The organism is Sphingobium sp. FW306-1B-F04DB (assembly GCF_058781925.1).
Genome location: NZ_JBYSXE010000020.1, coordinates 1 through 56,761 on the forward strand (window position 1 = coordinate 1; position 56,761 = coordinate 56,761).

Annotated in this window: 51 protein-coding genes and 1 tRNA gene (1 of these 52 cut by a window edge); 26 read left to right on the forward strand and 26 right to left on the reverse strand. The window is 65.0% G+C overall.

What is annotated here, in order from left to right; all coding sequences use genetic code 11:
- Positions 1-37 precede the first annotated feature (37 nt).
- Together rsmD and AC3WJD_RS10890 are read left to right on the forward strand one after the other, a co-directional pair.
- Positions 38-574 carry a 16S rRNA (guanine(966)-N(2))-methyltransferase RsmD gene (rsmD, locus tag AC3WJD_RS10885; RefSeq protein ID WP_492746648.1) on the forward strand — a complete coding sequence of 179 codons (537 nt, stop codon included), beginning with the start codon at positions 38-40 and terminating at the stop codon, positions 572-574.
- 96 nt (positions 575-670) lie between these two features.
- Complete coding sequence (locus tag AC3WJD_RS10890; protein ID WP_492746649.1) at positions 671-1,618, forward strand: DMT family transporter; 948 nt, start codon at positions 671-673, stop codon at positions 1,616-1,618.
- Here the strand turns inward: AC3WJD_RS10890 and AC3WJD_RS10895 are convergent.
- The 3 genes from AC3WJD_RS10895 to rhtA all read right to left on the reverse strand — a co-directional run bounded on the left by AC3WJD_RS10895 (position 1,578) and on the right by rhtA (position 4,203).
- Positions 1,578-2,855 carry an MFS transporter gene (locus tag AC3WJD_RS10895; protein ID WP_492746651.1) on the reverse strand — a complete coding sequence of 426 codons (1,278 nt, stop codon included), beginning with the start codon at positions 2,853-2,855 and terminating at the stop codon, positions 1,578-1,580. The genes AC3WJD_RS10890 and AC3WJD_RS10895 overlap by 41 nt on opposite strands.
- 33 nt (positions 2,856-2,888) lie before the next feature.
- On the reverse strand, positions 2,889-3,209 hold the full coding sequence (locus AC3WJD_RS10900; protein WP_492746652.1) for a DMT family transporter: 321 nt from the start codon (positions 3,207-3,209) through the stop codon (positions 2,889-2,891).
- A 109-nt stretch (positions 3,210-3,318) separates the two neighbouring features.
- Positions 3,319-4,203 (reverse strand): threonine/homoserine exporter RhtA, encoded by an 885-nt coding sequence (gene rhtA / locus AC3WJD_RS10905; RefSeq protein ID WP_492746653.1) that lies wholly within the window; start codon positions 4,201-4,203, stop codon positions 3,319-3,321.
- Between the two features lie 56 nt (positions 4,204-4,259).
- Between rhtA and AC3WJD_RS10910 the strand changes: the two genes are divergently transcribed.
- Positions 4,260-4,817, forward strand: coding sequence for a helix-turn-helix domain-containing protein (locus tag AC3WJD_RS10910; protein ID WP_492746654.1), 558 nt, complete (start codon positions 4,260-4,262; stop codon positions 4,815-4,817).
- 43 nt (positions 4,818-4,860) lie between these two features.
- Positions 4,861-7,134, forward strand: coding sequence for an ATP-dependent helicase (locus tag AC3WJD_RS10915; RefSeq protein ID WP_492746656.1), 2,274 nt, complete (start codon positions 4,861-4,863; stop codon positions 7,132-7,134).
- Positions 7,135-7,189: 55 nt separating this feature from the next.
- On the opposite strand, the gene AC3WJD_RS10920 is transcribed toward AC3WJD_RS10915, so the two are convergent.
- A complete protein-coding gene (locus AC3WJD_RS10920; RefSeq protein WP_492746709.1) occupies positions 7,190-8,905 on the reverse strand; it encodes an FkbM family methyltransferase in 1,716 nt (571 codons plus the stop codon).
- Between AC3WJD_RS10920 and AC3WJD_RS10925 the strand changes: the two genes are divergently transcribed.
- The 3 genes from AC3WJD_RS10925 to AC3WJD_RS10935 all read left to right on the forward strand — a co-directional run bounded on the left by AC3WJD_RS10925 (position 8,894) and on the right by AC3WJD_RS10935 (position 10,462).
- Complete coding sequence (locus AC3WJD_RS10925; RefSeq protein ID WP_492746711.1) at positions 8,894-9,283, forward strand: hypothetical protein; 390 nt, start codon at positions 8,894-8,896, stop codon at positions 9,281-9,283. The two genes, AC3WJD_RS10920 and AC3WJD_RS10925, sit on opposite strands and share 12 nt — an antisense overlap.
- Positions 9,284-9,442: 159 nt before the next feature.
- Positions 9,443-10,081 carry a L,D-transpeptidase family protein gene (locus AC3WJD_RS10930; protein WP_492746657.1) on the forward strand — a complete coding sequence of 213 codons (639 nt, stop codon included), beginning with the start codon at positions 9,443-9,445 and terminating at the stop codon, positions 10,079-10,081.
- A gap of 42 nt (positions 10,082-10,123) precedes the next feature.
- Positions 10,124-10,462 carry a hypothetical protein gene (locus AC3WJD_RS10935; protein ID WP_492746658.1) on the forward strand — a complete coding sequence of 113 codons (339 nt, stop codon included), beginning with the start codon at positions 10,124-10,126 and terminating at the stop codon, positions 10,460-10,462.
- A gap of 117 nt (positions 10,463-10,579) precedes the next feature.
- On the opposite strand, the gene AC3WJD_RS10940 is transcribed toward AC3WJD_RS10935, so the two are convergent.
- Entirely contained in the window at positions 10,580-12,253 is a 1,674-nt protein-coding gene (locus AC3WJD_RS10940; RefSeq protein WP_492746710.1) for a DUF885 domain-containing protein, read from the reverse strand.
- 225 nt (positions 12,254-12,478) lie between these two features.
- Between AC3WJD_RS10940 and AC3WJD_RS10945 the strand changes: the two genes are divergently transcribed.
- The 3 genes from AC3WJD_RS10945 to AC3WJD_RS10955 are packed head-to-tail and all read left to right on the forward strand — an operon-like array spanning position 12,479 to position 16,051.
- Entirely contained in the window at positions 12,479-13,762 is a 1,284-nt protein-coding gene (locus AC3WJD_RS10945; RefSeq protein WP_492746659.1) for an MFS transporter, read from the forward strand.
- Positions 13,759-14,679: a cysteine synthase A gene (cysK, locus tag AC3WJD_RS10950; protein ID WP_492746660.1), complete on the forward strand. Its 921-nt coding sequence runs from the start codon at positions 13,759-13,761 to the stop codon at positions 14,677-14,679. Before AC3WJD_RS10945 ends, cysK begins: the two co-directional genes overlap by 4 nt.
- 22 nt (positions 14,680-14,701) lie before the next feature.
- Positions 14,702-16,051: a cell wall hydrolase gene (locus AC3WJD_RS10955; RefSeq protein ID WP_492746661.1), complete on the forward strand. Its 1,350-nt coding sequence runs from the start codon at positions 14,702-14,704 to the stop codon at positions 16,049-16,051.
- Here AC3WJD_RS10955 and AC3WJD_RS10960 read toward each other — a convergent pair.
- The 8 genes from AC3WJD_RS10960 to AC3WJD_RS10995 all read right to left on the reverse strand — a co-directional run bounded on the left by AC3WJD_RS10960 (position 16,026) and on the right by AC3WJD_RS10995 (position 23,351).
- Positions 16,026-17,510 carry a phospholipase D-like domain-containing protein gene (locus AC3WJD_RS10960; protein WP_492746662.1) on the reverse strand — a complete coding sequence of 495 codons (1,485 nt, stop codon included), beginning with the start codon at positions 17,508-17,510 and terminating at the stop codon, positions 16,026-16,028. The two genes, AC3WJD_RS10955 and AC3WJD_RS10960, sit on opposite strands and share 26 nt — an antisense overlap.
- Before the next feature lie 65 nt (positions 17,511-17,575).
- Entirely contained in the window at positions 17,576-19,024 is a 1,449-nt protein-coding gene (locus AC3WJD_RS10965) for a PH domain-containing protein (RefSeq protein WP_492746663.1), read from the reverse strand.
- Entirely contained in the window at positions 19,021-19,482 is a 462-nt protein-coding gene (locus tag AC3WJD_RS10970; protein ID WP_492746664.1) for a PH domain-containing protein, read from the reverse strand. The genes AC3WJD_RS10965 and AC3WJD_RS10970 overlap by 4 nt, the downstream gene beginning before the upstream one ends.
- 30 nt (positions 19,483-19,512) lie before the next feature.
- Positions 19,513-21,312 carry an acyl-CoA dehydrogenase C-terminal domain-containing protein gene (locus tag AC3WJD_RS10975; protein WP_492746665.1) on the reverse strand — a complete coding sequence of 600 codons (1,800 nt, stop codon included), beginning with the start codon at positions 21,310-21,312 and terminating at the stop codon, positions 19,513-19,515.
- A 31-nt stretch (positions 21,313-21,343) separates the two neighbouring features.
- On the reverse strand, positions 21,344-21,802 hold the full coding sequence (locus AC3WJD_RS10980) for a MerR family transcriptional regulator (protein WP_492746667.1): 459 nt from the start codon (positions 21,800-21,802) through the stop codon (positions 21,344-21,346).
- Between the two features lie 181 nt (positions 21,803-21,983).
- The gene (locus AC3WJD_RS10985; RefSeq protein WP_492746668.1) at positions 21,984-22,682 is read right to left on the reverse strand and encodes a TIGR02117 family protein; all 699 of its coding nucleotides are present in this window, start codon (positions 22,680-22,682) and stop codon (positions 21,984-21,986) included.
- Between the two features lie 70 nt (positions 22,683-22,752).
- A complete protein-coding gene (hisI, locus tag AC3WJD_RS10990) occupies positions 22,753-23,115 on the reverse strand; it encodes a phosphoribosyl-AMP cyclohydrolase (RefSeq protein ID WP_492746669.1) in 363 nt (120 codons plus the stop codon).
- A 32-nt stretch (positions 23,116-23,147) separates the two neighbouring features.
- Positions 23,148-23,351, reverse strand: a complete 204-nt coding sequence (locus AC3WJD_RS10995; protein WP_492746670.1) for a hypothetical protein — start codon at positions 23,349-23,351, stop codon at positions 23,148-23,150.
- Positions 23,352-23,482: 131 nt separating this feature from the next.
- On the opposite strand from AC3WJD_RS10995, the gene purF reads away from it, so the two are divergent.
- From purF to AC3WJD_RS11010, 3 genes are all read left to right on the forward strand, one after another.
- A complete protein-coding gene (gene purF / locus AC3WJD_RS11000) occupies positions 23,483-24,940 on the forward strand; it encodes an amidophosphoribosyltransferase (protein WP_492746671.1) in 1,458 nt (485 codons plus the stop codon).
- Between the two features lie 5 nt (positions 24,941-24,945).
- Positions 24,946-25,653, forward strand: a complete 708-nt coding sequence (locus AC3WJD_RS11005; protein ID WP_492746672.1) for an SDR family NAD(P)-dependent oxidoreductase — start codon at positions 24,946-24,948, stop codon at positions 25,651-25,653.
- A 68-nt stretch (positions 25,654-25,721) separates the two neighbouring features.
- Positions 25,722-26,069, forward strand: coding sequence for a PilZ domain-containing protein (locus AC3WJD_RS11010; RefSeq protein WP_492746673.1), 348 nt, complete (start codon positions 25,722-25,724; stop codon positions 26,067-26,069).
- Between the two features lie 138 nt (positions 26,070-26,207).
- Here the strand turns inward: AC3WJD_RS11010 and AC3WJD_RS11015 are convergent, their stop codons facing one another.
- From AC3WJD_RS11015 to AC3WJD_RS11035, 5 genes are all read right to left on the reverse strand, one after another.
- Positions 26,208-27,395 carry a serine hydrolase domain-containing protein gene (locus tag AC3WJD_RS11015; RefSeq protein WP_492746675.1) on the reverse strand — a complete coding sequence of 396 codons (1,188 nt, stop codon included), beginning with the start codon at positions 27,393-27,395 and terminating at the stop codon, positions 26,208-26,210.
- Between the two features lie 15 nt (positions 27,396-27,410).
- Positions 27,411-28,688 (reverse strand): class I SAM-dependent methyltransferase, encoded by a 1,278-nt coding sequence (locus tag AC3WJD_RS11020; RefSeq protein ID WP_492746676.1) that lies wholly within the window; start codon positions 28,686-28,688, stop codon positions 27,411-27,413.
- Positions 28,689-28,737: 49 nt separating this feature from the next.
- On the reverse strand, positions 28,738-29,766 hold the full coding sequence (locus AC3WJD_RS11025; RefSeq protein ID WP_492746678.1) for a 2-oxoacid:ferredoxin oxidoreductase subunit beta: 1,029 nt from the start codon (positions 29,764-29,766) through the stop codon (positions 28,738-28,740).
- Positions 29,767-29,875: 109 nt separating this feature from the next.
- On the reverse strand, positions 29,876-31,750 hold the full coding sequence (locus AC3WJD_RS11030; RefSeq protein ID WP_492746679.1) for a 2-oxoacid:acceptor oxidoreductase subunit alpha: 1,875 nt from the start codon (positions 31,748-31,750) through the stop codon (positions 29,876-29,878).
- Between the two features lie 75 nt (positions 31,751-31,825).
- Entirely contained in the window at positions 31,826-32,728 is a 903-nt protein-coding gene (locus AC3WJD_RS11035) for a histone deacetylase family protein (RefSeq protein WP_492746680.1), read from the reverse strand.
- A 53-nt stretch (positions 32,729-32,781) separates the two neighbouring features.
- Here AC3WJD_RS11035 and AC3WJD_RS11040 point away from each other — a divergent pair, with 53 nt between their 5' ends.
- Genes AC3WJD_RS11040 through AC3WJD_RS11050 form a run of 3 tightly spaced genes read left to right on the forward strand, consistent with a single transcriptional unit; the run spans position 32,782 to position 35,776 of the window.
- Positions 32,782-33,759 (forward strand): alpha/beta hydrolase, encoded by a 978-nt coding sequence (locus tag AC3WJD_RS11040; protein WP_492746681.1) that lies wholly within the window; start codon positions 32,782-32,784, stop codon positions 33,757-33,759.
- On the forward strand, positions 33,756-34,244 hold the full coding sequence (locus AC3WJD_RS11045) for an RNA pyrophosphohydrolase (RefSeq protein WP_492746682.1): 489 nt from the start codon (positions 33,756-33,758) through the stop codon (positions 34,242-34,244). Before AC3WJD_RS11040 ends, AC3WJD_RS11045 begins: the two co-directional genes overlap by 4 nt.
- 32 nt (positions 34,245-34,276) lie before the next feature.
- Positions 34,277-35,776 (forward strand): sensor histidine kinase, encoded by a 1,500-nt coding sequence (locus tag AC3WJD_RS11050; protein WP_492746683.1) that lies wholly within the window; start codon positions 34,277-34,279, stop codon positions 35,774-35,776.
- 9 nt (positions 35,777-35,785) lie between these two features.
- Here the strand turns inward: AC3WJD_RS11050 and AC3WJD_RS11055 are convergent, their stop codons facing one another.
- A complete protein-coding gene (locus AC3WJD_RS11055; protein ID WP_492746684.1) occupies positions 35,786-36,172 on the reverse strand; it encodes a response regulator in 387 nt (128 codons plus the stop codon).
- 203 nt (positions 36,173-36,375) lie between these two features.
- Here AC3WJD_RS11055 and AC3WJD_RS11060 point away from each other — a divergent pair, with 203 nt between their 5' ends.
- The 5 genes from AC3WJD_RS11060 (at position 36,376) to AC3WJD_RS11080 (ending at position 41,173) form a co-directional block, all read left to right on the forward strand.
- Positions 36,376-37,278 (forward strand): DUF481 domain-containing protein, encoded by a 903-nt coding sequence (locus tag AC3WJD_RS11060; protein ID WP_492746685.1) that lies wholly within the window; start codon positions 36,376-36,378, stop codon positions 37,276-37,278.
- A 43-nt stretch (positions 37,279-37,321) separates the two neighbouring features.
- A complete protein-coding gene (locus AC3WJD_RS11065; protein ID WP_492746686.1) occupies positions 37,322-38,533 on the forward strand; it encodes a hydrolase in 1,212 nt (403 codons plus the stop codon).
- The gene (locus tag AC3WJD_RS11070; protein ID WP_492746687.1) at positions 38,530-39,549 is read left to right on the forward strand and encodes an arginine N-succinyltransferase; all 1,020 of its coding nucleotides are present in this window, start codon (positions 38,530-38,532) and stop codon (positions 39,547-39,549) included. The genes AC3WJD_RS11065 and AC3WJD_RS11070 overlap by 4 nt, the downstream gene beginning before the upstream one ends.
- Positions 39,550-39,573: 24 nt before the next feature.
- Positions 39,574-40,827 carry an N-succinylarginine dihydrolase gene (locus AC3WJD_RS11075; protein WP_492746688.1) on the forward strand — a complete coding sequence of 418 codons (1,254 nt, stop codon included), beginning with the start codon at positions 39,574-39,576 and terminating at the stop codon, positions 40,825-40,827.
- Between the two features lie 91 nt (positions 40,828-40,918).
- Positions 40,919-41,173 carry a hypothetical protein gene (locus AC3WJD_RS11080; RefSeq protein WP_492746689.1) on the forward strand — a complete coding sequence of 85 codons (255 nt, stop codon included), beginning with the start codon at positions 40,919-40,921 and terminating at the stop codon, positions 41,171-41,173.
- A gap of 147 nt (positions 41,174-41,320) precedes the next feature.
- Here the strand turns inward: AC3WJD_RS11080 and AC3WJD_RS11085 are convergent, their stop codons facing one another.
- Complete coding sequence (locus AC3WJD_RS11085) at positions 41,321-42,565, reverse strand: hypothetical protein (RefSeq protein WP_492746690.1); 1,245 nt, start codon at positions 42,563-42,565, stop codon at positions 41,321-41,323.
- A 236-nt stretch (positions 42,566-42,801) separates the two neighbouring features.
- Here AC3WJD_RS11085 and AC3WJD_RS11090 point away from each other — a divergent pair, with 236 nt between their 5' ends.
- From AC3WJD_RS11090 to AC3WJD_RS11100, 3 genes are read left to right on the forward strand one after another with little or no spacing between them, the layout of a single operon-like run.
- The gene (locus AC3WJD_RS11090; protein ID WP_492746691.1) at positions 42,802-43,599 is read left to right on the forward strand and encodes an ImuA family protein; all 798 of its coding nucleotides are present in this window, start codon (positions 42,802-42,804) and stop codon (positions 43,597-43,599) included.
- The gene (locus AC3WJD_RS11095; protein WP_492746692.1) at positions 43,490-45,067 is read left to right on the forward strand and encodes a Y-family DNA polymerase; all 1,578 of its coding nucleotides are present in this window, start codon (positions 43,490-43,492) and stop codon (positions 45,065-45,067) included. Before AC3WJD_RS11090 ends, AC3WJD_RS11095 begins: the two co-directional genes overlap by 110 nt.
- Positions 45,064-48,315: an error-prone DNA polymerase gene (locus AC3WJD_RS11100; protein ID WP_492746693.1), complete on the forward strand. Its 3,252-nt coding sequence runs from the start codon at positions 45,064-45,066 to the stop codon at positions 48,313-48,315. The genes AC3WJD_RS11095 and AC3WJD_RS11100 overlap by 4 nt, the downstream gene beginning before the upstream one ends.
- A gap of 165 nt (positions 48,316-48,480) precedes the next feature.
- On the opposite strand, the gene AC3WJD_RS11105 is transcribed toward AC3WJD_RS11100, so the two are convergent.
- Positions 48,481-48,557: transfer RNA gene (locus tag AC3WJD_RS11105), tRNA-Arg, on the reverse strand.
- 83 nt (positions 48,558-48,640) lie between these two features.
- Here AC3WJD_RS11105 and AC3WJD_RS11110 point away from each other — a divergent pair.
- Positions 48,641-49,159, forward strand: coding sequence for a hypothetical protein (locus tag AC3WJD_RS11110; RefSeq protein ID WP_492746694.1), 519 nt, complete (start codon positions 48,641-48,643; stop codon positions 49,157-49,159).
- On the opposite strand, the gene AC3WJD_RS11115 is transcribed toward AC3WJD_RS11110, so the two are convergent.
- Genes AC3WJD_RS11115 through hemB form a run of 3 tightly spaced genes read right to left on the reverse strand, consistent with a single transcriptional unit; the run spans position 49,146 to position 51,218 of the window.
- Positions 49,146-49,694: a gamma carbonic anhydrase family protein gene (locus tag AC3WJD_RS11115; protein ID WP_492746695.1), complete on the reverse strand. Its 549-nt coding sequence runs from the start codon at positions 49,692-49,694 to the stop codon at positions 49,146-49,148. The two genes, AC3WJD_RS11110 and AC3WJD_RS11115, sit on opposite strands and share 14 nt — an antisense overlap.
- Positions 49,682-50,233, reverse strand: coding sequence for a GNAT family N-acetyltransferase (locus AC3WJD_RS11120; RefSeq protein ID WP_492746697.1), 552 nt, complete (start codon positions 50,231-50,233; stop codon positions 49,682-49,684). Before AC3WJD_RS11120 ends, AC3WJD_RS11115 begins: the two co-directional genes overlap by 13 nt.
- Entirely contained in the window at positions 50,226-51,218 is a 993-nt protein-coding gene (gene hemB / locus AC3WJD_RS11125; protein ID WP_492746698.1) for a porphobilinogen synthase, read from the reverse strand. The genes AC3WJD_RS11120 and hemB overlap by 8 nt, the downstream gene beginning before the upstream one ends.
- A gap of 78 nt (positions 51,219-51,296) precedes the next feature.
- Between hemB and AC3WJD_RS11130 the strand changes: the two genes are divergently transcribed.
- Complete coding sequence (locus AC3WJD_RS11130; protein WP_492746699.1) at positions 51,297-52,184, forward strand: diacylglycerol/lipid kinase family protein; 888 nt, start codon at positions 51,297-51,299, stop codon at positions 52,182-52,184.
- A 467-nt stretch (positions 52,185-52,651) separates the two neighbouring features.
- Here AC3WJD_RS11130 and AC3WJD_RS11135 read toward each other — a convergent pair whose 3' ends face one another.
- Together AC3WJD_RS11135 and AC3WJD_RS11140 are read right to left on the reverse strand one after the other, a co-directional pair.
- A complete protein-coding gene (locus AC3WJD_RS11135) occupies positions 52,652-55,432 on the reverse strand; it encodes a valine--tRNA ligase (protein ID WP_492746700.1) in 2,781 nt (926 codons plus the stop codon).
- 276 nt (positions 55,433-55,708) lie between these two features.
- Positions 55,709-56,761, reverse strand: the 3' portion of a protein-coding gene (locus AC3WJD_RS11140) for a S9 family peptidase (RefSeq protein ID WP_492746701.1). 1,008 nt of this gene lie beyond the right edge of the window; only the last 1,053 of its 2,061 coding nucleotides appear in the window; its start codon lies beyond the right edge, outside the window — the gene reads right to left on this strand; its stop codon occupies positions 55,709-55,711.

Sequence of the window (56,761 nt, forward strand, 5' to 3'; positions counted from 1 at the left end):
CACCCCAACCCCTCCCCTGAAGGGGAAGGGCTAACCAGTGCGCATAATCGCGGGCGAATGGCGCGGCCGCGCGCTGCGCGCGCCCGACGGAAAGGGCACGCGCCCTACCAGCGACCGTGCGCGCGAAGCGCTGTTCTCGATGCTGGCAAGTCGCCTCGGCAGCTTCGAGGGATTGCGCGTCGCGGATCTCTTCGCGGGCACGGGCGCGCTCGGACTGGAGGCGCTGTCGCGCGGTGCGGCGCACTGCACCTTTGTCGAGAATGACCGCGGCGCGCTCGCTGCGCTCAAGGCCAATGTCGAGGCGCTCGGCGCTGCGCCCCGCACCGACATCCGCGCCCAGTCCGCGCTCGCCACGCCAGGCGGCCCGTTCGACCTCGTGATGCTCGACCCGCCTTATGGCATGGGGCTCGGCCAGCAGGCACTCGCCGCGCTCGCCCAGCGCAAGGGCTTCAACACGGGCTGTCTTGTCAGCATCGAGACCGCCCGCGACGAGTCGATCGATGTGCCGGGCCTCGCGGCCGAGACCGAACGCACCTACGGCAAGGCCAAGCTTGTCCTGCTCCGCGCGCTTTGAGCGCAAGCGCCGGGACGCGCATCCATAGGGTGCGCTTATGATCGACGCACTACAATTAGTGGGCGTCAGCCACCGATCAATTCTATTGAGGACGGCATGAGCACGATGATCCAGCAGCGCATGGGGCCCCGCGAATGGCTCGTCTTCGGCGTGCTCTCGATCGTCTGGGGCTGCTCCTTCTTCTTCATCGAGATTTCGCTGCGCAGCTTCCCGCCCTTCACGCTCGTGCTGCTGCGCGCGAGCATCTCGGCGGCCGCGCTGCTCGTGATCCTCGGCCTCACCGGGCGCAACCTGCCCGCATCGCCGCGTATCTGGCTGGCGTTCCTGCTGCTCGGTGCGCTCAACATTGCGACGCCGTTCGTGCTTGTCGCCTGGGGGCAAACGCATATCCCGATCGGGCTTGCCTCGATCCTCAACGCCACCACCCCGCTTTGGGGTGTCGTCGTCGCGCACGCGTTTACCGCCGACGAAAGGGCGACGCCGGGCAAGATCACGGGCGTGCTCGCGGGCATCGCGGGTGTTGCGGTGATGATGGGCAGCGATGCGCTCGCCGGGTTGGGCGACAATCTGCTCGCCCAACTGGCCTGCGTGGCGGCAGCGCTCTCCTACGCGCTCGCAGGCGTCTATGGCCGTCGCTTCAAGGCGATGGGCGTTGCGCCGATCGAGGTCGCCGCGGGCCAGCTTGTCGCCGCCGCCGCGATCATGTTCCCGATCGCGATGATCTTCGATGCGCCCTGGCGGCTGCCCATGCCGCTGTTCGAGTCGATCGCGGCCATGACGGGGCTGACGCTGATCTCGACCGCCTTCGCCTATATCCTTTATTTCCGGCTGATCGAGAAGGCGGGCGCGACCAACGCGCTGCTCGTCACCTTCGTCATCCCCATCCCCGCGATCCTGCTCGGCACCTTCCTGCTCGGCGAAACGCTCGAGCCGAAGCATTATGCGGGTATGGCGCTGATCGGGGTCGGGCTTGCCGCGATCGACGGCCGCCCGCTCTCCTGGCTCATGCGCGGTCGCGCATCGAGAGCAGCGCCACAAGGCTGACGCTCGACCCCGCGGCCAGATAGACGCCGACCCAGACTAGACCATGATCCTGGGCGAGCCACTGCGCCGCCACCGGGGTCAGCGCGCCGCCCAATATACCCGCGACGTTGAACGCCATCGACACGCCCGTATAACGCACACGCGCCGGGAACAGGCTCGGCAGCCACGCGCCGAGCGGGCCATAGACCAGCCCCATCACGACAAGCGCGAAGCTCATGCCCGCAAAGATCATCGTCAGCGACCCGGACTGGAGCGCCACCGGCAGCACCAGCCCCGCGATAACCGCCGCGACACTGCCCCAGAGCAGCGTATCGCGCGCGCTGAACCGATCCGAAAGCCAGCCCGAGGCCGCGATGCTGAAACCCATGAAGAAGATCGCGAGGATCTGGAGGCCCAGGAACACCTGACGGTCTATCCCAAGCGTCGTCGTCGCATAGCCGAGCGCAAAGGCGGTCGCGAGATAATAGACCGCAAAGCAGACGATCGCACCGCAGGTGCCACCCAGCGTCGCGCGCCAGTGATCGCGCAGCATCTCGGCAAAGGGCACCGCGGGCGGCGGTGCTTCTTCCATCGCCGCGGCGAAGGCGGGGGTTTCGGTGAGCTTCAAGCGCACCCACAGCCCGACGCCGACCAGCAGGATGCTGCCGAGAAAGGGAATGCGCCAACCCCAGGCCATGAACTCGTCCTGGCTCAGCGTCATCCCAAGGATCAGGAACAGCCCGTTCGCGGCAATGAAGCCGACAGGTGCGCCCAATTGCGGCACCATGCCGTATCGTCCGCGCCAGCCCGCAGGCGCGTTCTCGACCGCGAGCAGCGCGGCGCCGCCCCATTCGCCGCCCAGCCCGAAACCCTGCCCGAAGCGCAGGATGCAGAGCAGCAGTGGCGCGACCCAGCCGATCTGGGCATAGGTCGGCAGGAACGCGATCAACAGGGTCGATCCGCCCATCAGCAGCAGCGAAGCGACCAGCGTCGACTTGCGCCCGATCCGGTCGCCGAAATGCCCGAAGACGCTGGCGCCCAAAGGCCGCGCGACAAAGGCGACGCCAAGGCTGGCATAGGCCGCAAGCAGCTGCGCCGAGGCTGATTCCGAAGGGAAGAACAGCGGCCCGAATACCAGCGCCGCCGCGGTCGCGTAGATGTAGAAATCGTAGAATTCGACCGAGGTGCCGACGAGGCTGGCGATCAATATGCGGCGATTGGACAGCGGGCCCGCCACCGCGTTCATCGTCGTCGCCATCGTGCCGAATCCCCCGCTATCTCCGTTTGCGCATCATCCCTGCGCGAAAACCTTGGTGCCGACAACGCCCAGCACGATCATCGCCATGAATCCGATCTGCACCGCAGAGACGCGCTCGCCGAACAGGATGATGCCGCCGATGATGACGCCCACCGCGCCCAGCCCGGTCCACACCGCATAGGCGGTACCCGCCGAGATACCCTTCATCGCGAGCGAGAGCAGCCACATGTTGAGGAAGGACAGCGCGATCGGCACCGCCGCGGCAGCGAATGTCTGCTGCACCTGCGCCCATTTGAGGCTCAACGCCCAGATGATTTCGGTGACGACGGCAAATGCAAGGATGACCCATGCCATGGAACGAGCCTTAAATTTGCGGGCTCGTTCAATGCGACGCAGCCGGAAACCCGAAAGAGGCGGCGTCACGCGTCGATCTATGGGCGCCTGGGTGTCGAGTCAATGTGGCTCAATCGACCGCAGGTGCGGGCTCCTCCTGCTCGATCGTGAGCGCGGCGCCGAGCGAGGCGACGATCACTGCGCTGATCGCGGCCCATTGCAGCACGGTAAGCTGTTCGCCCAGCAGCACCAGTCCGGAAAGCGCGCCGATCGCGGGCTCGACGCTCATCAGCGTGCCGAACACGCGCGCAGGCAGCCGGGTCAGCGCGGTCATCTCGAGCGTGTAGGGCAGCGCGGTCGACAGCACCGCCACGCCGATCGCCATCGGGATCACCGCCGGATTCAGCAGCGCCTCCCCTGCATCCGCCACGCCGATCGGCACGATCAGCGCCGCCGCCACCAGCGATCCCCAGGCAACCGAGCTTGTCCCGTGATAGCCGCCGGCTTTCTGCCCGAAGATGATGTAGAGCGCCCAGCACGCACCGGCACCAAGTGCATAGCCCGCGCCCACCGGATCGATGCCGCTCACGCTCTGCCCGAGCGGCAGCAGGAGCAACAGTCCCGCGATGGCCAGCGCGACCCAGAGGAAATCGATCGGCCGGCGCGATCCCAGTACGGCGACCGCAAGCGGTCCGGTGAACTCCAGCGCCACCGCGATCCCGAGCGGCACGGTTCGCAGCGCGAGGTAGAACAGGAAATTCATGCACCCCAACGCCGCGCCGTAGAGCAGGATCGGCCGCCATCCGTCCCGCCCTGGCGGCGTCCGCCACGGCCGCAGCGCGACCATCAGGATCACCGCGCCGAAGAACAATCGAAGCGCAGTCGTCCCCGGTGCGCCGACGATGGGGAACAGCCCTTTGGCGATCGATGCGCCTATCTGGATCGAGATCATCGCAACGATCACGAGCAGAATCGGCCAGATCACGCCTTGTTTGAGCGTGGCAGCGCGGCTCACATCTTGTCTCCGTCCCGAATGTGCAGCATAGTGCACTGATCCATATGAGCACTATATTGCACAGTCAAGACCGTCCCAAGGTTCTCGAGCATGTCGCGGGTAATGTCCGCGCGCTCCGCCAGCAGCGCGGGATGAGCCAGGAAGCGCTCGCCGTGGCATCGGGGGTCAGCCGGCGCATGATCATCAATATCGAGACGGGCGACGCCAATGTCAGCCTCGCGACGCTCGACCGGCTCGCCGAGGCCATGGGGCTGCGCTTCTCCGATCTCGTCCAGGCGCCCGCCCTGCCCGACCCCGCGCGGATCGAGGCCGTCGCCTGGGCGGGCGAGGATCCGCGCAGTCAGGGCATATTATTGTCCAGCTTCGCGGCGGCCGCCGAGGTTGAGGTCTGGCGCTGGTCGCTCGCTCCGGGAGAAACCTACCATCCTGTCGTCCATGACGCGGCATGGACCGAAACCGTCTATGTCCTTGACGGCACGCTGACGATCCTGTGGGACGATGCAGAGCGCACCATCACCGCGGGGGATTTCCACGCCTATAACTGCGAACGCACGCGGCGCTATCGCAACGATGGCGAAGGCGTTCTGCGCCTGATCCGCACCATAGCGCACTAAACCGGCATTGCCCTCGGGCGCCTTGTTCCCTAACTGTTCGCAGATGAGTCTCCCCGCGTCGCCCGTTCCCGAACCGCCCTATCTTCAGGGGCTCAACGCGCCTCAGCGCGAGGCGGTGCTGACCACCGAGGGCCCCGTTCTGGTTCTTGCGGGCGCCGGAACGGGCAAGACCGCGGCGCTCACCGCACGGCTGGCGCACCTGATCTATACGCGCAAGGCCTGGCCATCGGAGATCCTTGCGGTCACCTTCACCAACAAGGCCGCGCGCGAGATGAAGGAGCGCGTCGGCCGCATCGTCGGCGAAGCGGTGGAAGGCATGCCATGGCTCGGCACCTTCCATGCGATCGGCGCGAAGATGTTGCGCCGCCATGCCGAGCTGGTCGGGCTGCACAGCAATTTCACCATCCTCGACACCGACGATCAGTTGCGGCTGATGAAGCAGCTCATCCAGGCGGCCGACCTTGACGAGAAGCGCTGGCCTGGGCGCCAGTTGGGCGGCCTCATCGACAACTGGAAGAACAAGGGGCTTACCCCCGCCGATCTCGACGCGGGCGAGAGTGAGCTCTTCGCCAATGGCCGCGGCAAGGAACTCTACGCCGCCTATCAGGAACGGCTGCGCGCCTTGAACGCCTGCGACTTCGGCGACCTGCTGCTCCATATGCTGACCATCCTCAAGCGCCATCGCGATGTGCTCGAACAGTATCAGCAGCGCTTCAAATATATCCTGGTCGACGAATATCAGGACACCAACTCGGTCCAGTATCTCTGGTTGCGCCTGCTCGCCCAGACCCGCAAGAACATCTGCTGCGTTGGCGACGACGACCAGTCGATCTATTCCTGGCGTGGCGCGCAGGTCGAGAATATCCTGAAGTTCGAGAAGGACTTCCCGGGGGCTGCTATCATCCGGCTTGAACAGAATTACCGTTCCACTCCCCATATCCTCGCCGCCGCTTCCGGCGTGATCGCCAACAATGGCGAACGGCTCGGCAAGGAGCTGTGGACCGAGGCCGATGTCGGCGAGAAGGTCCAGGTGCTCGGCGTCTGGGACGGCCCCGAAGAGGCGCGCCGCGTCGGCGACGAGATCGAGGCGCACCAGCGCGGCGGCGGATCATTGAACGACACCGCGATCCTCGTCCGCGCGCAGCACCAGACGCGCGAGTTCGAAGACCGCTTCATCGCTATCGGCCTGCCCTATCGGATCGTCGGCGGCTTCCGCTTCTACGAGCGGCAGGAGATCCGCGACGCACTCGCCTATCTCCGCATCGTCCACCAGCCCGCCGACGACCTTGCCTTCGAACGCATCGTCAACGTCCCAAAGCGGGGGCTGGGTGACAAGGCGCTCGCCAAGATCCACCAGCTGGCGCGTATCGAGCAGATCCCGCTGACGCTCGCCGCCGCACGTATCCTCGACACCGATGAGTTGACCCCGCAGGCGCGCCGCGCGCTTGGTGGCTTCATCGGCGACGTCGCGCGCTGGCGCGACATGGCGAACGACCTTCCCCATCCTGAGCTTGCACGCCAGCTGCTCGATGAGAGCGGCTACACCGCGATGTGGCAGGCCGAGAAGTCGGCCGAGGCAGCGGGACGGCTGGAGAACCTCAACGAGCTCGTCCGCGCGATGGAGGAGTATGAGACGCTCGGCGCCTTCCTCGAGCATGTCAGCCTCGTCATGGACAATGACGCCGCGGCCGAGGATGAGAAGGTCACGATCATGACGATCCACGCCGCCAAGGGGCTCGAGTTCGACACGGTCTTCCTCGCGGGCTGGGAGGAAGGGCTCTTCCCCTCACAGCGTTCGCTCGACGAGGGCGGCAATGCGAGCCTCGAGGAGGAACGCCGCCTCGCCTATGTCGCGATCACGCGGGCGCGTCAGAAATGCGTCATCCTCCACGCCGCCAACCGCCGCATCTATGGCCAGTGGACCAGTTCGATCCCCTCGCGCTTCGTCGCCGAGCTTCCGCCCGAGCATATCGAGAGCGAAAGCAGCATGGCGGGCGGCGAAAGCCTGTGGCGCGCCAACTGGTCCGAACGCGCCGATCCCTTCCACACCGTCGGGCGCGGCACAGGCCGAGGCCCCGGATGGCTGCGCGCGGCCGGGGGCAACTTTTCGTCCACGCCCCAGCGCGTGATGGAGGCGCGCGCCAGCGCGGTCAGCCTCGGCAACAAGGGACGCAGTGACCTGAATGTCGGGATGCGCGTCTTCCACCAGAAGTTCGGCTATGGCGAAATCGCAGAGATCGAGGGCAACAAGCTCGAAATCGACTTCGATCAGTCGGGACGCAAACGTGTGATGGACAGCTTCGTCTCGATCGCGTGATCCCGCTGGTGGCAGCGCGCCATCACGATCTCAATCAACAAACGCGCGTCGAAGGCTATCGACCGAAATGGCTGTCGTGAACGAGATCCTGCTCGCCAACGGATCGTCCGCCGGTCATCGCTTCGGTTGCAGCCGCCTCCCATCGGGTGACTATTGCGTCGGTCGCGAAGCGAGCTGCGGACTGACGCGCGGCCTTGCCCAGCACATCACGTCGCTGTGGATCCCCCATCAAGTCCACAAGTGCCGCAGCAAGCGCTGCTATGTCGCCAGGGGGAACAAGAATGCCATTGACACCGTCGTCGATCATCTCGGCCGGCCCCCACGGGCAATCAAAGGCGACCGAGGCTATTCCGCTTGCCATGGCTTCGTGCAACACATTGCCCCATCCCTCGTAGCGCGACGACAGGACGAACAGGTCGGTGCTGAATAGCCAACCGCCGGGGACGCTGGACAAGCCCGGAAAGCGGACATGGTCGCCAATCCCGAGTGACTGCGCAAGCTGCTCGAGCGTTTCCCGTTCAGGCCCGTCGCCCCAGATGACCAGTTCCCAGTCCGGGAAGGCGTGGACGATCTGTGCGTAGGCGCGCAACAGAAGATCAAAGCCCTTTTGCGGCACAAGCCGACCAACTGCGGTCAGGTTCAGCATGCCGCGAGCGCGTGCAGCGCGATGCTCGACCGGCAGGACCGGATTGGGGATGACCCATTGCCGTTGCCGCATTGCCCGCGGAAAATAGTCCATTGCCCCCTGTGTCATTGTGACCAGCCCGAATGCGCGACGGTAGAGTCGCGATCGAAGCGCGTGCCATACGCGACCGAAGTCTTGCTGTTCGGGATTATTTCGCTCCGAAACAATGACGGGTACGTCGCTATCGACACTCGCCAGCAATGCGAGAACATTGGTGCGCGTCAAAAAGCTGATCACGACATGTGGCGCGATCCCGCGCAATGCACGCCTCAGGCGCCAGGTGCGCGTGAAGCTCATTGGTAGCGCGCGCCACCAGCGCTGGGGTTGAGTGGGGATATCGAGTCGGATCAGATCGACCGCGTCCGGATAGGGATAAAATGACAGCGCATCCCGCTCGGCAAAGGTGATGACCGTTATCTGCCATCCGCGCTCGACAAGTGCATTGGCTATGATACTGACCACGCGCTCGGCACCGCCAGCGCCCAAACCGGGAAGCACAAAGGCGATATGGCCGCGTTGCGCTTTCGCGATGCGTTTTCCTGACGCAAGAGCTTGACCGCTGTCGCCCGCCCGGACGAACACTTCATCATAATGGGCGCCGCGGCTTCGCGTCGTCGTGGGGGCAAAGCCGAACTTGCCCAGAATGGCGTAGATGTCGTTGGGCGTCGAGCCATAGCGGGCGAGATTTCGACCGTCGATCTCGACGACCAGCCGGCGTGTTTCAGGCCTTTCGAGCAGCGGCGTCAGGCCCCGCAAGGCATGGAGCTCGTAGCCTTCGACATCGATCTTGATCAGCGTTGGGCGCTTGCCAAGCAACGCGCAGATTCCGGGAAAATCTTTCAGGTTGATTGCGGTTATCTCGGCAATTTCGGTACTTTCTTCGGTTGCGATGGAGTAGCGGCCGGTATGCCCGGGAGCCGAAATGTCGAGCTTCATCTGGTCGAAGCGCTCCGCCACCGCCATGTTGAGCGGCAAGACATTGCCCAGCCGGTTGAGGCTTAGATTGGATGTGAGCCTGGCGTAGGTGGCGAGGCACGGCTCAAATGCGACTACCAGTCCCGACCGGCCAACGCGATGCCCCGCCATGATCGTGAAAAGTCCGCAATTGGCACCCACGTCAACAAGGCAATCGCCCTCTTCGAGACGGCTGACCTCATCAGGCACGACATCGTCGTAGCGGCCGAGTACGCAGAGTTGATTGGTGCGGTCGGCCACGTCGAGCGCAAGCTTGACCCCGACATAGCGGGACGGAACCGGAACACCGCTCAGCACCCCGTCGAGGGGACGCAGCAATCGCCATTTTCCCCGAAAATCAGGCAGCCGATGAAGATAATAGGCCACCAGCGCGGCAAGGAAGTGGTCAACCGATCGCATAATTCCTGTTACTGCGTGCGCCCTTGGCTTCCGTATCGAACACCTCTTTTACAAGCGCGCGGCGGTGAATTGGGGTTCCTTCCGGGGTAATGATGAGCTTCATAGGGATAAGTGGCAGAAACTGGGACACCAGGCCCGCCGTTAAGATTTACCATGTCCGTCGTCCCGCCGCGGCACAGCGGGATTCAGCCTCTGGCGCAGCGCGCCCGCTCTGGTAAAGAAAGCGTAAATCTCTCAAGGGGCTGGGCAATGGCGGGCGGGCGCAACAAGGCATTTGCGGGGATGGGAGCAAAACTGCTGTTCGTCGCCGCGCCGATCGCGGGCGCGCTGTTTTTCACCGGTCTGCCGGCGCGCACGCTGGTTCCACCGCAGGGGCACCAGACGACGCCGGTCGCCGCTGCGCCCGCCGCCGCGCAATCGTCACGTGACTATGAGGTTAAAGGCATCCTCAAGCTCGACGGTCCACTCAAGCATGGCGACTATGCCTGGGACGACAAGGGCGTGCCGCAGGGTGATCTGCTGATCACCGTCGACCTCGCCGCGCAGACGCTCTCGGTGTTCCGCGCTGGCTACGAGATCGGCGTGGCGGTCATCCTCTACGGCGCCGACGACAAGCAGAGCCCGCTCGGCAGCTTCGCGATCTCGCAGAAGGACAAGGACCATGTGTCCAACCTCTACGACGCGCCCATGCCCTATATGCTGCGGCTGACCAATGACGGCGTCGCGATCCACGGCGCAGATGTCGCATGGGGCAAGGCGACGCATGGCTGCATCGGCGTTCCCAACGCGTTTGCCGCGCTACTCTTCGCGCAGGCGAAACTCGGCGATCGCGTGATTATCACCAACGGCAAGATGATGAAATTGGGCGGCGCGGTGCCCGTCGCCTGACGCGCGTCGAGAAACGTTCTGGCCGATTAGGGCTAGGCAGCGATGCTGCGCTGCCCCATATCGCCCACCATGCAAATCGTAGCCGCGTACGCCCAGCTGAAAAACCAGTTCGCCCTGTGGTCGAATCTTACCGATCCGATCTTGCATACCCATCTGGGAATGCTGGTCTTCGTCGCCGCCGCGGTGGTGCTGCGCAAACCGTTCCGTTCGCCCGTGCCATTGCTCGCGGTCGTGCTGATCGAGGCGCTCAACGAGTGCTTCGATCGCATCAACCACGGCTCCTGGCGCTGGCCCAATACGCTGAGCGACGTGGCCTTCACCCTGCTCTGGCCCGTGCTGATCTTCCTGCTCGCACGTGGACGCAAGCTGAAGGCAGGCTGAGCACGCCCCTTCCCTCCAGCGTCATGCCAGCGAAGGCTGGCATCTTCCGACGCGTTTTGTACGATCTGTTTGGCAGACCAGCATCGGGTTGACGTTGCAAGGGAATGCTGGCCGCCCTCAGAACACCGCCTGCGCCTCGCCGCCCAGCATCGCCTTGCGTACCAGCGGGATCGGCGGACCGCCATAGCTGAGGAACGCGTCATGGAACGCCTTCCACGCCTTGCGCCCGCCTTTGTCCGCCGCCCAGTCGTCACGCAGCTTGCGGATCATCAGCTTGCCCATGGTGTAGTTGAGATAGGCCGGATCATAGGTGCCCCGGGCCGCCTGCTGCCGCGCATTGCCCTCGTCCTGATAGCATTCGTTGACGAAGAGCTGGCGCGACTGGTCTTGCGTCATGCCCCTGGCGTGCAGCCCGATCGCCGAAATGAAGCGACAATTGCGCAGCAGCGCGTTGGAAAGCTGGCCGACATGCGTCTCGGGATCGCCCTCGCCCAGCCCCGCATCCCACATCATCTCCTCGGTATAATGCGCCCAGCCCTCGGCATAGGCATAGCCGACGAACACCTTGCCGAAGAGCGACTTGGCGCGGTTGGCATGGAGGAAGTTAAGGAAGTGGCCGGGCCACACCTCGTGCACCGAGGTGAAAAACAGGTCGCGCTGGCCCGGAATATATGCAGCCTGCACCTCCTTCGACCAGGCCGGATCGGGCGGCGAGATGTAATAGACCGAGGGGAGGCCTTTCTCATACGGCCCCGGAATGTCGATATAGGCCGAGTTCTGCCGGTTATAGGGCGGCGATTCCTCGACCAGCGCCTCTTCGGTACCGGGGATCGAGACGATGTCCTTGTCGATCAGGAACTGCTTGAGTGCCGGCAGTTGCTTGCGCGCGGCAACGACGGGGCCGCCCTCGGGCTTGTCAGCATTCATCTTGGCCATGCACGTCTGGATCGTCGCGCCCGGCGCATATTTGCCGCATGCGTCCTTGAGCGCCGCCTGGTTGCGCCTGAGGTCCGCCCAACCCACGCGCTCGAGCTCGGCGACGGGTACGTTGACGCCCTCGGTCTTGAGCACCATCCGCGCGAACCTGTCGGGCCCGAGCGCGAAATCCTGCGTCGCGGTGGCGCGCCCGCTTTCGATCCACACCGCGAGATCCTTCATCGCCTTTGACGCAGCGCCCGCGGCCTCGTCGAATTCCTTCTGCAGCGCCTCGTCCTTCACCTCGGCAAAGGCCGCTTTGGCGTCGCCAACATAATAATCGGCGAATCCCTGGAAGCCCGCCTTGCCATAATCGATGAAGCTCAGCGGCATCGGCGTCTTGAGGTTGGCGCGGATCTGCGCGGCGGCCGCGGGCACATTCTTCGCAAAGGCGATGAACGCCTTCATCCGCGTCGTCGCATCGGCATAGGGCCGTGCGATATAGACATTGGGATCGAGCCCGCCGCCGATGTAGAACTCGGGATTGCGGTGCGGCTGGTCGGCATCCTCGAGCCAGAACAATTCGCCCTCGGCGACCGATACCAGATAGTCGCGCTCGAAGGCCTGCTCCTTGCTCAGTTTGGAAGCGTCGAACGCTTTGGCGTCGGCGATCGCCTTTTTGAGATATTCGGCCTGCGCCTTCAGCCCGGCATCGCTCCAGTCGGGCAGCTTGCCGTCATATTCGTGCCGCCCCTGATAGACCGAGAAACTCGGGTTGAGCTTGAAATAGCCCTCCAGATAATTGCCGACAAACTGGCCCCATTCGCTTTTGTCCGCGGCCTCGGTGGCTGCGCTCTTGTTACTCTCTGGTGCCATGGAACAGCCCGCCAGTGCGAGCGAAACCGCGGAAACGGCAATTGCAAGTCGGGATAGCTTCACCAGCAACTCCTTGAATGTCTTGGATTGCGACTCGAACGGCGCGGATGCTTGCATTCGCCGCAAGCGCAAACCACCCGCTTTTCGACGAACGACATGCCCGTTTTCCGGCCCCAAAGTTTTGCTGCGCTTGAACTGCCGCATATTGCGGGCATAGAGGGCGCGATGGATCGGCCCGCGCACCCCTTCGCCTATCGCGACTTCACCTGTTATTTCGTGGCGCGGCTCACCTCGACGCTTGCGCAAATGGCGATGGTCATCGTCATCGGCTGGCAGGTCTATGACCTCGCGCGCACCGATCTGGGCATGACGCCAAGGGAAGCCGCCTTCCAGCTGGGGCTGATCGGCCTCGCACAATTCCTTCCGCTGCTGCTGCTCACGCTCGTCGTCGGCTGGATCGCCGATCGCGTCGACCGGCGCTGGATCGCGCGCGCGTCGGTCGCGCTCGAAGCGGGATGTGCGATCGCCCTCGGGCTGCTCACCTGGACGGGAACGATCAACCTCCCGGCGCTTTTCACCGTGGCCGCGCTGCTCGGCGTCGCGCGGGCCTTTGCCAGCCCCGCGCTGCAGGCACTCGCACCCAATCTCGTGCCGGTGGCGGTGCTCCCGACCGCGATCGCGATGAGTTCGCTTGCCTGGCAGTCGGGCTCGGTGCTCGGGCCCGCGGTTGGCGGCATCCTTTACGATATCGACGCGGTCATCCCCTATGCGTTCAGCGCCGCCCTGTTCTCGATCGCCTTTCTGGCCCTGCTGCTGATCCGCCCGGTGCCGCGCAGCGCGATCACCGGCCCCGCGCATCCCTGGGAACAGATGAAGGACGGGCTGCGCTATGTCCGCCAGAATCGCCTGGTCCTCGGCGCGATCTCGCTCGATCTCTTCGCGGTGCTGCTCGCGGGCATCACTGCGGTGCTGCCGATCTATGCCCGCGACATCCTGCATGTCGGCGCCGACGGCCTCGGCCAGCTGCGCGCCGCCCCCGCGGTCGGCGCGGTCGCGATGGCGCTCTGGTTCGCGTGGCGGCCGCTGCGCGAGAATGTCGGGATCAAGCTGCTCGTCGGCGTCGCGATCTTCGGCGGCGCGACCGCGGTCTTCGGCATTTCGCGCAGCCTGCCGCTGTCGCTCGCGATGCTCGTGCTGCTTGGCGCAGCGGACATGCTTTCGGTCTATGTCCGCCAGTCGCTGATCCAGCTCTATACGCCCGATGCGATGCGTGGACGCGTCGGCGCGGTCTCGACATTGTTCATTTCGGGCTCCAACGAGCTCGGCGAAGCACGCGCGGGTTTCCTCGCCGCGGTGATCGGTCCCACGACCGCGGTTGTCGCGGGCGGAATCGGTGCCATTATAGTATCGGGTCTTTGGGCGCGCTGGTTCCCCGAACTGCGCGCCGCGCGGACCTTTGACCCGCCTGCAACGCTGGAAGACATCCCACTCAAGGAGAAAGCGACATGAAAGCCGGATCAATCCTCGAGACCATCGGCAACACCCCGCATGTCCGCGTCAGCCGCCTGTTCAATGGCGCCGAGGTCTGGATCAAGTCCGAGCGCGCCAATCCGGGCGGATCGATCAAGGACCGCATCGCGCTGTCGATGATCGAGGCGGCCGAGGCCTCCGGCGACCTGAAGCCCGGCGGCGTGATCATCGAGCCGACCTCGGGCAATACCGGCGTCGGCCTCGCGATGGTCGCCGCGGTCAAGGGCTACAAGCTGATCCTCGTCATGCCCGAGAGCATGTCGCTCGAACGCCGCCGGCTGATGCTCGCCTATGGCGCGACCTTCGACCTGACCCCCAAGGAAAAGGGCATGAAAGGCGCGATTGAGCGCGCGACCGAGCTGATCGCCGAGACGCCCAATTCATGGATGCCGCAGCAGTTCGAAAACCCTGCGAACATCGATGTCCATGTGCGTACGACAGCTCAGGAAATTCTGGAAGATTTCAGGGATGCTCCGCTTGATGCGCTGATCACCGGTGTGGGCACCGGCGGGCATATCACAGGCTGCGCCGAGGTGCTCAAAAAGGCATGGCCCGACCTCAAGGTGTTCGCCGTCGAACCGACGCTGTCTCCGGTGATTTCGGGCGGCCAGCCCGGTCCGCACCCGATCCAGGGCATTGGCGCGGGCTTCATCCCCGCCAACCTCCATACCCAGACGATCGACGGCGTGATCCAGGTCGATCCCGCCGATGCCAAGGAGATGGCACGCCGCGCCGCACGCGAGGAAGGCATGCTCGTTGGCATCTCATCGGGTGCCACGCTCGCCGCGATCGCGCAGAAGCTCAAGGAACTGCCCGCGGGCAGCCGCGTTCTGGGCTTCAACTATGACACCGGCGAGCGCTATCTCTCGGTGCCCGATTTCCTTCCCGAAAGCTGAGGCGGGACGCGGGCGCCCCGCAATGTCGTCCTCTGCCTCTTCCGAGGGGAGCGGTCTGGCGGTGGACGCCGCTGCCCGTTCGCGGCGCAACCTGTTCATCGCGCTGTTGCTGCTCGGCCTTGTGGTCGCCGTCGCTGTGGCGACATGGATAGTGGCGGGAAACCAGTCGGTCCCAGTGGGATCGACCACTGCGGCGACCGAGGCGCCCATCCCTGCGGACGCGCCGCCGCCGCCGGCGGTCGAACCGCTGCAGATCCGCGAGCTTCCGCCTGAAAAAGCGGTTGCGATCAATGCGGGAGTCCCCTTTTCCAAGGCACCCAACCCGGCGGCCCGGCGCTTTCACTATGCCGCGGCCGCGCCCCCCGATCTGGAGCGCGCGATCGATTGTCTCGCCGCCGCTGGCTATTACGAGGCGGGCGATGACACCAAGGGCCAGCGCGCGGTCGATCAGGTCGTGATCAACCGCCTGCGCCACCCCGCTTTCCCCAAGACCGTCTGTGGCGTCGTCTTCCAAGGCTCCGAGCGCACGACGGGGTGCCAGTTCACGTTCACCTGCGACGGTGCGATGGCGCGCACGCCCTCGGCTGCCGCGTGGGAACGCGCACGCAAGGTTGCGAGGAGCGCACTCACGGGCAGCGTTTACCGCCCCGTCGGCCATGCCACGCATTATCACACCAACTGGGTGGTGCCCTATTGGAGCGCCAAGCTCGACAAGATCACCGCAGTGGACACGCACATCTTCTTCCGCTGGACGGGCTGGTGGGGCACACCCGCGGCGTTCCGCGGGCGCCCGTCAGGCAGCGAGCCCGGAATCGGGCTGCTCGCCCGGCTGGCGCCGTCACACAGCGGCGCAGTGCCCACCGAGGCGCAGCAGGCGTCGCTGGGCCTGGGTCTGATCGCGGCCAGCGAGCAGCGCGAAGCCGCCTTTCTCGCGCGCTTCGATCCAGCAGTCGTCGCACGCGCGGGCAAGCAGGTCGTCCGCGACGGTGACAGTTTCATCGTATTGCTCGACAGGCAATCGCCCGCCGACAACTATGCCGCCCTCGCGCTTTCGCTGTGCGCGGGCCGCGAATATTGCAAGGTGATGGGCTGGACCCAGCCCGCGATGACGCCGGGCCGATTCCCCGTCCCCGAATCGCTGCTCAAGGGCATGTCGTTCAGCTATCTGCGCAACCGCGGCGAGCAGTTCGCCAAGCCCCTATGGAACTGCGCAGAGTTCAAGCGCGCCGACACAAGCGAATGTATGAAGGCGCGCACGCCGACCGTTCCTGCCGATGCGGCAGCGGCTCCCAAGGTCGACCCCGTCACCCCCGCGTCGATCGTTGCCCCTGTGATCGTCCCCGAGGTCAAGACCGAGCCCCCCGCACGCTGAACTGGCCCCGCCACCGGCGGAACAGCCCGCGCTGGCTGATCGGCTCGAACATCTCGTCAGGGCTTTCGGGGTCGAGCAGCTCGTTCTCGGCGATGAAGTCCTCCACCGCGTCGGGCTGATCGAATTGGAGCAGCTCGAGCGTCTTGCGGTTGTGGCGCAGCGCCTCGATCGCCGCCACCAGCGAGCCCGTCTCCTCGAACTTCGCCGCCACCGCCTCCTCGGCAACATCGAGATGCTCGGCCATCAGCCGCGTCCGCAGCCGACGGATAGCCTCGCCCGCAGCGCCATTGGCGGCGACTGTGGTGTCGATTGCGAGGTCACATTCGCTGTCGAGGCCGAGCGAGCGGTTGTTGAGATTCGACGATCCGATCCGCAGAACGCGATCGTCGACGATCATCACCTTGGCGTGGACATAGATGTCGCCACCCTTGGCCGTTTTGGGCGTGTAGATCCGAAAGCGATTGTGCGTATCGATCCGGCCGATTGCCTGCCCGAGCTTTACCCGCGCGCCATCCATCGCCTTCTGCTCGAGCCAGCCCTCGCCCGTCAGCGGCATGACCAGTACGATTTCGGGCGGATTTGCCTCACGCATCCTCCTCGCGATCGCCGCGCCGACCTTGCCCGATGTCAGATACTGGTTCTCGGCATAGATGAAGTGCTCGGCGCGCGCGATCATGTCGAGATAGAGTGCCTCGATCTCCCCGATCGCCTTATCATCCTCATATTCGGCACGCGTCCGCGCGATCGCTATGTCGACATCGGTGAAATCTGGCACGAGTTCATCGGGCCAAATGTCGTGGACGGGCTCCACGGGCGCAAGCGCGCGTCCGGTAGCGCGCTCCCATCGCTTGCGCCCGAGTTCGCCGAGCGCTTTTGCGGCCTCGCCGTCGACCACCATCGTCACGTCGTGCCAGGGGCCATAGAGCTGTCCGCCGGGGCGCGTGCGGCGCGGGTCGTCGTCCCTGTGCTCATTTGTGTCCCAGCGGTCGCGCGTCATGTCGATCCCGCCACAGACAGCGAAACTTTCGTCTATCACCACGATCTTCTGATGGTGGCTGCATCCCGGCGGGTGCGCGTGATCGAGCTCGAAGGTGATCGGCTTCGTCATTGCCCAGCGGACGAGCGTGAAGACGGCGCGCCCGCGAAAGAACATCTTCAGCGCGCCGGTGTCCCATTTGAGGATATCGATCGCAATATCCGGCCGTGCCTTGGCGACATCGAGCAGGAAGCTGCCTAGCGTCTCCTGTTCGCGCGCACCGTCGTGGGGACGTTCGAGATGGATGCGCGGGTCGAAATCCCAGCCGATCAGCATGATCCGCCGCCGCGCCCTGAGCATGGCCTCGCGCGCGATGCGGAAATAGTCGCAGGCATCGACGATCACCGCGGCGCGATCCGCGCGCGCGATCTTCCAGCAGTTGCGTCCGGCAGCCACCACGGCTTCTGCTTCGCTGCGCGCCATATCACCCTGGTCCCGTTCGCTGGGCGTCAAACGCCCGTCACACGCTTTCGTGCCACAGGCGTAACTTATTTTCGCAGCCGCCGCGCGATTTCCTCATACAGCGCCAATGCGGGGCCCTGGCCCATATCCACGATCCTCGGATCGCTGACCGACGACGCACCCGCCGTGTCGACCAGCAGCGTCGACAGCCCCAGCAGACGTTGGAGCGGCGTCCGCAGGACTGTCACCGTCTGCGCGCTGCGCACGGGCACGATCCACAGCTTGCGGTCCCACCAGCCGCGCTGGACGAACAGCGTGTCGTCGGTCAGCGCATAACGGTGCGAACGGCGTTCGAGGATCGCGCTCCCGACTATGAGCGGAAGCGCGGCGAACCCCGCCAGAGCGAGCGGAACGAAGATCGCGGCAACGCCTATGGCCAGCGTCGGCAGCGCGATGCTCGCCGCGGCCGCCTTCAGGACATGCCGCCGCGACACGCGCTGCAACACGGTGTCGAGCGGCAATCGCAAGCCATTGCCCGCGGCGAGGATGGGGATGATCTCCTGATCGCGGGCGAGCGGCGCGACACTCTGCTTGCCGCCACGCTCGCGGTCATGGCTCAGCGTCTGGAAGAGCAGCTCGGCATAGCCCCAGATCCGTCTGGGCGCGCCGCGCCTGACAAGCGCCAGCTGGATACGCCGCTTGGGAATGACGATCTCGGTGCGCGTGAACAGCCCGCGCTCGCGCCGCATTCCGGCGGGTTCCTCGGTGAGCCGGAACCCGTAATCGCGCGCCAGCGTCCGTACGATTCCGGTAACGACGCCGAGCAGCAAGGCGAGCAGAAGCACCGCCGCGATCATCCCAGGCGTGAAGCGCCCCTGCATCCGGTTCTCGGCGAAACCGATCCAGTGCCCCCAGTCGTCGAGGCGGAAGGGCAGGAAATTCTCGAAGGTCTGGAGCAGCGCGTAGAGGCCGGCAAGATAGAGCAGCGAGAAATTGAACACTCCCGAAAGCAGGACGCGCGGCACTCCCATGGCGAAGAGCACCGGTCCCGAGACGGCATCCGCCGCCTCGATGACTGGCGTCTCTGCCGCCCGGCGCGCGCGCAGCGCGATACGGAGCCGATCCGCCTCCGCTACGCTGAGGCTGTCGAGCGTCCCCTCGTCGCCGCCCGCGCCCCCGGTTTCAATACGCACCTTGGCGAGCCCCAGCAGCCGCTCGAGCGGCCCGCGCTCGATATCGACATCCTGGATGCGCTCGAAGGGGATGCTGCGCCGGTTGCGGCTCAACACGCCGCTCTCGATCACGATCTCGTGCACGCCAACCCCGTATCGAAAGCGCGTCCAGCCGATCCAGTTGAGCAGCAGCACCGCCACCCCCGCGATCGCCGCGACCGCGAGGAAATAGCCGATGCCTCCGTCCTTCAGATAGGTGGCCAGCGCGGGCAGGCCGAGCAGCGTCGAGGGCAGGTTCTTGAGGTAGCGCAGCCCGATCGAAAGCGGGTGGAGGTGCCGGTCGGCGATGGTGCCGTCGTTCACGCAAGATCCTGCCGGATATGCGCGCGGATCTCGTCGCGCAGCGCCTCGGCCGTGTCGCGAGAGAGACCGGGCAGCACGACCTCGCTGTTCGCGGTGCCGGCGGTGTGCAGCACCAGTCGCGCTACGCCGAAACTGCGCTCGACCGGGCCCTGCGACACGTCGATATGCTGGACGCGCCCGAAGGGCACCACGGTCTGCACTTCGACCAGCACGCCATGCTTCACGCGCAGCTCGCGATCGTCGGCGGCATAGCCCCAGGCGCGCCAGCGCCGCGCGGGGCTAAACAGCACCGGATAGATCAGCAATAGCGCCACGGGCGCCGCGACCGCCCCCATCGGTACCGGAAGGGCGGTCGAAAGCACCGCGTTGGCAGCCACCGCCAGCGCGAGCGTGACCGCGCCGAAGAGTGCGGCGCGGACGCGCATCACCGAAAGCTGGCCGGGTTCAAGTCCCGTCAATCCCGCCTCCCCTGTTGTCAGGGGAAAGGGTTAGGCGGCGAACAGCTCGGGTTCAAGTGCCATAAGGCTGTCCGCGCCCCCCTCGATCTTGCGGCGGAGTGCGCCCGCGTCGGGCATGATCCGCTCGGCAAAGAAGCGCGCGGTGACGAGCTTGGCCTCGTAGAACTTCGCGTCGCCCGTGCCCGCCTCGATCGCGGTCGCAGCGGCGCTCGCCATGCGCAGCCACATCAGCCCGATCGCGACGATTCCCATGATGTTCATATAGGGTGCCGCGGCCGCGCCGGCATTGTTGGGATTGGCCATCGCATTCTGCATCAGCCACATGGTCGCGGCCTGCAGCTCGCCATTGGCCTTCTCGAGCCGCTCCGCGAAATCCCGCAATTTCTCGTTGCCCTTGGCCGCCGCGACTTCCTGCCCGACCAGCGCGAAGAACGCCTGCACCGCGCGCCCGCCATTCTGCGCGAGCTTGCGGCCCACCAGATCCATCGCCTGAACGCCGTTGGTGCCCTCGTAGATCATCGAGATCCGGGCATCGCGAACATACTGCTCCATGCCCCATTCGCGGATATAGCCATGGCCGCCATAGACCTGCTGGCTGTTGGTCGCGATCTCGTAACCCTTGTCGGTGCCATAGCCCTTGATGACGGGGGTGAGCAGCGAGATCAGGTCATCGGCCGCCTGGCGTTCCTCCTCGGTCTGCGCCTTGTGGCTGAGGTCGACCTGCAGCGCCCCCCAGAGACAGAGCGCGCGCAGCCCCTCGGTCAGCGCCTTGCCCTCCATCAGCATGCGGCGGACATCGGGATGGACGAACAGCGTATCAGCCTTCTGGTCGGGATCGGCAGGACCGGTAAGCGCGCGCCCCTGGCGCCTGTCCTTCGCATATTGCACCGCGTTCTGGAAGGCGACCTCGCCCTGTGAAAGGCCCTGAAGCCCCACGCCGAGCCGCGCCGCGTTCATCATGATGAACATCGCGGCAAGGCCCTTATTCTCCTCGCCGACCATCCAGCCCGTCGCCCCGTCATAGTTCATGACGCAGGTCGAGTTGCCGTGGATGCCCATCTTCTCCTCGATCGAGCCGCAGGTGACCGCGTTGCGCTCGCCCAGCGAGCCGTCGCCGTTGACGAGGAACTTGGGCACGATGAAGAGCGAGATGCCCTTCACATTGTCGGGCGCGGTCGGGGTCTTGGCTAGGACGAGGTGGATGATGTTCTCGGTCAGGTCGTGCTCGCCCGACGAGATGAAGATCTTGGTGCCCGTCACCTTGTAGCTGCCGTCGCCCTGCGGCTCGGCCTTGGTGCGGATCATGCCCAGGTCAGTGCCGGCATGGGGCTCGGTCAGGTTCATCGTCCCGCCCCACTCACCCGAGATCATCTTGGGCGTGTATTTCTCCTTCTGCTCCTGCGATCCCTTGGCGAGAATCGCGGCGACCGCGCCCATGGTCAGGCCGTGATACATGGCGAACGCCATGTTGGAGCTGATCAGATATTCCTCGAACGCGGTCGAGATCACATGCGGCAGGTTCTGCCCGCCGAATTCCTCCGGAGCCGAAAGCGTCGTCCAGCCCGCCTCGATGAACTGGTCATAGGCTTGCTTGAAGCCCTTTGGCGTGGTCACCGAGCCATCGGCATGGCGCGTGCAGCCCTCCTCGTCACCGCTCTGGTTCAGCGGAAACAGCACTTGCGAAACGAACTTGCCGCCTTCGCTCAGCACCGCTTCGACGGTGTCGGGGGTCGCGTTCTCGAAGCCCGGCAGGTTGGAATAGCGGTCGAGACCGATCACCTCGTCGAGGATGAAGCGGGTGTCGCGCACGGGCGCGTTATAGATGGGCATTCAATGTCTCCGGTCCGGAACTGGGGGGTGTTCAGGCTTTGGCGGCCTTTTTGGCCGCAGGCTCGGCTTCGGCTTCCGCCTCGGCCTTCTCGACCATCGTGACAAAGCGCGTCAGCTCGTCGATCTGCGCGTCGATGTCGACGCGCTGCTGCTTGAGCAGCTCGATCCGCGCATTGCATTTCTCGATCGTCACGCGTCGCTGCACGTGGCGGCCATCGCCGACATCGTACAGGTCGATCATCTCGCGGATCTCGCCCAGGCTGAAGCCGACGCGCTTGGCGCGGAGGATCCAGGCAAGCCGCGCGCGATCGCGCTTGGTGTAGATCCGGGTCATCCCGCGCCGCATCGGCGCGATCAATCCCTCGTCCTCGTAAAAGCGCAGCGCCCGCGCGGTGACGTCGAACTCTTCCGAAAGATCCGAGATGCTATAGATATGGCGGTCGCGAACGTCCGGCATATCCAGCGTTGCATGAGTCGATTTATAAGCCATGAGCTGTAGCCTATTTGACGTTCACGTTAACGTCAATAGGGGCGAGCCGGTTGCGGTGGGTCGAACTTTGCCGACCCCCCGAGCGGCAGAAACGGGCGAGACCGGACGGTTACCCGGAAGCTTGTCGTAGAATGGAGCCACCCGCTCAGGCTCGACCGCGCGTAGACGTCCCGATTGGCGCTTAACGAAACCATCGCATCACACCGCTTTCGAAGGGCGTCCAGGCGCCGACGCGGACTCCGGTGGCGCGGAGTGCCGCGCCGGCCCATTCGTTGCAGGTCGTGATCGCATCATAATGGCCGCGCCCTTCATAGAAGATGTCGGCGGGCGTGTAGCCGGGGATCGGCTTGGGGCGGCCCGGCGCGAAGCTCGCGCGGATATAGGTGGAAAGGCGGCGATACTCCTCGGTACTGAGCCTCAGCGGGCGGCGCCAGCGGTCGGGAAAGGGGCGGACGACATGGTCGACATGCACCAGTGTCTCGTCGCTGCCGATCGTCGCGCGGATCACGGTGCGCGCATCGAGATCGGCCCAGGTCGGCGTGTTGAGATAGAACCGTCGCTCGCCCCAGCCAAAGCCGTAATGGTCGCCCGCGTAGCGCGGGTCGGCGAGGTCGTTCGGGGATACCAGCGTTCGCCAGTCTGTTCCTTCGGCAACCACGGGAAGGATGAGGCTGGTGTGGACGCCATTGGTTTCGACATAGATGGTAACGCCCCGCTCCGCTTCGCGCCAAGCGTCATTCACGGGGATCAGCCCGCCGACATAGCCGGCCGCACCATAAGCCAGCGGGGCTGCAGGAATGGCAAGAAGCGTCCATCCCAGCCTCGCGGCAAGACGACGTTTGCGGCGATCGGGAGTTGACTGCGGGGTGTTGTCCGGCACTGAATTTCGCCTCCAACCTCAGCGCCGTTCCACGGGGCACGCTGCAGGGGGACTGCCCCGGACGAACGAATTATGCCTCCCGATAGAGCGAACCGTCCACGATGCGCCGATAGAAGCAACTGCGCTCGCCCGTATGGCACGCGGGACCTGCAGCCTCGGCGATCAGCCACAGCGCATCCTGGTCGCAGTCGATGCGCATCTCCTTCACGCGCAGCACGTTGCCCGAGGTCTCGCCCTTCATCCACAGCGCCTTGCGGCTGCGCGACCAGAAATGCGCGATGCCCGTCTCGATCGTCTTCGCCAGCGCCTCGGCGTTCATATGCGCAAGCATCAGCACCATGCCATCGCCAGCGTCGGTGACGACCGCCGTGATGAGGCCATTGCTATCATATCTGGGATCGAGCGTGGTGCCGGTTTCGCGTAGGTCTGCCATGCACCCCGCATAGACTGCCCGGGCCCCGCGCCTCAACCCTTGCGCAGCGTTTCGATCACGTCTTCCTTGGGCATCGTCGGCCGGCGGCACAGCGCCGGGTCCTCATCTTCCTCGACATCGCCCCATGGGTCGCGGATATGCGCTATCCGCGCGGCCTTTTCGGCGGCGCAGCCCTGTTTGAGCAGCGCTTCGAAAAGCATGTCATCGCTGATCGATGGTCGGTTGGCCTGCGCCATGCTATCTCTCCTGAAACGCACAAACGCTCGGGCGCCTCAAGCGCTCCCGGCAATTTTGTTACAAAAGGGCGACAAAGGCGATGACCGACCCTATATGCGCCCCGAACGCTCCCGAGCGACAGGCGAATCACATGCTCACGACGAACCCGTTTGACGACGACAAGCTGCGCGAAGAGTGCGGCATTTTCGGCATTACCGGCGCTGATACCGCCGCCGCGCTGGTCGCGCTCGGCCTCCACGCGCTCCAGCATCGCGGTCAGGAAGCCGCGGGCATCACCAGCTTCGACGGCGAACATTTCCACACCCACCGTGCTATGGGCCATGTCGCGGGGAATTTCGACCGCGACGAGGTGATCCGTGCGCTGCCCGGCATGGTCGCCTGCGGCCATGTCCGCTACTCCACGACGGGCGAAACCGCGCTCCGCAACGTCCAGCCGCTCTTCGCCGACCTCGCCTCGGGCGGCTTCGCGATCGCGCATAACGGCAACATTTCCAACGCGATGAAGCTCAGGCGCGATCTTGTCCGCCGCGGCTCGATCTTCCAGTCGACCTCGGATACCGAGACGATCATCCACCTCGTCGCGACCTCCACCTACCGGACGCTGCTCGACAAGTTCATCGACGCATTGAAGCAGGTCGAAGGCGCCTATTCGCTGATCTGCATGACCCCCGAGGGCATGATCGCCTGCCGCGACCCGTTGGGCATCCGCCCGCTGGTGATGGGCAAGCTCGACAACGCGTTCATCTTCGCATCCGAAACCGTCGCGCTCGACGTTGTTGGCGCGGAATTCATCCGCAGCATTGAGCCCGGCGAGATCGTTCTCGTGCGCGAAGGCGAGGTCCAGTCGATCCATCCCTTCGACAATGTCGCCAAACGCCCGTGCATCTTCGAGCATGTCTATTTCTCGCGGCCCGATTCGATCGTCGACGGCTCCTCGGTCTATTCGGTCCGCAAGGCGATCGGCGCGCAGCTCGCGATCGAGTCGCCCGTCGATGCCGATCTCGTCATTCCCGTGCCCGATTCGGGCGTCCCCGCCGCGATCGGCTATGCGCAGGAATCGGGGATCCCCTTCGAACTCGGCATCATCCGCTCGCACTATGTCGGCCGCACTTTCATCCAGCCCGGCGACAAGGTCCGCCACCTCGGCGTGAAGCTGAAGCACAACGCCAACCGTGCGCTGATCAACGGCCAGCGCATCATCCTTGTCGACGATTCGATCGTGCGCGGGACGACCAGCCTCAAGATCGTGCAGATGATGCGCGAAGCGGGGGCGTCGGAAGTGCACATGCGCATCGCCAGCCCGCCGACCAGGCACAGCTGCTTCTACGGCGTCGACACGCCCGAGCGCGCCAAGCTGCTCGCCGCGCGGATGCAGGTCGAGGAAATGCGCGACTTCATCCACGCCGACAGCCTCGCCTTCATCTCGATCGACGGGCTCTACAAGGCGCTGGGCGAGGAACGCCGGCACGACATCCGCCCGCAATATTGCGACGCCTGCTTCACCGGCGACTATCCGACGACGCTGACCGATCATGACGATCTGGCGGTCGAGGATCAGTTCCAGCTCCTCGCCGAACGGGTGAACTGACAGCAATGACCGCACCATTGGAAGGAAAACTCGCGCTTGTAACGGGCGCGAGCCGGGGCATCGGCGCGGCGACCGCGGAGGCGCTGGCCGCTGCGGGCGCGCACGTCATCCTGACCGCGCGCACCGCGGGCGCGCTCGAAGAGGTCGAGGACCGCATCCATCAGGCAGGCGGCAGCGCCACGATCGCGCCGCTCGACCTGATCGAGGGGGACAGCATCGCGCGGCTCGCGACCGCGATTTCAGGCCGCTGGGATGCACTCGACGTCCTCGTCCTCAACGCGGCAATGCTCGGCACGCTGACGCCGGTCACGACGATCGACGCCAAGGAATTCAACACCGTGCTCGCGACCAACCTGCTCGCACCGCACGCGCTCATCAAGGCGTTCGATCCGATGCTGCGCAAGAGCGCGTCGGCCAGGCTGATCGCGCTCACCTCGAGCGTCGCGCAGGTCCCGCGTGCCTATTGGGGCGCCTATGGTGCATCCAAGGCGGCGCTCGAAACGCTGGTTGCGGCCTATGGCGAGGAGGTGAAGAACCTGTCCGGCGTTCGTACCGCGATCGTCGATCCGGGTGCGACCGCGACCGCGATGCGCGCCCAGGCCTTTCCGGGCGAAGACCCTATGGCCTTGAAAGGTCCGGAAAAAGTTGCCGAGCGCATCGTCGCGCTTGCCGCCGGCGATTTCGAAACCGGTCACCGCGAGCGCGTTAACTAAATTCTTCAACCCGAATCCAACGAATGAAGAGGATTATCGCGGCTTTCCGTTAAGCAAGGAAATTCACGATGACCTCAACGACGGAAACGACACCCCGCTACCAGATGGCGGCGCAGGAGGATCGTTGCGCGCCACGCGCGGCGGTCAGCATTCCGGCAACGCTCCGTCCTTCGGGCTCGGGTGGCTTCCCGGTGGTGGTGACCGATCTGTCGCTCGCGGGTTTCGCGTGCCAGGCAGTGACGGGCATGAAGCCCGGCACCTTGTGCTGGCTGACGCTGCCCGGCCTCAGCGGGCTTCAGGCCGAAGTCGTGTGGAACAATGGCCAGATGGTCGGCTGCGCCTTTGCGCGACTGCTCAACCAGGCCGTGCTCGAGCTGATCGTCTCGCGCTACCGGATGCCCCAGCCTAGACCTTGATCGGTTCAGGCTGATTCAGCCTGAACCGTGAATCAAGGTCTCAACGTTTTGAATAGAGCCTGATTCACCTTTCGGCGGAAGCGCATTGCGCTTCCACCTCAAACGATCAGGCTCTTGAGGGGCTGAGACCAGCTTCGATCATTGCGGCGCGGCGTCCGCCGCCGCGCTGATCCGCCGGACGAACGCCATGCGTTCGGCGCCCAGCGTTCGATCGGTCGCCTTGGGCCAGGCGCCCGACATCACCACGACCAGCTTGCGCGCGCGGTCGACATGGATCAGCTGGCCGAATATGCCCTGCGCCTGAAACGTGCCATCGGCATTGGTCCACCATTGATAGCCATAGCCCGATCCCGGCCGCCCGGTCTGGGCCTGCGCGCCGGTCGCAGCGGCGAACCAGCCTTCAGGCACGACGCGCTTGCCGCGGATAACCCCATCGTTGAGCACGAACTGCCCGATCCGCGCATAATCGTGCAGGCTCGCCGACAGGCAGCAGCCGCCGATATCCTGCCCGCCCGCGTCGACCATCCAGAACAGGTCGCGCTCCATGCCGAAGGGCTTCCAGATCTTTTCCTCGGTATATTGCGCCAGCGTCTTGCCCGTCGCCTTGGTGACGAGCACGCCGATCAGATTGGTCTCGCCCGTCTTGTAGACCCATTTGGTGCCGGGCGCGGCCTCGCGCGGCAGCTTCTTCAGATAGGCGATCGTCTGGTCGACGCCGGGCTGCGGCGGATCCTTGTACATCGAGGCGACGTCCGAATTGGGATCGGTATAGTCCTCGTTCCACCTGACGCCCGAGGTCATGGTGAGCAGCTGCTTCACGCTCACGCCCTCATAGGCGCTGCCCGCAAGCTCGGGGATGTAGCGCGTCAACGGATCGTCTACCGACTTGATGTAACCATCCGCCACCGCGGCGCCGACAAGCGTCGAGGTCAGCGACTTGGCGACCGAAAACGAGGTGTAGCGCCCGGCGCCCGAATAGCCGCGCGCATAGCGTTCGAGCCGGATCCTGCCGTCCTGGAGCACGAGCAGCCCCGCGACATTATGCGCCGCCATGTGCGCGCCCACGGGATCGCCGGGCCCGAAATCGAGCGGCGCCCCCTTGCCCAGCCGATAGGGTTTCGCGGACGCCTTGGCGACGTCTCCCGGAAACAGCTTCTCCATATGCGGAAAGTTGGCGTCGCGCTGTTCCTGGCTCCAGAACAGGATCTCTGCCCCCGCCTGGCGCAGCTGGTCCGCGTTGTTCCCCGTCACCTTGACCGGCGCCGTGGCGCAGCCGGCAAGCAGCATCGCGGGCAGCGCCCACGCGAACATCACCTTCACTTTCACAATCCCCTCCCTGTCCTATGCCGGTTTGACGAGCGTGACCTGCGCGACATCGATCCCCTGTCCGCGAAACCCGCCCTCGCAATACATCAGATAATAGCGCCACAGATCGACGAAGCGCGCGTCGAAACCGCTCGGCAGCCGCCCGGCCTCGACCACCGCGTCGAAATTCTCGCGCCAGCGTTTGAGCGTTTCGGCATAATGCAGGCCGAAGGACTCGCGGTCACGCCATTCGAGCCCGATCCGCTCGGCCAGCGCGCGGAAACGATTTTCGGACAACAGCATCCCGCCCGGAAAGATATAGGTCTGGATGAAATCGGCACTCGCCGCATAGCCTTCGAAAATATCGTCGGCGATCAGGATATACTGGATCGCGGCGCGTCCATCGGGCTTGAGCAGCCGGTGGATCGCCGCAAGATAGTCGCTCCAATATTGCTGGCCCACCGCCTCGACCATCTCGACGCTGGCGAGGGCGTCATATTGACCCCGCGCATCGCGATAATCGACGAGCTCGAAGCGCGCGCGCTCCTGCAAGTCGGCGGCCGCGATACGCTGTTCGGCATAGAGCTTCTGGCGCGGCGAGAGCGTGATCCCGGTGACCAGCGCGCCATGATCTCGCGCCGCGGTCTCGGCGAGCGCGCCCCATCCCGACCCGATCTCGATCAGCGTGTCGCCGGGCTTGAGCCGGAGCCGGCCGAGCAGCGTCGCGATCTTGCGCGCCTGCGCCTGTTCCAGCGGTTCGGCGGGCGAAATCGGCTCGGCGAAGCGCGCGCTCGAATAGGTCATGCTGTGATCGAGCCACAGCGCATAGAATTCGTTGCCCAGATCGTAGTGGAATTCGATATTGCGCCGTGCGCCGGTGCGGCTGTTGCGCCGGAGCCAGTGCTGCAGCTTGACCAGCGCGCGGAATATGCCGTTTGCGCGGCCTGCATTGCCCAGCCTCGTACGATTGCGCATGAACAGGTCGAACAGCAGCACCGGGTCGGGGCTCGTCCATTCGCCCCGCACCCACGCGTCGTACCAGCCGACCGAGCCCGAGCGCGCAAGCCGGAGCAGCGCGGTCCAGCTGCGCAGTTCGACTTCGGCGACGGGTCCCGGGCCCCGCCCGCCGAGGACGCGGCGCGAACCGTCGGGCAAGCGCGTCTCGATCCCGCCCTCATCGAGGCCCGCATCGATCCGGTCGAGAACGCGTCGAAATCCGCGCGCGAACAGCCCCGAGAGCCAGCCGCTGCCCAGCGCCCGCGCCCCCGCGGTCCGAACGAAGTGATGCCCTCCTTCAGGCAGTTGCACGTCCATGATCGCAATCCTTACGCAAGCGAAAGCTTTGCGCAACTTTCCATCGCGATCACTCGACGCGCGGCTGTTTTTCGACCTGCCAGGTCTGCCCCCTGGCGACAAGCTTCTGCAGGTCCGCCGCCTTGCCTTCCGAGGCGTGCGCGTTCTGCGCGATCACCGCCTCTTCGAAGCTCGGGCGCGGATCGTCGTAGAGCACGCCCAGCGCCATCGGGAAGGCGCCAAAGGGCAGTTCGACGAGCATATGCGCAACCGAGCGGTTGGCGATGTCATGCACCTGCACGCCCGCCGCCTGCCAGTCGCCCTCGACGACATCGACGATCTCGAGATGGAGATGGTCGAGATTGAGCCTGAGCCCCTTGGTGCCGTTCGCGAACAGCATCGGCTGGCCATGTTCGAGCCAGAGCTGGCCCTCCGGTGCGTTGGCCTTTTCGGTAAAGGGCGCGAACACGTCGTCATTATAGACGATGCAGTTCTGGAAGATTTCGATGAACGCCGCGCCCTTGTGCGCGTGCGCGGCCTTGAGCACTTCGGGCAGCTTCTTGTGGACGTCGATCCCGCGCGCGACGAAGCGCGCACCCGAGCCGAGCGCGAAGGCGCAGGGACTCGCGGGCCGGTCGACCGATCCGAAGGGGGTCGAGGGCGAGCGCGTCCCGATCCGCGAGGTCGGCGAATATTGCCCCTTGGTGAGCCCGTAGATCTCGTTGTTGAACAGCAGGATCTGGCAATCGAGATTGCGACGGAGCAGGTGCATGGTGTGGTTGCCGCCGATCGAAAGCGCATCGCCGTCGCCGGTGATGATCCAGACGTCGAGGTTCGGATTGGCGAGCTTCACCCCCGTCGCCACCGCGGGCGCGCGGCCGTGGATCGTGTGGAAGCCGTAGGTTTCCATGTAATAGGGAAAACGCGACGAACAGCCGATGCCGGAAATGAAGACGGTATCCTCTGGGCGAACGCCCAGTTCTGGCATAGTCCGCTGAACCGCTTTCAGAATGGCATAGTCGCCGCAGCCGGGGCACCAGCGGACCTCCTGGTCGCTTTCCCAGTCCTTCGCGGTGCCGATCTTGGTCATTTCGTTCATGGCTTGATCCCACGCAGATCGTCACCCTGAACTTGTTTCAGGGTCCATGCGGACGCTGCCGCGAGGCGGAGAGATGGATGCTGAAACAAGTTCAGCATGACGAAAGTGATCACCCTAACGCCTCCTCGATCGCCGCTTCGATCTCCGCGATGCGGAAGGGCTGACCGCTGATCTTGTTGAGGGGCTGCGCGTCGACCAGATACTGGTCGCGCAACACCGTCTTGAACTGCCCCGTGTTCATTTCGGGGACGAGGATCCTGTCATAACCCTTTAGCAAGTCACCAAGATTGCGCGGCAATGGCCAGATGTGGCGGACATGGATATGGGCAACGTCCCTGCCCTTTGCGCGCTGGCGGCGTACTGCCTGATGGATCGGGCCGAAGGTAGAGCCCCAGCCGACAATGGCGAGCTTGCCGCTCGCCTCGCCCAGCGTCACCTCCTGCTCGGATACATGCTGCGCAATGCCGAGCACCTTGTCGCGGCGGATCTCGGTCATCGCTTGGTGGTTGGCGGGCGCATAGTCGATATGGCCGGTGTCGACCGCCTTCTCGATGCCGCCGATGCGATGCATCAGTTCGGGGGTACCCGGCTTGACCCATGGCCGCTTGAGCTTGCCGTCGCGCGCATAGGGCTTGAAGCCGTCGGCGGGCGCTTCCGTCATGAAGTCTACCGCGAAGGGCGCATAGCCCCCCATGTCGGGCACCTTCCAGGGTTCGGCGGCATTGGCGATATAGCCGTCGGTCAGCAGCATGACAGGGGTCATGAACTGCACCGCGATCCGCACCGCCTCGATCGCACAGTCGAAGGCGTCGGCGGGGGAGCGCGCTGCGATCACGGGCATCGGCGCGTCGCCGTTGCGACCATAGACCGCCTGATAGAGATCGGACTGCTCGGTCTTGGTCGGCAGGCCCGTCGAGGGGCCGCCGCGCTGCGAATTCACGATCACCAGCGGCAGCTCCGTCATGATCGCAAGCCCGATCGCCTCGGTCTTCAATGCAATCCCCGGCCCGGATGACGAGGTGACACCAAGCGACCCCGCATAGGCCGCACCGATCGCGCTCGCGATCGCGGCAATCTCGTCCTCCGCCTGGAAGGTGGTGACGCCATATTCCTTCAGGCGCGAGAGATGGTGCAGGATCGCCGAAGCCGGCGTGATGGGATAGCCGCCGAAGAACATCGGCAGGTTGGCGAGCTGCGCGCCCGCCACCAGCCCGAGCGAGATCGATTCCGCACCGGTTACGGTGCGGTACAGCCCGGGCTCGACAGGAGCGGCCGCGATATGATGCTGCTTCATGGGACCGCCCAGCTCGGCGGTCTCGCCATAGGCGTGGCCCGCGTTGAGCGCGGCGATATTGGCCTCGGCCAGCTCGGGTGCCTTGGCGAACTTGGTATGCAGCCAGTCGACGATCGGCTTGCGGTCGCGGTCGAACATCCAGAGCGCGAGCCCCAGCGTCCACATATTCTTGCAGCGCAGCGCTTCCTTGTTGCCGAGCCCGAATGGCTTCACCGCATCGAGCGTCAGCTGCGAGATGTTGAAATGGACGAGCTGCCACTTGGCTAGCGTGCCATCCACGAGCGGATTGGCGTCATAGCCCGCTTTCGCGAGGTTGCGCGGCGAGAACTCGCCCTCGTCGGCGATGATGAGCCCGCCGGGCTTGAGCACGCCCACGCTCATCTTGAGCGCCGCGGGGTTCATCGCGATCAGCACATCGGGCGCGTCGCCTGCGGTCTCGATCGAGGTCGATCCGAAATTGATCTGGAACGCCGAAACGCCAAAGGTCGTGCCCTGCGGCGCGCGGATCTCGGCGGGGAAATCGGGGAAGGTCGCAAGGTCGTTTCCGGCGAGTGCGGTCGACAGCGTGAACTGCCCGCCGGTCAATTGCATGCCGTCGCCGCTGTCGCCCGCAAAGCGCACGACCACGGCCTCAGGCGCGGGGTGTGAGGATGCCTCTTCCGGGCTTACCTCGTGGACGGCAGATGCCATAAGCGATCGTCCTTCCTGTCTCTCTCCAGAACCATGCTAGGCGCGTAATGCTCCCGCCGCAAAGCAGAAAACGCATCATCCGCCGGCATGGCCCGCTGCCAGCGACAGCATCGCCGCGACATGCCGGCGGGCGATCGCCATGCGGTCGTCGCCATAACCCCCGCCGAGTGCGCTCGCGATCGGGATACCGCGTCGCCCCGCCTCGCGCCCGACGAAGCGGTCGCGCGCCGCAAGCCCCGCATCGGTCAGCGAAAGCCGCCCCAGCCGATCGTCCTGATGCGGATCGACGCCGGCCTGATAGAGGATCAGATCGGGCGCAAAGCCGTCGATGATTCCGGGCAGGTGCTGCACAAGCGCCCCCAGATATGCGTCGTCGCCGGTACCGTCGGCCAATCCGACATCGAGTGTCGAGCGCGCCTTGCGTGCGGGGAAGTTCTTTTCGGCATGGATCGAGAAGGTTGCGATCTCGGGATGGCCGGCGAGCAGTGCGGCGGTACCGTCGCCCTGATGCACGTCGCAATCGACGATCAGGATGCGGCGCGCATCACGCTCGTCGATCAACCGACGCGCTGCGACCGCCAGATCGTTGAACACGCAATAGCCCGCGCCCGTATCGTAGAGCGCGTGATGGCTTCCTCCGGCGGCATTGGCGGCATGGCCGTGCTCCAGCGCCAATCGGGCTGCCAGCCAGGTTCCTCCCGGCGTCAGCTGGGCGCGCCTCGCCACGCGGTCGCTCACCGGAAAGCCGATCCGCCGTGCCTTGTCGGGCGGTACGCGCAGTTCGATCACCTCGGCAACATAATCGGGGCAGTGCACGGCCTCGATGCGCTCGCGCGGCATCGGCTCTGGCTGGTGGATGCGGTGCGCCGCGCCGCTCTCCTCCAGCGCCGTCATCACCAGCCCGTACTTGTCCCACGGAAAGCGCGATCCGGAAGGCGCTGGTGTCTTGTAATCGGGATGATGGACGACGTGCAGCACAGTCCCTAATTAGGGATCAGGCCTCGAAGAGCCAATGTCTGCAGGAGAGTCATGTGAACGACTTCTATACCCGTCCCGACACCCAAGCCTTTCTGACCTTCCTGAACGCATTGCCGGGGCCACGCATGCACGAACTCTCCCCGCCCGAAGCGCGGCAGGCGATGCGCGCGATGCGCGACATCGCCGATGCGCCGCTCGGCGAACTCGCGGTGATCCGCGACCTGGCGATCGACGACCCCGCCGGTCCCATCCCTGCCCGCCTGTTCGATGTGCGCGAAAACCGCGTGCCGGGGCCGGCCATGGTCTTCTTCCACGGTGGCGGCTGGGTGATCGGCGATCTCGAGACCCATGCCCCCTTCTGCGCCGAGGCGGCGCGTCTGCTCGACCTGCCCGTGATTGCGATCGACTATCGCCTCGCCCCCGAACATCCCTGGCCCGCCGCGCCTGATGATTGCGAGGCCGCGGCGCGCTGGGTCGCATCGAGCCCCGCCGCGCTGGGCCGTGCGGTGACCGGCCTGATCCTCGCGGGCGACAGCGCGGGCGGGAACCTGACCATCACCACCGCCATGGCGCTGCGCGATGCGCCCGCGCAGGTGCCGGTGATCGCGCAATTCCCGATCTATCCTGCGACCGACTTCTCAAAGCCCTATGAGAGCTACGAAAAATTCGCCGAAGGTCGCTTGCTGACGCATGAAGCGATGGAATGGTTCGGCAACAACTATGCCGCCGACGTCAATCATGTCCGCGCCTCGCCGCTGCTTGGCGACGTGGCGGGGCTACCGCCGGCACTGGTGCTGACCGCGAGCCTCGACCCGATCCGCGACCAGGGCCGCGCCTATGCCGGCGCGCTCGCGGCCGCGGGCGTGTCGGTGATCTTCCGCGAAGCCAAGGGCAATATCCACGGCTTCATCAACCTCGCCAGGGGAATCCCGTCTTCGGTGGGCGACATCGCGGGCGCATTGCGCGCGCTCAAGGATCTCGTCTCGGAAGCCGAGGCGGGCCGGGTTATGGAACAGGCTGCTGCTGAATGACCGACCCCAACGACCTGCCTTACCGTCCCTGTGCCGGCGTGATGCTGCTCAATGCAGAGAACCGCGTCTTCGTCGGCCAGCGGCTCGATTCGACGCTGGAGGCATGGCAGATGCCACAGGGCGGCATCGACGAGGGTGAGGATGCCGAAACCGCGGCGCTGCGCGAGATTGGCGAGGAGACCGGAATTGATATCGGCCTGATCCGCATCGTCGCGCGTTCGCGTGAGGAGCTTTACTATGACCTTCCGCCCGAGCTGATCGGCAAGGTCTGGAAGGGGCGCTATCGCGGCCAGCGCCAGCGCTGGTTTCTCGCGCGCTTCACGGGCACCGATGCCGATGTGAACATCGCCACCGCGCATCCCGAGTTCCGCGCATGGAAGTGGGCGGATCCCAATGAGCTGGCGCAGCTGATCGTGCCCTTCAAGCGCAAGCTCTACGAAGACATCGTCGCGGAATTCGCGCCCTATCTGGAAACCGCCAGCTGACGCCCTGTCGTCGTCCGGCATCGGAAATTCGCATGACCACAACCCTGAACGAAGATCGGCGTGCGCAGACGCTGACCGACTATGCGGTCCTCGACACGCCGCCCGAGGATGGATTCGAGCAGGTGGTCGAATTCGCCGCTGCACTTTGCGAAGCGCCCATCGCGCTCATCTCCTTCGTGGGACGCGAGCGTCAGTGGTTCAAGGCGCACCGCGGCCTCGACATGCGCGAGACGCCGCGCGAGGTCTCGTTCTGCGCGCACGCCATGCTCGGCCAGGCGACGATGATCGTGCCTGACGCGCGCGACGATCCGCGTTTCGCCGATAACGCGCTGGTAACGGGGGCGCCGGGAATCCGCTTCTATGCTGGTGCGCCGCTGGTGTCGCCCGAAGGCGTGCCGCTCGGTTCGCTGTGCGTGATCGACACCGCGCCGCGCGCGGGGTTGACCGCGCTCCAGCAACAGGGTCTTGACGTGCTGGCAGCACAGGTGATGGCGCTGCTCGAGGCGCGGCGGCGCGTGCGGCTGATCGAGGAACGTGACCGACGCCTCGCCGAAAGCGAGCACAAGTTCCGCGTCCTCGCCGACACCATGCCGCAGATGATCTGGTCGACACTGCCCGACGGTCACAACGACTATTTCAACGCGCGCTGGTACGAATATACGGGCACCGTCCCCGGAGAGACCGACGGCGAACGTTGGGACAAGGTGCTTCATCCCGATGACCGTGATCGCACCTGGGCCATGTGGCGGCAGTCGCTCGCCACCGGGGAACCTTACGAGATCGAATATCGCATGTGGCACCATAGCGGCGAATATCGCTGGGCGCTTGGCCGCGCGCTGCCGATGCGCGATGCCGAGGGCCGGGTCATCCGCTGGTTCGGCACCTGCACCGACATCCACGAAGCGCGCCTGGCCGCCGAACAGCGCGACCTCATCGCGCACGAGCTCAGTCACCGTATAAAAAACATCTTCGCCGTAATCGCCGGCCTCATCAACCTGTCAGCACGCACCCGTCCCGAGCTGCGCGATATGGCCGAAGACCTCCGGACGCGGGTGCTGGCGCTGGGCCGCGCGCACAATTTTATCCGTCCGCACGGCGGCGGGCTGCTGCAGGACGGTGAACATACCCGGCTTCACGGGCTGCTCGACGAACTGTTCAGCCCCTATAATGACGGCGACCGACCGCGCGTCCGCATCGCCGGCGCCGATCCAGCTATTGATGACCGTTCGGCCACCCCGCTCGCGTTGCTCTTCCACGAGCTTGCCACCAATGCCGCCAAATATGGGGCGCTTTCGGGAAGTGACGGGTGGGTGACGGTCGATGTCGCCGCCGATCGCAACGATTGCGTGATCGACTGGCGCGAAATTGGCGGCCCTGCCATCGCGCAGGCGCCCCAATTCAAGGGCTTCGGGTCGAGGCTGATCGAGCTGAGCATCGGTGGCCAGCTTCATGGCACGATCGACAAGGCCTGGGAACGCGACGGCCTGCGCGCGCGGATCGCCATTCCGATGGAATCGCTCGCGCGGAAATAGTCCCTGGCGTCAGTTGAAAAGGTGCAGTTCGCGCGGGGGCTTCGCGCCGCATTTCGTCAGATAGTCGATCGTCGCGCCGATGCACCGATCGGAGAACGGCTTGGCCATAACCCCGGTCGCGCCTTCGACGCCGGCACCCAGTTGCGCAGGATTGGCAGTGACGAACACGACCGAAACGCCGTGATCCATCGCGAGCGTCCGCCCTATCGCGGGGCCCGTGCGGCCGTCGCGCAGATTGATGTCGACCAGTGCGAGATCGACCTGATCGGCATAGCGCATCGCCGTGCGGCTGTCGGCAGCGATCGCGACCACCTCGATCCCCTGCGCCTCAAGCGCGCTCTCGATATCGAGCGCAACGAGAATCTCGTCCTCAACGATCAATGCACGCCGACACATTCTGAAAATGACACTCTTGTTACGACCGCCCACACAAATGCGCGAAAGCTGTTTTGTATCCCTTCGCCGCGTTTTGTATGACTTTTTCGTGCCGCGGGGTTGCCAAGAGCGGCCGGGGGCTGAATATGGCGCACCGTCACCATCCCGTTCATGATGTTGGAAAGATGCGCGTTCCTGCAGCCCCCCTTGTTGCACTGACGGCCATGACAGCGCTGGCATCTCCGGCATGGGCGATGCCCGATCCGGCGCGCGTCATGCTCGACGCTGCGATCGCCGAGGGCAACGAGGCCGAGATCGCAACCATCGCCAAATATGCGGAAAAGACATGGCCCGATTCTGCCGCCGAAATCCGCGCGCGCGTTGATTCATGGCGTGCCGAGCGGCTCGCCGCAACCAATCCCTCCGCACCGGTCGTCCCGCTCGTCGAAAGCGCAAAGGCCGAGACCAAAGAGGTCGAACCCCCGCCCCCACCCTGGAAGGGCAAGGGCGAGCTTGGTGGCTATTATGCCAAGGGCAATTCGGACTATTTCGGGGTCAGCGCCGGGGTTTCGCTCAAGCGCGAGGATCCCGTCTGGCGCCACGCCTTTGTCGCGCAGGCGGACTATCAGGAGAATGACGGCAAGACGACACGCGAACGCTATCTCGTGTCATATCAGCCCAATTACCGCTTCAATCCGCGCACCTATATCTATGGCCTCGCGCAATACGAGCATGACCGCTTCATCGGCTATGACAGCCGTTATGCGCTTTCCGCCGGGATCGGTTATCGGACGCCCGATGGCAAGCCGCTCAGCGTCGAGCTGGAAGCGGGGCCGGCCTATCGCTTTACCGAATTCACAGACGGCGGGGCGGAGTCGTCGGCGGCCGGCCGCGGTTCGATCAGCCTTGAATGGAAGATCGCGCCATCGCTGACCTTCAACCAGAACGCAGCGGTCTATGTCGATTCGCTCAACAGCACGATCAACGGCACGAGCGCGTTCAATGCCAAGGTCTATGGTCCGCTCTCGGCGCGGCTCAGTTACAATGTGCAATATGAAAGCGACCCGCCCGTAGGCCGCGAGACGACCGATCGGCTGAGCCGGGTTTCGCTCATCTACGATTTCTGAACGGGGGGTTCACCCCGAAGCCTTCGCTCACTAGAAGCACCGGATGACCACATTATCCGATGCCGAACGCGCAACGATCGAAGCAGCGCAGGATGCGCCGATGCTTGCGCAGGTCGAGCGATGGTCGACGATCAACAGCGGCACGCGCAATCTCGACGGGCTGGCGACGATGGCGGGGCTGCTGACCGACGCCTTTGCCGCGCTGCCCGGCGATCTCGAGCTGGTCGAGCCCGCCCCGGTCGAAAGCGTGGCGGCGGACGGATCGGTCACGACGCTCGCGCATGGCAGCCATGTGCATCTGAAGGTGCGCGCCGACGCTCCTGTCCAGATGCTCTTCACTGGACACATGGACACCGTCTTTGCCCTCGATCACCCCTTTCAGGCGCTGAACTGGCGCGAGCCCGGCGTGCTCAACGGTCCCGGCGTCGCCGACATGAAGGGCGGGATCGCCGTGATGCTCGCCGCGCTGCGCGCGATCGAGGCGTCTCCCGCGGCCGCGCGGATCGGCTATGAGGTGGTGCTCAATTCGGACGAGGAAACGGGCTCGGCCGCGTCCGCCGCGCTGATCGCGAGCGCCGCACGCGGCAAGGTCGCCGCGCTCACCTATGAACCGGCGGCGCTTCCCGATGGCACGCTTGCGGGCGCGCGCGGGGGTAGCGGCAATTTCTCGGCGGTGATCACGGGCCGCAGCGCGCATGCCGGTCGCAATCCGGAGGACGGGCGCAACGCGATCGTCGCCGCGGCCGACCTTGCGCTTCGCCTCAAGCGGGCAGTTGCGCCGGGCCTTGCGGTCAATCCGGCTAAGATCGATGGCGGCGGGCCGAACAATGTCGTGCCCGACCACGCGGCGCTGCGCGTCAATTTCCGCCCCGCGACGCCCCAGGACGAAATCGCGGCGCGGGCACTGCTCGACCGGCTGATCGCCGAGATTGTGGCCGAGCATGAGGTCCATATCCACCTGCACGGTGGCTTCGGCCGCCCGCCCAAGCCCTTCGATGCCAAGGCGGAAAGGCTGTTCGGTCTGGTCAGGCAGGCCGGTGCCGACCTTGGCCTCAGCATCGGCTGGAAGACATCGGGCGGCGTGTGTGACGGCAACAACATCGCCGCCTGCGGCGTGCCGGTGGTCGACACCATGGGGGTGCGCGGCGGCGCGATCCATTCCGCCGACGAATATCTGATCGCGGATTCGCTGCCCGAACGCGCGGCGCTGTCCGCGCTCACCATAATGAGAATAGCCGAGAGGGGAATGATTTGAGCTTCCGGATGAGAGCGGCGCACGAAGGCGACCTGCAGCATCTCTACGAAATGGCGAAACTGACGGGCGGCGGATTCACCAACCTGCCGCCCGACAAGAAGTCACTCGCCGCCAAGCTGGAGCGCTCGGCAGGGGCTTTCCAGCGCGACGATGACGCGCTTGGGGACGACCTGTTCGTGCTCGTCCTTGAGAATACTGAGACGGGCGAGGTGCGCGGCACCTGCCAGATCTTCTCGCAGGTCGGCCAGCGCTGGCCCTTCTATTCCTATCGCATCGGCACGCTGACCCAGCACAGCGAGGAACTGAGGCGTACCTTCCGCGCGGACATGCTGACGCTCTCGACCGACCTCGAGGGGGTGAGCGAAGTGGGCGGCCTGTTCCTGCATCCCGGGGAGCGGGCGGGCGGGCTTGGCCTGCTGATTGCGCGCAGCCGCTACCTCTTCATCCGTGAACATCGCGCGCGCTTCGCCGACCGCATCCTCGCTGAACTGCGCGGCGTGATCGACGAGGCGGGCGGATCGCCCTTCTGGGACGGGCTTGCGGGCCGCTTCTTCGGGATGAATTTCCAGGACGCGGACCAGTTCAACGCGGTCCATGGCAACCAGTTCATCGCCGACCTGATGCCCAAGCATCCGATCTACACCGCAATGCTCCCCGAAAGCGCACGCGCGGTGATCGGTATTCCCCATCCCAGCGGCCGCGCCGCGATGCGGATGCTCGAGAACGAAGGCTTCGCCTTCGAGAATTATATCGACATTTTCGACGGCGGCCCGACGATGACCGCGCGCACCGACGCGATCCGCTCGATCCAGGAAGCCGAGGATTCGGAGATTGTCGCGATCGGCAGTGAAGGCGGCGAAAAGGTGCTCGCCGCGCACGGTCGGCTGGCCGATTACAGGGCGACCTATGCCTTTATCGAGCGCCATGAAGGTGGCGGCATCGCGATCGATGCCGAGGGTGCGGCGGCACTGGGCGTCGGTATCGGCGACACGATCGCGCACGTGGCGCGCTGGTAGCACGGCTTTCAAACGGAGTTCTGAATGTCGCTCAGGGAAATCAATTTCGACGGCATCATTGGACCGAGCCACAACTATGCGGGCCTCAGTCTCGGCAACCTTGCCTCGGCGAAGAACGCCGGCCATCTCTCGCAACCGCGCGCCGCGGCGCTGCAGGGGCTCGCCAAGATGCGCGCCAATATCGCGCTCGGACTGACACAGGGCATCCTCCTGCCGCATGACCGCCCCGATACCGACTGGCTCGACAGCCTCAGCACCGATTTCGACACCGCCGAACCGCATGTCCGCGCCTGTTCCTTCTCCGCTTCTTCGATGTGGGCCGCCAACGCCGCGACGGTATCGCCGGCGCCCGACACAACCGACGGCAAGTGCCATCTCACGGTCGCCAATCTTGTGACGATGCCGCACCGCAGTCATGAATGGCCCGGCACGCTCGCACAGCTTCGCCTGGCTTTCGCAGGCACCGCGTTCGCGGTCCATGGCCCCGTTCCGGCGCCATTTGGCGATGAAGGCGCGGCCAATCACATGCGGCTCTGCGCAAGCCATGACGAGCCCGGAGTCGAGGTGTTCGTCTATGGCAGGAGCGGTGGCCCCTACCCAGCGCGCCAGCATATCGAGGCGTCGAAGGCCGTCGCGCGTCGCCACTGGCTCGACATGGAACGCACGCTTTTTGTCCAGCAGTCGGAAGAAGCGATCGCCGCGGGCGCCTTCCACAACGATGTCGTCGCGGTTGCCAATGAACGCGTGCTCTTCACGCATGAAAACGCCTTTGCGGACAAGGAAGGCTTCTATGCCGACCTGCGCCGCCTGATGCCCGAGGTGGAGATCGTCGAGGTGCCTGCAGCCCGCGTCAGCCTGGCCGAAGCGATCACCTCCTATCTGTTCAACGCGCAGCTGGTGAGCCTGCCCGGTGCCGGCGGCATGGCGCTCGTCCTCCCTACCGAGGCGCGCGACACGCCCGCGGTCTGGGAATGGCTGCAGGAACATGTCGCAGGCAACGGCCCGATCCGTCGGCTCGAACCCGTCGATGTCCGCCAGTCGATGGCCAATGGCGGCGGCCCTGCCTGCCTGCGGCTGCGCGTGGTCTGCGATCCCGCCACCGTGGACCCACGCTTCCTGGTGGACGAGGAGAAGCTGCGGCGGATCGAGGGGGTCGTAGCGACGCATTGGCCCGAGACGATCGATGCCGGCGCGATCAATTCGTCTGCGCTCGTCGATCGGGTGCGCACCGCACGGCGCGCGCTGCTCGAGGCGCTCGATCTGGCAGAGCTGGGCTGAACCGCTGTCGGATTAACTTACAGATAACCATGATCGTTAAGAAATTGGTCCGGGAATCCGGGACTGGCCCGCCCCTTGCTTTAGTTTTGGCATGTGGACCCGGATCAAGCGCCTTTTCGTCATCAAGACCCGTTTCGAAGCCTGCCTTATCATCTACGCGCTCTCGCTGGGCGCGATGGAGCGCGGCAAGCACTATCTGACGCAGTTTCCAGGATATGGCGGCTATCTGCTGTGCCTTGCCTGCACTGGCGCGGTGTTCATGGCGGGGGCGATGATCTTCGACGCGCTCGCCGCCAAGCGCGCCGCCACCATGTCTGGCTCAGGCGTCAGTCCGCAACACCCATAGCACCGCCGCCGTCGCAGCGGCCGCTCCGCCGACAAGGAAAAGCGCCGGGACCGCCATTGCGATCCCGACGCCGAATGCGAAAAAGGCCGTGCCGGCAAGCAGCGCGATGATCGCGTCAGCCCGTTGTTTCACGGTGCCGGCACAGGCTCAGCAGCCGTCGCCGACGCCCAGCGCGCCGCCGATCACGCCGCCCAGGGCACCGCCCAGCCCGCGCTTCTTCTTGCACTTCTTCTGCGGCTGCGCCTCGCCCGAGTCATCCGTGGCCGCCGACATCTCGCCCATATCGGGCCCGCCGATCATCCACATCGTCGTCGAGCGGAAGCGGACCCGCGTCGTCCATTCGAGCTTCCATGGCGTCGCAGCATTTGCCGGACGCGGCGGATAGGCGAAATTGGCCTCGGGGCCATAGGCGTTGAGGTTGGACATCAGGAATCCCGATGCCGCCGCCTTGACCTCGGCGGGGATGGTGCAGCTTGTCTGCGTCGGGGGCATCACCACCTTTTCGGTGATCAGGCGCCGCACGGTCTCGGGGGGCAGCCAATCCCACAGCCCGCCGCCGAACTCGCGTGTAGCCGAGGACGACCACCACACGAAATCACCCGAATTGCCGCCATCGCTCTTGGCGCCCACCGCCCAGGCATAATAGCCGGTCGCGCCGGTGACGGCATTCCAGCTGATATTGGTCGCGCCCGCCTGTTCGCTCGCGCGGCCAACGATGCCCGGCATATAGTCCTGCGCGAGGCTGAACTTGATCTCGGGCGTGTAGTTGCCGGCGATGCGGTGTTCGCCGAGGAGCGACGAGCCCTTGCCGGGCTGTTGGCCACCCTTGGCATTGGGCCAGTGGCCGAAAGTCTTGCTGTTCGACGAACTGGGGCCGTAGTCGACTGGCACACGCGTCGAGAAGAGGTTGGGCGGCATCTGCCCCGCGGCCAGCTTGGCGAAATCGATGATCACGGGCTGGCCCGGCCCCGCCTTCGCGCCGCACCCCCAATAGAGCAGCAACCGTCCCTTGGGGCGCTCATAGGATTGGGGCGGCGTTTCCGACGTCCCGCCAGTGGGCGTGATGAGCGGCAGCGCCTTGCCCATCCTGGCGGCGTCGGGCGGGAAGTGATCGGCCTTGGGTGCGCCCGGCGTGGCAGCGTTGCGCGAGCCGAGCCGCAGTTCGACAGTGTGCATCTCGCGATTCGAGGCCCCGCCGCCCATCATCATGCTGATGGCACTGCTGGCGCCGCCCTGCATGCCCGCCATGCCAGTCGTCGTGCTGACGTTCATGACATAGCGCGCGATCGGCGGCGTGCTCGCCGTCTTTTGGGCAATGCCGGGGCCGAAGGCGATCCAGCTCCCCGTCAGCGCGACGCCCGAAATCAGTGCAATTCGTGTGTACCGGTTCATGCAAAGCTCCCTGAAATCTGCGCGACCCGGCCGTGTTTCCAGCACGATGTTGTATCTGCGTAACTACTGGACCGCGTGCCCCTCCGCAATGCGCCAGCGCACAGCTGCGCCGGTGTGCGCAATTTTTCCCGATGGCGGGATGATTTTCAGCCCAGGCACGACGTGGATGCGACCAAGACGCCTTTGCTTGACAGCTAGCCCCTGAAAGGCGCATTTAGAACATAACAGGAACATTGATGAGAGAGTCGTCCGATCACCTCGCCCGGTTGCGCCGGCGCATTGCCCGTATTGCGGGAGCGACCGGGCACACCCTTCAGGACGGACACTTCGCGACGGGGCACGGGGCGCTCGACGCCGCGCTGGGCGGCGGGCTGGCGCGCGGGCGACTTCACGAGCTTTTCGCAGGTGAGTGCGACGATGCAGCCAGCGCATCGGGCTTTGCAGCAATGCTCGCGTTGCGCGCACGCCATGACCAAGCGCCGATATTGTGGCTCAGGACCGATGACGCGGAGCGGCGCTCGGGACGATTCTTTGCTCCCGGTCTGGCCGAACTCGGCGGCAATCCCGATACGCTGTTGCTCGCGCTCGCGCCCGACCCCCGCGCGCTGCTGCGTGGTGCGGCGGACGCGGCACGTTGTACAGGTCTTGGCGCAGTGGTCATTGAATGCTGGGGAAAGAGCCCCCTGCTCGACCTTACCGCGAGCCGGCGGCTGGCGCTCGCCGCCGAGCAATCGGGGGTAACGCTGATCCTGCTCAGGATCGACGCCGCCCCCGTCCCCAGCGCGGCCGACACGCGCTGGGCGGTGCGCGCCGCCGAATCCTCTGCGCTGGAAGCCAATGCGCCCGGACCGGCGCTCTTCGAAATCGAATTACTGCGCCGGCGTACGGGTCCATCGGGCATGTGCTGGCGCGTGGAGTGGGACCGTGACCAATGCCTCTTCCGCGAACCGGCGCTATCTGGCGCTCTGGTTCCCCTTTCTCCCCACGGATCGGCTGAGGCGCCGGCCGCCGCAGAACTGCGCCGCAGCGCTTGAGAGCCATCCCGATGCCCCCTTCGCCTTTGTCGAGAAGATCAAGGGTGCGCTCAGGCTTTCGGCAGTCGACCGGCGCGCGCAGATACTCGGGCTGACGCCGGGGATCGCACTCGCCGATGCGCGCGCGCGCGTGCCCGATCTTCAGGTCTTCGAGCGCGACGACCATGCGGATCAGGACTGGCTCGAGCGGCTTGCCGATGGCTGCCTGCGCTACACACCGATGGTGGCGCTCGATCCACCCGACGGGCTGATCCTCGACATCGCGGGATGCACGCATCTCTTCAGCGGCGAAGCCGCGCTTTCTGTGGATATCGAGGAACGTTGCGCCGCGCTCGGCCTGACCTTGCGCCATGCGATCGCCGCCACGCCCGCCGCGGCGCACGCGCTGGCGCGGCATCAGGCGTTGCCCGCCGTGGACGAAGCCGCGGCGCTCAGGCGCCTCCCCGTCGCCGCGCTGGGGCTTGAGCCCGAGGCGACGCAGGGACTGATCCGCGCGGGATTGAAGACAATCGGCGATCTGGCCGTCCGCCCGATGACGGGGATTGCCGCGCGTTTCGGCAGCGATGCGGTCGAGGCGCTGCGCCATCTGCTGGGTGAAGCCGACCGGCCGATCAGACCACGCCGCGCGCCGCCGCGCATTCTTGCCGAGCGCCGTTTCGCCGAGCCAATCGCACGCACCGAATACGCGCTGACAGCCTTGGGTGAGCTCATGGTCGAAGCCGCGAAGCAGCTCGAGGAACGCAAATGCGGCGGGCGGGGATTCGAGGCGACCTTCTTCCGTAGCGACGGGCTCGCACGCACGCTAGCGATCGAGACGGGCCAGCCGTCGCGCGATCCGAAACGCGTTATGCGGCTTTTCCGCGAGCGGATCGAGGCCTTGCGCGATCCGATCGATCCGGGGTTCGGCTTCGACATGATCCGGCTCGCCGTGCCCGCGATCGAACCACTCGCAGCCGCACAACTCAGGCTGGAGGGCGGATCGACCAACGAGGCGCAGGTGGCTGCGCTGATCGACCAGTTGAGCACGCGGCTGGGCCGCAATCGCGTCCGTCGCTTCACCCCGCGCGACACGCATATTCCCGAACAGTCGCAGCTCGCGCTGCCCGCGGTCGAAACGCATGGCCCCAGCACAGCCTGGCCCGTGTCCGCCCCCGGCGATCCGCCGATGCGCCCGCTCCACCTGTTCGACCCGCCCCAGCCGATCGAGGTAATCGCCGAGGTTCCCGACGGCCCGCCACACCGCTTTCGCTGGCGCCGCATCCTTCACGAGGTTCGCCGCTTCGAGGGGCCCGAGCGGATCGCGACCGAATGGTGGCGCAGGCGCGACGGCGCCACCGACAGGCCGGGCCTCACGCGTGACTATTACCGCGTCGAGGACGCGCGCGGCCGCCGCTACTGGATCTTCCGCCACGGGCTGTACGACGAAAAGCCCGATCCCGGCTGGTACATGCACGGGCTGTTCGCATGAGCGCGCGCTTTGCCGAATTGGTCGCCGCTACGAGCTATTCCTTCATGCGCGGTGCATCGCAGCCATCGGACATGGTCGGCCACGCGATCGCGCTCGACATGGCGGGCATCGGCATCGCAGACCGCAACACCGTCGCGGGTGTCGTTCGTGCTTGGGTCTCGCTCGGGAAGACGCCTGAAGCACGCCGCGAGGCCATGACTGCAACAGGATTCCGCCTGATTGTCGGAGCGCGGCTGGTCTTTGCCGACGGCACTCCCGACATCATTGCCTATCCCGCCACGCGCCATGGCTGGGGCCGGCTCACGCGGCTGCTGACGCTCGGCAATCTGCGCGCCGAAAAGGGCGACTGCATCCTGCGCATCGACGACCTCCTCGCGCACTGCGAGGATTTGCTGCTGATCGTGATGGCCGATGACGAACATGAATTCGCGCTGCGTCGGCTCGCGCGCCAATGCCCCGGATCGGTCTGGCTGGGCGCGACCATGCTTCGCCAGGGACGCGACCATCGCGTGTTGGCAAGTCGGATCCGCCTCGCCTCGCGCACGGGCATCCCTCTGATCGCAACCAATGACGCGCTCTACGCCACGCCCGAACAGCGCCCGCTCCACGACATCGTCACCTGCATCCGCGAGGGCACTACCATCCGCAGCGCAGGACGACGGCTTGCTGCCAATGCCGAACGGCATCTGAAACCGCCCCAGGAAATGGTGCGGCTGTTCCGCGACTGCCCCGAGGCCGTCGCCGAGACCTCGAGACTGCTCGAACGCATCTCCTTCACGCTCGACGATCTGCGTTACGAATATCCGCACGAGCCCGTGCCCCAAGGCTGGAGCCCGCAAAGCTGGCTCGAGCATATGGTGATGCGCAAGGCGCATGAACGGCACCCAGAAGGCATTCCCTATCGCTGGAGCCAGGTGCTGGGCGAGGAGTTCGAGCTCATCCGCAAATGCGGCTTCGCCTGCTATTTCCTGACCGTCCACGACATCGTGAACTTCGCCAGGACCAGCACCCCGCCGATCCTCTGCCAGGGGCGTGGATCGGCGGCCAATTCGCTGGTCTGCTATCTGCTCGGCATCACCGCGATCGACCCGATCGAGAACAACCTGCTCTTCACGCGCTTTCTCTCCGAGGAACGCGGCGAGCCTCCCGATATCGACGTCGATTTCGAGCACGAGCGGCGCGAGGAGGTGATGCAATATGTCTATCGTCGTTACGGCCGCGAACGCGCCGGGATCGCCGCTACGGTCATTCATTACCGTTCGCGCAGCACGATCCGCGAGGTCGGCAAGGCGCTTGGTCTCAGCGAGGACGTGACCGCGCGGCTCGCGAATACGAGCTGGGGCAGCTATGCGAGCGAGGTTCCCGACGAACGCTTTGCCGAGGCCGGGCTCGATCTCGCCAACCCGGAGGTCTCGCGGCTGCGATCGATCGTCGCACAGCTCCTCGAATTTCCACGTCACCTTTCCCAGCATGTTGGGGGATTCGTGCTGACCGAGGACCGGCTCGACGAGACCGTGCCGATCCACAATGCCGCGATGGACGAGCGCACCTTCATCGAATGGGACAAGGACGACATCGACGCGCTGGGGCTGATGAAGGTCGACGTGCTCGCGCTCGGCATGCTCACCTGTATCCGCAAGAGCTTCGACCTGCTGCGCGAGCAGGGACTTGGCGATTACCAGCTGCGATCGCTGCAGGAGACCGACTCCGAGGTTTATGACATGCTCTGCAAGGGCGACAGCATCGGCGTGTTCCAGGTCGAAAGCCGCGCGCAGATCAACATGCTGCCGAGATTGCGGCCGAGGGTTTTCTACGATCTCGTCATCCAGGTCGCGATCGTGCGGCCGGGGCCGATCGAGGGTGATATGGTCCACCCCTATCTCAGGCGGCGCAATAAGGAGGAAGAAGCCATCCTCCCCTCGCCCGGTCCCGGCTACCCCCCCCATGAACTGAAGGATGTCCTCGACAAGACCTATGGCGTGCCGCTCTTTCAGGAACAGGCGATGAAGCTCGCGATCGTCGCCGCGGGTTTCACGCCTGACGAGGCCAATGGTCTGCGCCGCGCAATGGCGACCTTCCGCAATGTCGGAACAATCCACGAATATGAGGAGAAGATGATCGAGGGGATGGTCAAGCGCGGTTACGCGCGCGATTTCGCCGAGCGTTGCTACGACCAGATCAAGGGATTCGGCAGCTATGGCTTTCCCGAGAGCCACGCCCAATCCTTCGCCAAGCTCGTTTATGTCTCGGCTTGGATCAAATGCCACCACCCGGCTGTATTCACCTGCGCGCTGCTCAATTCCCAGCCCATGGGCTTCTACGCCCCCGCCCAGCTCGTCCGCGACGCGCGCGAGCACGGCGTAGAGGTGCGGGAAGCGGACATTAACGCGAGCGGCTGGGACAACAGCCTCGAGCGCCGCGACGATGGCCAGTTCGCGCTCAGGCTGGGCTTCCGCCAGATCGAGGGCTTTCGAGAGGATTGGGCGATTGCACTTACGCAAGCGCGTGGCACGGGCTTCACGCAGGTCGAGCAGTTGGCACAGCGCGCGGGTCTGCCCTCGCGCGCGCTCAGGCTGCTCGCCGATGCCGATGCGTGCAGCTCGATCGGGCTCGGCCGGCGCGATGCGCTATGGGAGGCACGTCGCACGCCGCAGGGGACATTGCCGCTCTTCGCCGCGGCCGATGCCGCCGAGCTTGCCGAGGAACCCGACGCGAAGCTCCCCGCAATGCCACTCGTCGAGCATGTGCTCACCGATTATCAGATGACGCGACTCTCGCTCAAAGGTCATCCGATGGCGTTCCTGCGCAGTGATTTCGTACGGGAGGGCATACTGAACTGTGCCGATACCGCGGCTTCGCGCAACGGCGCCCTCGTGCGCACCGCGGGCATCGTCCTGATCCGTCAGCGGCCAGGCAACGGTAAAGCGATCTTCATCACGCTCGAGGATGAAACCGGGATCACCAACGTGTTGCTCTGGGCGCGGCAGTTCGAACGCTATCGCCGCGCGGTGATGTCGGCGCGGCTGATGCTCGTCGAGGGCGAGGTCCAGCGCAGCAAGGAGGGTGTGATCCATCTGATGGCGAACCGTGTGCTCGATCGCACCGCAATGCTCGACGGGCTTTCAGAAGGGCCGCCGGTCCACCCCGAACTCGCGCATGCTGACGAAGTGACTCACCCGCAGATCCCGCGCGGCCACAGCCACCCGCGTAATGTGCGCATCCTGCCGCGGTCGCGCGATTTCCACTAGACCTTGATCGTTTCAGGCTGAATCAGCCTGAAACGTGAATCAAGGTCTCAACTGTTTGAATAGAGCCTGATTCACGCTTTCGGCGGAAGCGCATAGCGCTTCCGCCTCAACCGATCAGGCTCTGGCGACGGCGTCGGGGAATGGTCGCTTCGATGTCGGAAAAAATGGCGCGCCCGGAACGATTCGAACGTCCGACCCTCAGATTCGTAGTCTGATGCTCTATCCAGCTGAGCTACGGGCGCGTGGTGTGGAGGGGCTCTTACGGGGCAAGTTCGGGGAGCGCAAGTCCGTTGCAGCCATTTTCTTGCGCGTTTAGGTAACGGACATGAAAAAGCCCCTGCCCGCGTCGCCCCTGCTCGTCCTTCTGCTCGCGGGCTGCGCCGCACAAAGCGCCGATTCCCCTTCGCTTGCGCCCCGCCCGATCGAGCAACGCAGCGATGCGATCGAAACCCCGGAGCCGACGCCACCCGCCCCCGCCGATGCGGCACTGAAGGCGAATCTCGAAAGGCTCGTGAAGCAGGCGCGTGACGGGGAATCGGCATTCGCCGCGATTCTCGGACCGGCCGAGCGCGCGGTGTCGGCCGCCCGAGGCGCGGTCGCGGCATCCGAATCATGGGTCGCGGCGCAGCAGCAGATCTCGGCGCTGGACGGTGCGCGAGCGCCAACCGCATCGGCGCTTGCCGAACTCGATTCGCTCTATGTTGACCTCGCCGACAAGGCGACGCGGGACGCCAGCGTTGGCGGCGTCCAAGAAGCGTTCGCGGCGCGCGGCGAGGTCGAATCGCTCAATGACCGCCAGATCGCACGCCTCACCACGCTCCAGGCCGCACTCAGGAACCCGTGATTTCCGCCTTGTGGGCCTTGGCAAGCATCACATAGCCCGCAACCCCCATCAGATTGCCCGCCACCTGTTCCTCGGTGAGCGTCTTCATGAGCTTGGCGGGACGCCCGCCCCACATCTCGTTGAGCCCGATCGTCTTGTGCGGGGTCAGCATGCCCCCCGCGGCGAGCATGCCGCCCGATTCGATCACCGTCCCGTCCATCGTTATCGCACCCAGCCCGACAAAGCCGCGATCCTTGACCGTGGTGCCGTGGAGCATCGCCATATGGCCGACCAGCACATCGTCGCCGATGATCGTGGGATAGCCGCCGTCGCCGCTCCGCCCCGAATCGCAATGGATGACGGTGCCGTCCTGGATGTTCGAACGCGCCCCGATGCGGATGTAGTTAACGTCGCCACGCAGGACGCAATTGTACCAGATGCTCGCCTCGGGCCCGATTTCGACGTCACCGATGATCCGGCAGCCGGGCGCGACGAAGGCGGACGGGTCGATCTTCGGCGTCTTGCCGTTGAACGGAATGATGCTCACGCCTTCCATTGGTCTCTTCCGATTCTGTAGATGATCGTCGGATTGAGCTCGGGCCCAAAACGCGGGTCGATAAAGTCGAGATCGGGCCGCCGCTCCATGCCAAGGCGCTTCATCAGCCCCCATGACCCTTCATTGCCCTGAACCGTCAGCGCCACGACAAAGGGCGCGCCAAGTTTATCAAAGGCATAGTCGAGCGACGCGACGGCCGCCTCCTTCGCATAGCCCTGCCCCCAGGCATCCTCGCGCAGCCGCCAGCCGATCTCGAAGCTGCCGGTCAGGTCGCTGCCTTCCGAATTGAAGCGCTTCAATCCGCAAAAGCCGAGCAGCGTGGCGTCCTCCTTGCGTTCGACGATCCAGAAGCAGTGGCCATATTCCACCTGCGAGGCGGTTATGCGCTGATAGGCTGCCTCATAATCCGCGCGCGTCTGCGCCCCGCCGAGCCAGCGCATCACCGCGGGCGTGTTGAGGTGCGCCATGAAAGCGTCGATATCGGCCTCGTCCCAGGTCCTGAGCCGCAGCCGCTCGGTCTCGGCGATCGTCTCAGCCATTGAGCAGCCGTGCCGCGTGCGCGGCGTGATAGGTCAGCACGCCCGAGCAGCCCGCGCGCTTGAAGGCCATCAGCGTCTCGAGCACCATCGCATCGCGATCGGCGGCGCCCGCCGCCACTGCGGTCTCGATCATCGCGTACTCGCCCGACACCTGATAGGCGAAAACGGGCACCTGGAAGCTATCCTTCACGCGCCGGATGATGTCGAGATAGGGCAGCCCCGGCTTCACCATGACGCTGTCCGCGCCCTCCATCAGGTCGGCCTCGACCTCGCGCAGCGCTTCCTCGGCATTGGCGGGGTCCATCTGATAGGTCTTCTTGTCACCCTTCAGCAGCCCGCGCGAGCCGACCGCGTCGCGGAACGGGCCATAAAAGGCCGAGGCGTACTTGGCCGAATAGGCCATGATCTGGACATTGACGAAGCGCTCGTCCTCAAGCGCCTCGCGGATCGCGCCGACGCGGCCGTCCATCATGTCCGAAGGCGCGATGATGTCAGCGCCCGCGCGCGCCTGGTTGAGCGCCTGGCGGACGAGGATCTCGCTGGTCTCGTCGTTGAGGACATAGCCGTTCGCGTCCACCAGCCCGTCATGGCCGTGCGCGGTATAGGGATCGAGCGCAACATCGGTGAGAATGCCGACCTCGGGCACCGCGTCCTTGATCGCGCGCGTCGCGCGGCACATCAGATTGTCGGGGTTGAGCGCCTCGGCACCGTCCTCGCTGCGCAGCTCGCGCGGCGTGTTGGGGAAGAGCGCGAGGCACGGGATGCCGAGGTCGCGGGCTTCCCTGGCACGCTCGACCATCAGGTCGACCGACCAGCGCGACACGCCCGGAAGACTGGCGACCGGCTCCTCCTGCACTTCACCTTCGCAGACGAAGAGCGGCCAGATCAGATCCGCCGGCGTCAGCACCGTTTCGGCATGGAGCGCGCGGCTCCACGCGGTGGCACGGGGACGGCGGAGGCGGAGCGCGGGGAAAGATGCAGTCATGGCGCACCGCTTTCGACCATCACGCGAGTCGGTGCAAGTTGCTTGCACCATGAACGAAATTGGCGCGTTATGCGCGCAATGCGCACCGTCCGATCCGCGGCCCTGATCGTCAACGCCAAGTCGCGCAAGGGCCGCAAGCTGTTCCGGCGCGCGCGAACGCTTTCGAAGACGCTCGAGTTTCCCGTCAAATGCTATGCGGTCCGCAAGCCGAAGCTGCTCGACGAGACCGTCCGCAAGGCATTGGACGAAGGGCCCGACCTCCTGATTTTGGGCGGAGGCGACGGCACGATCAGCGGGCTCGTCGACCATCTGGTTGGGCATCACGTCGCACTGGGTGTGCTGCCGCTCGGTACCGCCAACAGCTTCGTCCGCTCGCTCGGCATCCCGCTCGACCTTGACGGTGCGATGGAGGTTATCCGGCGCGGGCATTATCGCCGCATCGACCTGGGCAAGATCGACGGCGACTATTTCGCCAATTGTGCGGCGATCGGCATATCGCCGATGATCGCCGAGACCGTGCCGCATGGGCTTAAGGCCACGCTCGGGCGCTTCGGCTATCTGATCTGGGCGACGTGGCAGTTCTTCCACTTCAAACCCTTCACGCTGATCGTCGGCGAGGGCGCCGAGGCGAAGCGGATGCGAGTGGTCGAGGTCCGCATCGCCAATGGCGGCTATCATGGCGGCACCGAACTGGTCGACGAGGCCGACCCGGGCAGCGGCGAGATCGTCGTGCAGGCGGTGATGGGCCATGTGAAACGCTGGCTGATCTGGAACTGGTTCACCAGCTTCTTCCGCCTCGAGGCGCGCAAGGAGACGGTCGAGAGCTTCAGCGGCCAGCGGCTGCGTATCGCAACCGAGCCACCGCTTGCCATCTCGATCGACGGCGAGGTCCTGGCGAAGACGCCCGTCACCGCGTCTATCGCGGCGGGGATCATCGAGGTGGCGGCGCCGCGGCCCTCCCAGTGATCGATTGTGTCGATCATTGGGGATGAAATTCACACCGTTCAATAGCGCAGAAACCCTTCGATTTGCCATCGCGAAAGATCGAAGAAATCGATCAATGACCGACAGGCAATATCAATGACCGATAGGCAATAAGGGGCGCTGCCTGTCGAAACGGCCCTTGGGCGAGAAGGCTTACCGGGAAGCCGCATCGGCAAGGATATGACCGATGAGGGCCGTGTAGGACAGCCGTTTTTGGGTGATTGCGAGCCGTAGCGGATGTTGCGTTTAACCCCTCTCCCGCCTTCGCGGGAGAGGTTGGGTGAGGGTCTTCTTCTTCTTGTTCTTCAAGTCTCTTCGAAATCAGGCCGGACAAGACCCTCACCGACTGCGACTAGGCCGCACGCGGCCAAGTCTGCGTTGCCTCTCCCGCGAAAGCGGGAGAGGGTTCAGCGCTGATTCCGCCCTCCACCTCTATCCGGAAACCGGCGCTACCCCAGCCGCGCCAGCGCCGCCTGGAGCCGTTCGGCTTCGGCGGATTTCTCGGCGTGGTCGGCACGCGCCTTCTCGACCGCCTCGGGCTTGGCGCGTTCGACGAAGCTGGGGTTGTTGAGGCGTCCGGCGAGCGAATCGCGTTCCTTCGACGCAGCCTCGATCCCTTTTGACAGCCGCGCACGCTCGGCGGCGAGATCGATCACGCCTTCGAGCGGGAGGACGAAGGTCGCTTCGTCGACCACGACCTGCGCAGCGCCGCCGGCAGGCGCGGCATCGAGGCTAAGCCCATCGATCCGCGCAAGACGGCCGAGCGCGGCCCCCTGACGCTCGAGGCGTTCGGCGGTCAGCGATGAAGCATCGCGAACGTGGAGCGCGAGCCGTGCTCCGGGCGGTACGTTGAGCTCGGCGCGCGCCGTGCGGATTTCGGAGACGAGGCGGATCAGCCAGTCGATTTCCGCGGCAGCCTGTGTGTCGAGGACATGCGTGTCCGCGTGCGGCCACTCAGCGACGATGATGTCATGCTCGCGCTCGCCCATCGCGTGCCACAGCTCTTCGGTGATGAAGGGCATGAAGGGGTGCAGCATGACGAGGATCTGGTCGAGCACCCAGCCAGCGACGGCTTTGGTTTCCTCGTCGATCTGGCCCTTGATCAGCTCCAGATACCAGTCGCAGAAGCGGCTCCAGGTGAACTGGTAGATGGTGTTCGCCGCCTCATCGTAGCGCAGGTCGGCGAAGGCGAGATCGAGCTTCTGCACGGTCTCGATCGTCTCGGCGACGATCCAGCGATTGACCGCGAGCGTGGTGTCGGGCGCACGCAGCGTTTTCGACGCGCCGATGCCATTGGCCTGGCAGAAGCGCGACGCGTTCCACAGCTTGGTCGCGAAGTTGCGATAGCCCTCGACGCGCTTCTCATCCATCTTGATGTCGCGGCCCTGGCTTTCCATCGCGCAGAGCGTGAAGCGCAGCGCATCAGCGCCGTATTTGTCGACGAGCCCGAGCGGATCGACGGTGTTGCCCTTGGACTTGGACATTTTCGAGCCGTCTGCCGCGCGGACAAGACCGTGTAGATACAATGTCTTAAACGGCACTTCTTCCATGAAGTGCAAACCCTGCATGATCATGCGCGCATCCCAAAAGAAGAGGATGTCGAAGCCCGAGATCAGCACGTCATTGGGGTAGTGGCGCTGCAGCCTGGTGGTGTTTTCGGGCCAGCCCAGCGTGCCGAAGGGCCAGAGCGCCGAGGAAAACCAAGTGTCGAGCACATCGCTGTCACGCCAGATTCCGATGATCACTTTTCCCGAGCTTGCTGCGGCCGCTTCGGCATCCAAGGCCGCCCGTTCAGTCGGAAAGGTTCGAACCTCACAACCGTAATAGTCTCTAGCAGCAGCCAAAGCTGCATCTTCATTGCTCTGAACGAAGATTTCGAGCTGTTCGCTAAGGCGCTGCTTTTGAACGGGATCTTCGGAGTAGCCGTGCGTGATATGGTCGCCGTTCCGCTTTGGCCCATACCATGCGGGGATCTGGTGTCCCCACCAGAGCTGGCGGCTGACGCACCAGGGCTGGATGTTCTCGAGCCAGTTGTAATAGGTCTTTTCCCATGTCTTGGGCACGACCTTGATCGCGCCCGAACGCACCGCCTCGATTGCGGGCTTCGCGAGCGTCTCGGCGTCGACATACCATTGGTCGGTCAGCCAGGGCTCGATCACCGAGCCCGAGCGATCGCCATAGGGCGTCTGGATGACCCGGTCCTCGACCTTTTCGAGCACGCCCAGTTCCTCGAGCATCGCGACAACGCGCTTGCGCGCCTCGAAGCGCTCGAGACCGAGCAGATCGGCGGGGATGAGGCCATCGGCGGTCTGGACGACATTGGCCTCGGCATCGAGCATGTTGAGCATCTCGGACGCCTTGAAGCCGGCGCGCCTGCCCACCTCGAAGTCGTTGAAATCATGCCCCGGCGTGATCTTGACTGCGCCCGAGCCAAGTTCGGGATCGGCATGCTCGTCGGCGATGATGGGGACGAGGCGGCCGGTGATCGGCAGGCGGACATTCTTCCCCATCAGCGCCTTGTAGCGTTCGTCCTCGGGATTCACCGCGACCGCCATGTCGGCGAGCATCGTCTCGGGACGCGTGGTGGCGACCGAGATCGTGCCCGAGCCGTCCTCGAGCGGGTAGGCGAGATGCCAGAACTTGCCGTTGATCTCCCGCGTCTCGACCTCGAGATCGGAGATCGCGGTCTTGAGGCCCGGATCCCAGTTCACCAGCCGCTTGTCGCGGTAGAGCAGCTTCTGGTTGTAAAGGTCGACGAACACCTTGAGGACGGCCTTCGAAAAGCCCTCGTCCATCGTGAAGCGTTCGTTCGCCCAGTCCATCGAGCAGCCGAGGCGGCGGAGCTGGCGTGTGATCTGGCCGCCCGACTGCGCCTTCCATTCCCAGACATGTTCGACAAAGGCCTCGCGGCTCATGTCGGTGCGCTTGACGCCCTGCGAATTGAGGTTGCGCTCGACCACCATCTGCGTGGCGATGCCCGCATGGTCGGTGCCGACCACCCAGAGCGCGTCCTTGCCCTGAAGCCGCGCGTGACGGACGAGCACGTCCTGCAGCGTGTTGTCGAGCGCGTGGCCGATATGCAGGCTGCCCGTCACATTGGGCGGCGGGTTGACGATGGTGAAGGGCACCGCATCGCCCCTTTCGGGGCGAAACAGTCCATTGTCTTCCCAATGGGCATACCAGCGCGCCTCGATGGACGCAGGATCGAAGGTCTTTGCAAGTTCAGTCATGGTGCCGGGGCTGTAGCCGAGACTTGCGTGGTTTGGGAACAGGCTTGATCCGCCAAACTGTCATTCCCGCGAAAGCGGGAATCCAGAGACACCGACGCTGCAGAACATGGTCGAATGTTCCCCTTGGTCCATTTGTCGACCCATCCAATTCCCTCGTGCCTCCGCGTCTCCGTGTGAGAAAGAAACGATGTTCGCGCGGAGACGCGGAGACGCGAAGAGAAAGGGAAGCGGGAAAGCGACTTCGACAGGCTCAGCTCGAACGGAGTCGGGGGAGCGTTACTCCCCCTGCCCCTTGGTCCATTTCGCGAGCCAGCTCTGCACTTCCTGATACCACTGCATCGAATTCTTGGGCTTCAGGATCCAGTGGTTCTCGTCGGGGAACATCACGAGCCGCGACGGAATCTCGCGCCGCTGAAGCGCGGTGAATGCCCCGAGGCTCTGGCTGTAGGGAATGCGGAAGTCCTTTTCGCCATGGATGACGAGCATCGGCGTCTTCCACTTGGCGACGTGGTTGACGGGGTTCCACTTCTCGAATTCTTCCGGAACTTCGAAATAGGTGCCGCCATGCTCCCATTCGTCGAACCAGAGCTCCTCGGTCTCGTACGACATGGCGCGCGCGTCGAACACGCCCGCATGGGTGACGAGGCACTTGAAGCCGTCAGGCCACTGGCCCGCGATCCAGTTCATCATATAGCCGCCATAGGAGCCGCCGAGCGCGCAGGCATTGGTGATATCGGCCTGCGGATCGATGCGGCCGACTTCGGCGAGGCCGAGCTTGAGATCCTGCAGCGGCTTGCCGCCCCAGTCCTTGTTGATGCTGTCGGTGAAGGCCTGGCCGTAGCCCGTCGAGCCGTGGAAATCGATCGTGACCGCGGCATAGCCGGGCGCCGCGAACAGCTTCGGGTTCCAGCGATAGGACCAGCCATTGCCGAACGAGCTCTGCGGGCCGCCATGAACGAGCAGGGCGACGGGAAGCTTGCCCGTGGCGCCCTCGTTCCTGACGATCTGCCCCCAGACGGGATCGCCATTGGCGCCCGCGAATTTGAAGCGCTTGACGCTGACCTTGTCGATCTCGGCCAGCTTGTCCGCATTGACGCGCGTGAGCTGGGTCAGCTTGCCCGCCTTGTTCATGCGATAGAGGTCGTCGGGCGCCTGGATGCTGTTGAGCGTGATCAGCGCGCCGCCATCGGCGAGCGGGATCACATTGCCCGCGGTGCCCTCTCCGGTCAGGCGCGACACCTTGCCCGTGGCGACATCGACGCGGAAGACCGCGTCGTCGAGCGTGTCGCCCGCGGTGACGAGCAGGCTCTTGCCGTCCTTGGCCCAGGC

Excerpts from the sequence above, each read along its gene's own strand:
- AC3WJD_RS10960 (WP_492746662.1), bottom strand. The coding sequence starts at position 17,510 with ATGGCGCGCAGCGAAGCAGAAGCCGTGGTGGCTGCCGGACGCAACTGC.
- AC3WJD_RS10895 (WP_492746651.1), bottom strand. The coding sequence starts at position 2,855 with ATGGCGACGACGATGAACGCGGTGGCGGGCCCGCTGTCCAATCGCCGC.
- AC3WJD_RS11065 (WP_492746686.1), top strand. The coding sequence starts at position 37,322 with ATGACCACATTATCCGATGCCGAACGCGCAACGATCGAAGCAGCGCAG.
- AC3WJD_RS11090 (WP_492746691.1), top strand. The coding sequence starts at position 42,802 with ATGAGAGAGTCGTCCGATCACCTCGCCCGGTTGCGCCGGCGCATTGCC.
- AC3WJD_RS11110 (WP_492746694.1), top strand. The coding sequence starts at position 48,641 with ATGAAAAAGCCCCTGCCCGCGTCGCCCCTGCTCGTCCTTCTGCTCGCG.
- AC3WJD_RS11115 (WP_492746695.1), bottom strand. The coding sequence starts at position 49,694 with ATGGAAGGCGTGAGCATCATTCCGTTCAACGGCAAGACGCCGAAGATC.
- AC3WJD_RS11050 (WP_492746683.1), top strand. The coding sequence starts at position 34,277 with ATGACCACAACCCTGAACGAAGATCGGCGTGCGCAGACGCTGACCGAC.
- AC3WJD_RS11010 (WP_492746673.1), top strand. The coding sequence starts at position 25,722 with ATGACCTCAACGACGGAAACGACACCCCGCTACCAGATGGCGGCGCAG.
- AC3WJD_RS11060 (WP_492746685.1), top strand. The coding sequence starts at position 36,376 with ATGACAGCGCTGGCATCTCCGGCATGGGCGATGCCCGATCCGGCGCGC.
- AC3WJD_RS10955 (WP_492746661.1), top strand. The coding sequence starts at position 14,702 with ATGTCGTCCTCTGCCTCTTCCGAGGGGAGCGGTCTGGCGGTGGACGCC.
- AC3WJD_RS11005 (WP_492746672.1), top strand. The coding sequence starts at position 24,946 with ATGACCGCACCATTGGAAGGAAAACTCGCGCTTGTAACGGGCGCGAGC.
- AC3WJD_RS10900 (WP_492746652.1), bottom strand. The coding sequence starts at position 3,209 with ATGGCATGGGTCATCCTTGCATTTGCCGTCGTCACCGAAATCATCTGG.
- AC3WJD_RS10925 (WP_492746711.1), top strand. The coding sequence starts at position 8,894 with ATGCCCCGCCATGATCGTGAAAAGTCCGCAATTGGCACCCACGTCAAC.
- AC3WJD_RS11030 (WP_492746679.1), bottom strand. The coding sequence starts at position 31,750 with ATGGCATCTGCCGTCCACGAGGTAAGCCCGGAAGAGGCATCCTCACAC.
- AC3WJD_RS10945 (WP_492746659.1), top strand. The coding sequence starts at position 12,479 with ATGGATCGGCCCGCGCACCCCTTCGCCTATCGCGACTTCACCTGTTAT.
- AC3WJD_RS10995 (WP_492746670.1), bottom strand. The coding sequence starts at position 23,351 with ATGGCGCAGGCCAACCGACCATCGATCAGCGATGACATGCTTTTCGAA.
- AC3WJD_RS10915 (WP_492746656.1), top strand. The coding sequence starts at position 4,861 with ATGAGTCTCCCCGCGTCGCCCGTTCCCGAACCGCCCTATCTTCAGGGG.
- AC3WJD_RS11020 (WP_492746676.1), bottom strand. The coding sequence starts at position 28,688 with ATGGACGTGCAACTGCCTGAAGGAGGGCATCACTTCGTTCGGACCGCG.
- cysK (WP_492746660.1), top strand. The coding sequence starts at position 13,759 with ATGAAAGCCGGATCAATCCTCGAGACCATCGGCAACACCCCGCATGTC.
- AC3WJD_RS11045 (WP_492746682.1), top strand. The coding sequence starts at position 33,756 with ATGACCGACCCCAACGACCTGCCTTACCGTCCCTGTGCCGGCGTGATG.
- AC3WJD_RS11055 (WP_492746684.1), bottom strand. The coding sequence starts at position 36,172 with ATGTGTCGGCGTGCATTGATCGTTGAGGACGAGATTCTCGTTGCGCTC.
- purF (WP_492746671.1), top strand. The coding sequence starts at position 23,483 with ATGCTCACGACGAACCCGTTTGACGACGACAAGCTGCGCGAAGAGTGC.
- AC3WJD_RS11025 (WP_492746678.1), bottom strand. The coding sequence starts at position 29,766 with ATGAACGAAATGACCAAGATCGGCACCGCGAAGGACTGGGAAAGCGAC.
- AC3WJD_RS11085 (WP_492746690.1), bottom strand. The coding sequence starts at position 42,565 with ATGAACCGGTACACACGAATTGCACTGATTTCGGGCGTCGCGCTGACG.
- AC3WJD_RS11075 (WP_492746688.1), top strand. The coding sequence starts at position 39,574 with ATGTCGCTCAGGGAAATCAATTTCGACGGCATCATTGGACCGAGCCAC.
- AC3WJD_RS11130 (WP_492746699.1), top strand. The coding sequence starts at position 51,297 with ATGCGCACCGTCCGATCCGCGGCCCTGATCGTCAACGCCAAGTCGCGC.
- AC3WJD_RS10935 (WP_492746658.1), top strand. The coding sequence starts at position 10,124 with ATGCTGCGCTGCCCCATATCGCCCACCATGCAAATCGTAGCCGCGTAC.
- hemB (WP_492746698.1), bottom strand. The coding sequence starts at position 51,218 with ATGACTGCATCTTTCCCCGCGCTCCGCCTCCGCCGTCCCCGTGCCACC.
- AC3WJD_RS10975 (WP_492746665.1), bottom strand. The coding sequence starts at position 21,312 with ATGCCCATCTATAACGCGCCCGTGCGCGACACCCGCTTCATCCTCGAC.
- AC3WJD_RS10920 (WP_492746709.1), bottom strand. The coding sequence starts at position 8,905 with ATGGCGGGGCATCGCGTTGGCCGGTCGGGACTGGTAGTCGCATTTGAG.
- AC3WJD_RS10940 (WP_492746710.1), bottom strand. The coding sequence starts at position 12,253 with ATGGCACCAGAGAGTAACAAGAGCGCAGCCACCGAGGCCGCGGACAAA.
- hisI (WP_492746669.1), bottom strand. The coding sequence starts at position 23,115 with ATGGCAGACCTACGCGAAACCGGCACCACGCTCGATCCCAGATATGAT.
- AC3WJD_RS10890 (WP_492746649.1), top strand. The coding sequence starts at position 671 with ATGAGCACGATGATCCAGCAGCGCATGGGGCCCCGCGAATGGCTCGTC.
- AC3WJD_RS11135 (WP_492746700.1), bottom strand. The coding sequence starts at position 55,432 with ATGACTGAACTTGCAAAGACCTTCGATCCTGCGTCCATCGAGGCGCGC.
- AC3WJD_RS10980 (WP_492746667.1), bottom strand. The coding sequence starts at position 21,802 with ATGGCTTATAAATCGACTCATGCAACGCTGGATATGCCGGACGTTCGC.
- AC3WJD_RS11120 (WP_492746697.1), bottom strand. The coding sequence starts at position 50,233 with ATGGCTGAGACGATCGCCGAGACCGAGCGGCTGCGGCTCAGGACCTGG.
- AC3WJD_RS11080 (WP_492746689.1), top strand. The coding sequence starts at position 40,919 with ATGTGGACCCGGATCAAGCGCCTTTTCGTCATCAAGACCCGTTTCGAA.
- AC3WJD_RS10930 (WP_492746657.1), top strand. The coding sequence starts at position 9,443 with ATGGCGGGCGGGCGCAACAAGGCATTTGCGGGGATGGGAGCAAAACTG.
- AC3WJD_RS11100 (WP_492746693.1), top strand. The coding sequence starts at position 45,064 with ATGAGCGCGCGCTTTGCCGAATTGGTCGCCGCTACGAGCTATTCCTTC.